54 protein-coding genes, 1 tRNA gene, 1 rRNA gene and 1 other annotated feature (2 of these 57 cut by a window edge) are annotated in these 57,671 nt (G+C 34.5%); of the genes, 22 read left to right on the top strand and 34 right to left on the bottom strand.

Annotated features, from left to right (window positions below):
* From BN38_RS10740 to BN38_RS04460, 6 genes are all read right to left on the bottom strand, one after another.
* Positions 1–313 carry the start of a Cna B-type domain-containing protein gene (locus BN38_RS10740; RefSeq protein WP_049944443.1) on the bottom strand. It extends 4,919 nt beyond the left edge of the window, so 313 of the gene's 5,232 nt are visible here — the first part of the coding sequence; its start codon is at positions 311–313; the stop codon falls past the left edge of the window.
* A gap of 222 nt (positions 314–535) precedes the next feature.
* Entirely contained in the window at positions 536–859 is a 324-nt protein-coding gene (locus tag BN38_RS04480; RefSeq protein WP_044565793.1) for a hypothetical protein, read from the bottom strand.
* A gap of 249 nt (positions 860–1,108) precedes the next feature.
* On the bottom strand, positions 1,109–2,449 hold the full coding sequence (locus tag BN38_RS04475) for an MATE family efflux transporter (protein WP_044565792.1): 1,341 nt from the start codon (positions 2,447–2,449) through the stop codon (positions 1,109–1,111).
* Positions 2,442–3,314, bottom strand: coding sequence for a metallophosphoesterase family protein (locus BN38_RS04470; RefSeq protein ID WP_044566370.1), 873 nt, complete (start codon positions 3,312–3,314; stop codon positions 2,442–2,444). The genes BN38_RS04475 and BN38_RS04470 overlap by 8 nt, the downstream gene beginning before the upstream one ends.
* Positions 3,315–3,333: 19 nt before the next feature.
* On the bottom strand, positions 3,334–4,674 hold the full coding sequence (locus BN38_RS04465) for an MATE family efflux transporter (protein WP_044565791.1): 1,341 nt from the start codon (positions 4,672–4,674) through the stop codon (positions 3,334–3,336).
* Positions 4,675–4,782: 108 nt separating this feature from the next.
* Positions 4,783–6,063, bottom strand: a complete 1,281-nt coding sequence (locus BN38_RS04460; RefSeq protein WP_094777099.1) for a YjiH family protein — start codon at positions 6,061–6,063, stop codon at positions 4,783–4,785.
* 397 nt (positions 6,064–6,460) lie between these two features.
* Here BN38_RS04460 and BN38_RS04455 point away from each other — a divergent pair, with 397 nt between their 5' ends.
* The 12 genes from BN38_RS04455 (at position 6,461) to BN38_RS04400 (ending at position 21,361) form a co-directional block, all read left to right on the top strand.
* The gene (locus BN38_RS04455) at positions 6,461–7,465 is read left to right on the top strand and encodes a LacI family DNA-binding transcriptional regulator (RefSeq protein WP_044565790.1); all 1,005 of its coding nucleotides are present in this window, start codon (positions 6,461–6,463) and stop codon (positions 7,463–7,465) included.
* A gap of 169 nt (positions 7,466–7,634) precedes the next feature.
* Positions 7,635–9,032: an MFS transporter gene (locus BN38_RS04450; protein ID WP_044565788.1), complete on the top strand. Its 1,398-nt coding sequence runs from the start codon at positions 7,635–7,637 to the stop codon at positions 9,030–9,032.
* Between the two features lie 24 nt (positions 9,033–9,056).
* Positions 9,057–10,904 (top strand): beta-glucuronidase, encoded by a 1,848-nt coding sequence (gene uidA / locus BN38_RS04445; RefSeq protein ID WP_044565787.1) that lies wholly within the window; start codon positions 9,057–9,059, stop codon positions 10,902–10,904.
* A gap of 67 nt (positions 10,905–10,971) precedes the next feature.
* Positions 10,972–12,573 (top strand): mannitol dehydrogenase family protein, encoded by a 1,602-nt coding sequence (locus BN38_RS04440; RefSeq protein ID WP_044565786.1) that lies wholly within the window; start codon positions 10,972–10,974, stop codon positions 12,571–12,573.
* Positions 12,570–13,667 carry a mannonate dehydratase gene (locus tag BN38_RS04435; protein ID WP_044565785.1) on the top strand — a complete coding sequence of 366 codons (1,098 nt, stop codon included), beginning with the start codon at positions 12,570–12,572 and terminating at the stop codon, positions 13,665–13,667. Before BN38_RS04440 ends, BN38_RS04435 begins: the two co-directional genes overlap by 4 nt.
* A gap of 54 nt (positions 13,668–13,721) precedes the next feature.
* Complete coding sequence (locus BN38_RS04430; protein WP_044565784.1) at positions 13,722–14,762, top strand: TRAP transporter substrate-binding protein; 1,041 nt, start codon at positions 13,722–13,724, stop codon at positions 14,760–14,762.
* Positions 14,759–15,403: a TRAP transporter small permease gene (locus BN38_RS04425; RefSeq protein ID WP_084593748.1), complete on the top strand. Its 645-nt coding sequence runs from the start codon at positions 14,759–14,761 to the stop codon at positions 15,401–15,403. Before BN38_RS04430 ends, BN38_RS04425 begins: the two co-directional genes overlap by 4 nt.
* A gap of 2 nt (positions 15,404–15,405) precedes the next feature.
* Positions 15,406–16,707 (top strand): TRAP transporter large permease, encoded by a 1,302-nt coding sequence (locus BN38_RS04420; protein ID WP_044565783.1) that lies wholly within the window; start codon positions 15,406–15,408, stop codon positions 16,705–16,707.
* Positions 16,708–16,719: 12 nt separating this feature from the next.
* Positions 16,720–18,126, top strand: coding sequence for a glucuronate isomerase (uxaC, locus tag BN38_RS04415; protein ID WP_044565782.1), 1,407 nt, complete (start codon positions 16,720–16,722; stop codon positions 18,124–18,126).
* Positions 18,127–18,135: 9 nt separating this feature from the next.
* Positions 18,136–18,762: a bifunctional 2-keto-4-hydroxyglutarate aldolase/2-keto-3-deoxy-6-phosphogluconate aldolase gene (locus tag BN38_RS04410; protein ID WP_044565781.1), complete on the top strand. Its 627-nt coding sequence runs from the start codon at positions 18,136–18,138 to the stop codon at positions 18,760–18,762.
* A complete protein-coding gene (locus BN38_RS04405; protein ID WP_044565780.1) occupies positions 18,763–19,752 on the top strand; it encodes a sugar kinase in 990 nt (329 codons plus the stop codon).
* A gap of 157 nt (positions 19,753–19,909) precedes the next feature.
* On the top strand, positions 19,910–21,361 hold the full coding sequence (locus BN38_RS04400) for an ATP-binding protein (protein WP_044565779.1): 1,452 nt from the start codon (positions 19,910–19,912) through the stop codon (positions 21,359–21,361).
* Between the two features lie 337 nt (positions 21,362–21,698).
* Here the strand turns inward: BN38_RS04400 and BN38_RS04395 are convergent, their stop codons facing one another.
* The 17 genes from BN38_RS04395 to BN38_RS04325 form a co-directional block, all read right to left on the bottom strand.
* Entirely contained in the window at positions 21,699–22,853 is a 1,155-nt protein-coding gene (locus BN38_RS04395; RefSeq protein WP_084593747.1) for an iron-containing alcohol dehydrogenase, read from the bottom strand.
* 128 nt (positions 22,854–22,981) lie between these two features.
* Entirely contained in the window at positions 22,982–23,860 is an 879-nt protein-coding gene (gene sdaAA / locus BN38_RS04390; protein ID WP_044565778.1) for an L-serine ammonia-lyase, iron-sulfur-dependent, subunit alpha, read from the bottom strand.
* A gap of 8 nt (positions 23,861–23,868) precedes the next feature.
* Positions 23,869–24,531 (bottom strand): L-serine ammonia-lyase, iron-sulfur-dependent subunit beta, encoded by a 663-nt coding sequence (gene sdaAB / locus BN38_RS04385; protein WP_044565777.1) that lies wholly within the window; start codon positions 24,529–24,531, stop codon positions 23,869–23,871.
* An 82-nt stretch (positions 24,532–24,613) separates the two neighbouring features.
* Positions 24,614–25,846: a dicarboxylate/amino acid:cation symporter gene (locus BN38_RS04380; RefSeq protein WP_044565776.1), complete on the bottom strand. Its 1,233-nt coding sequence runs from the start codon at positions 25,844–25,846 to the stop codon at positions 24,614–24,616.
* Between the two features lie 343 nt (positions 25,847–26,189).
* On the bottom strand, positions 26,190–26,804 hold the full coding sequence (locus BN38_RS04375; RefSeq protein WP_044565775.1) for a superoxide dismutase: 615 nt from the start codon (positions 26,802–26,804) through the stop codon (positions 26,190–26,192).
* Positions 26,805–26,881: 77 nt separating this feature from the next.
* Positions 26,882–27,325 carry a MaoC/PaaZ C-terminal domain-containing protein gene (locus BN38_RS04370; RefSeq protein ID WP_044565774.1) on the bottom strand — a complete coding sequence of 148 codons (444 nt, stop codon included), beginning with the start codon at positions 27,323–27,325 and terminating at the stop codon, positions 26,882–26,884.
* A gap of 91 nt (positions 27,326–27,416) precedes the next feature.
* Positions 27,417–27,710, bottom strand: coding sequence for a hypothetical protein (locus BN38_RS04365; RefSeq protein ID WP_044565773.1), 294 nt, complete (start codon positions 27,708–27,710; stop codon positions 27,417–27,419).
* Positions 27,711–27,764: 54 nt separating this feature from the next.
* The gene (locus BN38_RS04360; RefSeq protein WP_044565771.1) at positions 27,765–29,540 is read right to left on the bottom strand and encodes a C39 family peptidase; all 1,776 of its coding nucleotides are present in this window, start codon (positions 29,538–29,540) and stop codon (positions 27,765–27,767) included.
* A gap of 91 nt (positions 29,541–29,631) precedes the next feature.
* Positions 29,632–30,339, bottom strand: coding sequence for a TlpA family protein disulfide reductase (locus tag BN38_RS04355; protein WP_044565770.1), 708 nt, complete (start codon positions 30,337–30,339; stop codon positions 29,632–29,634).
* A complete protein-coding gene (locus tag BN38_RS04350; protein WP_044565769.1) occupies positions 30,329–31,183 on the bottom strand; it encodes a 4Fe-4S binding protein in 855 nt (284 codons plus the stop codon). Before BN38_RS04350 ends, BN38_RS04355 begins: the two co-directional genes overlap by 11 nt.
* Positions 31,176–31,322: a CD1871A family CXXC motif-containing protein gene (locus BN38_RS11165; protein WP_094777096.1), complete on the bottom strand. Its 147-nt coding sequence runs from the start codon at positions 31,320–31,322 to the stop codon at positions 31,176–31,178. The genes BN38_RS04350 and BN38_RS11165 overlap by 8 nt, the downstream gene beginning before the upstream one ends.
* A 47-nt stretch (positions 31,323–31,369) precedes the next feature.
* A complete protein-coding gene (locus BN38_RS04345) occupies positions 31,370–32,482 on the bottom strand; it encodes a sensor histidine kinase (RefSeq protein WP_044566366.1) in 1,113 nt (370 codons plus the stop codon).
* The gene (locus BN38_RS04340) at positions 32,472–33,143 is read right to left on the bottom strand and encodes a response regulator transcription factor (RefSeq protein ID WP_044565768.1); all 672 of its coding nucleotides are present in this window, start codon (positions 33,141–33,143) and stop codon (positions 32,472–32,474) included. The genes BN38_RS04345 and BN38_RS04340 overlap by 11 nt, the downstream gene beginning before the upstream one ends.
* Positions 33,144–33,230: 87 nt before the next feature.
* Positions 33,231–33,368, bottom strand: a complete 138-nt coding sequence (locus tag BN38_RS11615; protein ID WP_407636499.1) for a DUF4256 domain-containing protein — start codon at positions 33,366–33,368, stop codon at positions 33,231–33,233.
* A complete protein-coding gene (locus BN38_RS04335; protein ID WP_268257889.1) occupies positions 33,365–33,763 on the bottom strand; it encodes a DUF4256 domain-containing protein in 399 nt (132 codons plus the stop codon). The genes BN38_RS11615 and BN38_RS04335 overlap by 4 nt, the downstream gene beginning before the upstream one ends.
* Positions 33,764–33,816: 53 nt before the next feature.
* Entirely contained in the window at positions 33,817–34,548 is a 732-nt protein-coding gene (locus tag BN38_RS04330; RefSeq protein ID WP_044565767.1) for a TIGR03915 family putative DNA repair protein, read from the bottom strand.
* A complete protein-coding gene (locus tag BN38_RS04325) occupies positions 34,545–35,792 on the bottom strand; it encodes a putative DNA modification/repair radical SAM protein (protein ID WP_044565766.1) in 1,248 nt (415 codons plus the stop codon). Before BN38_RS04325 ends, BN38_RS04330 begins: the two co-directional genes overlap by 4 nt.
* A 178-nt stretch (positions 35,793–35,970) precedes the next feature.
* Here BN38_RS04325 and BN38_RS04320 point away from each other — a divergent pair, with 178 nt between their 5' ends.
* The 3 genes from BN38_RS04320 to BN38_RS04310 all read left to right on the top strand — a co-directional run bounded on the left by BN38_RS04320 (position 35,971) and on the right by BN38_RS04310 (position 37,977).
* Positions 35,971–36,543, top strand: coding sequence for a hypothetical protein (locus BN38_RS04320; RefSeq protein ID WP_044565765.1), 573 nt, complete (start codon positions 35,971–35,973; stop codon positions 36,541–36,543).
* Between the two features lie 26 nt (positions 36,544–36,569).
* Positions 36,570–37,187 (top strand): hypothetical protein, encoded by a 618-nt coding sequence (locus BN38_RS04315; protein WP_044565764.1) that lies wholly within the window; start codon positions 36,570–36,572, stop codon positions 37,185–37,187.
* Between the two features lie 67 nt (positions 37,188–37,254).
* Positions 37,255–37,977 (top strand): hypothetical protein, encoded by a 723-nt coding sequence (locus BN38_RS04310; protein WP_044565763.1) that lies wholly within the window; start codon positions 37,255–37,257, stop codon positions 37,975–37,977.
* Between the two features lie 27 nt (positions 37,978–38,004).
* Here BN38_RS04310 and BN38_RS04305 read toward each other — a convergent pair whose 3' ends face one another.
* The 10 genes from BN38_RS04305 to BN38_RS04260 form a co-directional block, all read right to left on the bottom strand.
* Entirely contained in the window at positions 38,005–39,204 is a 1,200-nt protein-coding gene (locus BN38_RS04305) for a sensor histidine kinase (protein WP_044565762.1), read from the bottom strand.
* Entirely contained in the window at positions 39,204–39,884 is a 681-nt protein-coding gene (locus BN38_RS04300; protein ID WP_049944442.1) for a response regulator transcription factor, read from the bottom strand. The genes BN38_RS04305 and BN38_RS04300 overlap by 1 nt, the downstream gene beginning before the upstream one ends.
* Positions 39,881–40,789, bottom strand: a complete 909-nt coding sequence (locus tag BN38_RS04295) for a hypothetical protein (protein ID WP_044565761.1) — start codon at positions 40,787–40,789, stop codon at positions 39,881–39,883. The genes BN38_RS04300 and BN38_RS04295 overlap by 4 nt, the downstream gene beginning before the upstream one ends.
* Positions 40,779–41,543: a hypothetical protein gene (locus BN38_RS04290; RefSeq protein ID WP_044565760.1), complete on the bottom strand. Its 765-nt coding sequence runs from the start codon at positions 41,541–41,543 to the stop codon at positions 40,779–40,781. Before BN38_RS04290 ends, BN38_RS04295 begins: the two co-directional genes overlap by 11 nt.
* Complete coding sequence (locus BN38_RS04285; protein ID WP_049944441.1) at positions 41,530–42,204, bottom strand: ABC transporter ATP-binding protein; 675 nt, start codon at positions 42,202–42,204, stop codon at positions 41,530–41,532. Before BN38_RS04285 ends, BN38_RS04290 begins: the two co-directional genes overlap by 14 nt.
* A gap of 256 nt (positions 42,205–42,460) precedes the next feature.
* Positions 42,461–43,885 carry a 6-phospho-beta-glucosidase gene (locus tag BN38_RS04280; protein ID WP_044565759.1) on the bottom strand — a complete coding sequence of 475 codons (1,425 nt, stop codon included), beginning with the start codon at positions 43,883–43,885 and terminating at the stop codon, positions 42,461–42,463.
* A gap of 8 nt (positions 43,886–43,893) precedes the next feature.
* Positions 43,894–45,792, bottom strand: a complete 1,899-nt coding sequence (locus BN38_RS04275; RefSeq protein ID WP_044565758.1) for a beta-glucoside-specific PTS transporter subunit IIABC — start codon at positions 45,790–45,792, stop codon at positions 43,894–43,896.
* A 16-nt stretch (positions 45,793–45,808) separates the two neighbouring features.
* Positions 45,809–46,651 (bottom strand): BglG family transcription antiterminator LicT, encoded by an 843-nt coding sequence (gene licT, locus BN38_RS04270; RefSeq protein WP_044565757.1) that lies wholly within the window; start codon positions 46,649–46,651, stop codon positions 45,809–45,811.
* A 147-nt stretch (positions 46,652–46,798) separates the two neighbouring features.
* Positions 46,799–47,524, bottom strand: a complete 726-nt coding sequence (locus BN38_RS04265; RefSeq protein ID WP_044565756.1) for a hypothetical protein — start codon at positions 47,522–47,524, stop codon at positions 46,799–46,801.
* A 23-nt stretch (positions 47,525–47,547) separates the two neighbouring features.
* A tRNA-Gln gene (locus BN38_RS04260) sits at positions 47,548–47,623 on the bottom strand.
* Between the two features lie 335 nt (positions 47,624–47,958).
* On the opposite strand from BN38_RS04260, the gene BN38_RS04255 reads away from it, so the two are divergent.
* The 7 genes from BN38_RS04255 (at position 47,959) to BN38_RS04225 (ending at position 56,065) form a co-directional block, all read left to right on the top strand.
* Positions 47,959–48,693 carry a ZinT/AdcA family metal-binding protein gene (locus BN38_RS04255; RefSeq protein WP_044565755.1) on the top strand — a complete coding sequence of 245 codons (735 nt, stop codon included), beginning with the start codon at positions 47,959–47,961 and terminating at the stop codon, positions 48,691–48,693.
* 362 nt (positions 48,694–49,055) lie between these two features.
* On the top strand, positions 49,056–50,654 hold the full coding sequence (locus tag BN38_RS04250; protein ID WP_044565754.1) for a Na/Pi cotransporter family protein: 1,599 nt from the start codon (positions 49,056–49,058) through the stop codon (positions 50,652–50,654).
* 225 nt (positions 50,655–50,879) lie between these two features.
* Entirely contained in the window at positions 50,880–51,749 is an 870-nt protein-coding gene (locus tag BN38_RS04245) for a DUF6612 family protein (RefSeq protein WP_044565753.1), read from the top strand.
* Between the two features lie 20 nt (positions 51,750–51,769).
* The gene (locus BN38_RS04240; protein WP_044565752.1) at positions 51,770–52,603 is read left to right on the top strand and encodes a DUF6612 family protein; all 834 of its coding nucleotides are present in this window, start codon (positions 51,770–51,772) and stop codon (positions 52,601–52,603) included.
* Between the two features lie 79 nt (positions 52,604–52,682).
* Positions 52,683–53,603: a hypothetical protein gene (locus BN38_RS04235; RefSeq protein ID WP_044565751.1), complete on the top strand. Its 921-nt coding sequence runs from the start codon at positions 52,683–52,685 to the stop codon at positions 53,601–53,603.
* 256 nt (positions 53,604–53,859) lie between these two features.
* Positions 53,860–54,816: a CAMP factor family pore-forming toxin gene (locus tag BN38_RS04230; protein WP_044565750.1), complete on the top strand. Its 957-nt coding sequence runs from the start codon at positions 53,860–53,862 to the stop codon at positions 54,814–54,816.
* Positions 54,817–55,408: 592 nt separating this feature from the next.
* A complete protein-coding gene (locus BN38_RS04225) occupies positions 55,409–56,065 on the top strand; it encodes an HAD family hydrolase (RefSeq protein ID WP_044565749.1) in 657 nt (218 codons plus the stop codon).
* A gap of 1,023 nt (positions 56,066–57,088) precedes the next feature.
* Here BN38_RS04225 and rrf read toward each other — a convergent pair.
* A 5S ribosomal RNA gene (gene rrf, locus BN38_RS04220) occupies positions 57,089–57,205 on the bottom strand.
* A 169-nt stretch (positions 57,206–57,374) separates the two neighbouring features.
* Positions 57,375–57,671: a sequence feature (23S ribosomal RNA rRNA prediction is too short), on the bottom strand (it continues 1,180 nt past the right edge of the window).

Genomic DNA, 57,671 nt, shown 5'->3' with positions numbered 1-57,671 from the left:
CAGTAGCCTTTGTTACATCCTTTTTATTAAGAGTAGCATCTTCACGCTTGCTATTATCTTTTTCAGTAGTTGGATTTTCTTTTTTCTTATCGGTAGGCTTGCTATCGACATTATCATTTTCCAAACTTACACTCGTGTCTGATGATATTTCCTTTGTTTCATTTGAAGAAGTAAGAGGCTCAGAATTTGTATATCCTGATCTTTCCATATTCAAATTATCAGCACTTGCAAAGCTTACAGGAACAAGTGCGTTTAGTATCATTAGCAGAGAGAGTAAGATGGAAGAAACTTTTCTTAAAATTTTATTAGACATTTAATTTCTCCTCGTCCTTTAATTTTTACTTAACTTGTTTTTTTTATATATTTATTTAAGCTAATACATGATAGTTACCTTACATTGTATTGAATATTCCCAACAATTGATTTACCTCCTTTCCCTTATCACTCATATATATTATAGATAATTTTTTAAAAAATGTAAAAATTATGTTACTTATGAAAAATATAATCTACTTAATGTTAAATATTAACAGTGTTAAAGTTTTTCAGCTAGCAAATTAGTAAATGTGTAGTAGTTTAGTTCTATAAAAATACCTGGAGTAAAATCATTAGTAATATATGATATCTTGTATAGATAAAAGCTTATAAGGGCAAGCATTACATTCAATAATATAATATTTATTGTATTTACAATTATAAGATATAGTGAAATTTGCGATACTTTTTTGAGAGTCAATTCTGAGTACATGTCATTATTAAAAAGTTTAATCCCATAGCATTTACTATTATAAAGCTTAGTATAATCATTAGATAAAAAAACTGTATATAATGGGCTTATCCTAGTTAAAAAGTAAAACAAATATATTCCAAACATTGGTATAATGCATATACAAGTACAACTTGCTCTTATATAATTGCATATACAAGCAAATAAATTTTCCTTAGTAACTTTTTATTTATATTTTTTATTTAGAATATATATTAATTTATATAGTAGAAAATAATTTTCTCCAAAATTCAAAAACACTAGCCCTAAATCCAAGGATTTTATATACTCAAGAAGAATCTAGATAAAAATATATTTTACCAAATCTTTAATAATCGATTTTTAAATATAATATTCATTTTCTCTCTCAATACAATCAATCCATTTACCTTTTTTAAATCTATTTGCGAACATAATTCTTCTTAAAGTTTCATCTATTATAAAGACTATCCGAACAGAATTTAAATCTAGGCCAAGTTTTGTTACAAAGAGGTATGCTAAGGGGATTACTAGTAAATATGTTGTTGCTATGCCAACTATTACTGGATACCTCACGTCTTTTACTACATTTAAGGAATTTACCAAAATTTCATTTGCTACTCGCATCGGATCGTGGAATATTTGTAAAAATAGCAAGACTGTTACTATACTTATTATTTGTGGATTATCTGTAAAAATCCTCACCAAATATTTGCCAAAAACAGCCACAAGCAAGTTGATTGCCCCTGCTATTAGGCTTATTTTATTGGCATTTAAAACTCCAAAATTTTTGATACCTTCATAATCTTTATTCCTATACAAGTCCCCGATGATAAGATTGCCAGTAACTCCTGCAGCTACCCCAATTGAAAATATAAAAGAAGTTATGGTCGTTGTATATATCATGGAAGATACTGCTATGGTTCCAAGGCTTGCAATAATAGCAGTTATGATTGTCTGGCTAAAGTTATAGGAGATTTGCTCCATGGCTGATGGTATGCCTAGGGAAAGAATTTCTTTTTTTAGTCTGATATTTTTAATCTTACCCCCAGCAAATAAGATTGGTATTTTCTTTTTTATAGTAATAAATGTTATTAGCATAGAAATAAGTCTAGTAAAAAGCGTTGCGATGGCTATATAGCTGATTCCTCCAAGTTTTGCTAAAACTATTATGCTATTGGCAATTATTACAAGTATTGTATTGGCTACTGATATCCTTACAGCAATTTTCACAAAGCCAAAAGCCCTAAGGGTCGCCAGCATCAGGCTTGTCATTGCAGTAAAGACTATGGATATAGAGACTATCTTTATATAGGCCGAAGCTTCCTCCACTAGTTCGCTTGGAGTTTGCATAAGGATTAGCAAATCTCTATTAAAGGCAAAAACTGCAATTATGATTAGCCCTGCTATAAATAAATTTAGAAAAATCGACTCTTTAAAAATCGATTTGACATATTCAATCCTCGACTCATCAGCATTTTGAATGATTAGTATGCTTGCACCTAGGACCACGACATTTGTTACCATGGCAAATATAGTCAATAATCGGTCAGAAATTCCTATTGTCGCAACCATTTGGTCATTAAAAAGTGAAAATAAAAACACATTGAAATTACCAATTAAGGTCAGGAAAATCTGCTCAATTATTAGTGGTATAAAGATATCATTGTATTTTTTTGTGAATAATTTGCCTTCTCTATTCATCAATTTGTATATTTCTTATCTTTATAGCAAAGGGATCTTTGGATACTTCTATGACTGTAGCTCCCTTATCCAAATCTCCATAGGCCTGGTAGCCAGAGGTATTTGCATAGGCGAGGTGGATGTCAAAAAGAGTGCTATCAAAGTTATTTTCGTGGTCATGACCTACAATCATCCCCCAAGTTTCACCGTTTAAGACCATATTGGCAAAAAATCCCGTGTTGATTTTTGGAGCTGATATAGCTTCGTTTGTTTCTCTTTGTTCTCCAGAAATGATGTTATTCATGCTCTCCCAATATTCTGGCAATGGCATATGTTGGAAGATTATATTGCGTTTGATCCCATCATTTTTCTTATATTTTGCCGAAGTCTTTCTAAACCAGTCTACTTGGTCTGGCAAAAGCCACTCGTAGGTTCCTATGCCAGATCTGTCATCTTCTCCCGAATCTATAAGATATAAATATGCAAGGTCTTCGTCCTTATCTATTATGGGGATGACGAAATTTTCCCTATCATTAACTATAAAGACATCTTCTTTATCTGCCTTGTTTCTTATGATCTTATCGTAGATTGCTCTAAGCTCTTTTCTACTAGTTCCCTCCTCGCTGTCGTGATTGCCAAAGGTTATAGCAAAAGGAATGTCATATTTATCAAAATATTTCATTACATTTTCAAATACCTTGTCAGGGTCTTTTACTCCATGTGAAAATATGATGTCCCCTGTGTGAACTATGAGGTCTGGCTTTTCACCTTTTATAATTTTATCGATTAGATTAAAAGTTTTGATATCCTCATGGCATGCTGGCAAATTGCCAAAGTGAGTGTCTGTAAATTGTACAATTTTAAATGTGTTGTTCTTAAATTCCATTTCTTTCCTTTCTCTAGCCTTAGCCAAGCTTATATTTTGCCTGTCTTCTGATTAGAATTCCTACAAATAGACCCTTTAGTATTGATGTGATAGTCATAGCCGTCCATACACCAGCAACCCCAAGAACTGGCATAAGCAAGATAGATAGAGGTATCCTCATTGTATCAAAAAACATGGCTATTCTTGCTGGGATTTTGGTTTCGCCTAGGCCGTTGAAGGCACCTGTTAGACCAATTTCCGTTGCCATAAATATTTGCGATAGGGATAGGATGGCTAAGTATCTGGTTCCAAGTTCTATTGTTTCCCTATCATTTGGTATAAATATCTTAAATAAAGGATATCTAAAGGCAAAAAGAACTATTGTCGATATCGACCCTATTATTACTAAAATATGAAAAGATTTCTTTATACTTTCTCTTACCCTATCAAAAAGTCCAGCCCCATAATTTTGCCCAACCATGGCTGCAATACCGACTTGGAGACCTTCTGTTGTATTCCAAGTGATTGCCTCTAGCTGGCTACCAACTGTGTAGGCTGCCACAGCTGCTTCACCAAATCTTGCCATAAATTTGTTCAATATAATACTTATAAAGGCCATATATGCGCTCATCAAAGCAGAGGGCAAACCCATCTTAAAGATACTTTTAATCCATCGTCTCTGGTAATCTATCCTAGTTAAGGCACTTCTTAAAATCTCATTTTTTCTAAAAATTACTCCTATAAAAATCAGGCTGACAAATACCTGAGCTAGAAGGGTTGCAATGGCAGCTCCTTTTGCTTCAAGACGTGGTATAGGTCCAAGGCCAAAAATAAAAATCGGATCCATTATAATATTTGCCACAAGACCCACAGTATTTATCTTAAAGGGGGTGAGACTGTTGCCTAAAGATTGGAAACTTTGGGAAAAAACTGGATTTATAAAGAAAAATACCATACCAAAACTTATAATGTGCAAATAATCTCTAGCATAAGAACTTGCCTTAGTAGTTAATCCATAGAAATTTACATAAGCATTGGAAAATAATAGCATCAATATAGAATAAACTAAAGCTACGATAAGGGTTAGAATATAACCATTATTTAAAACTCTAATAGTTTCTTTCTTAGCACCCCTACCAAAGGCTTGGGATACGTAAACCCCTGTACCAATCTTAGGGATAAGGGTAATAGCATTGGCAATCCAAAACAAAAATCCAGCAATACCAACGCCAGCTATTGCATCTTTTCCAAGTCTGCCAAGGAAAAATATATCCACAAAGTTATATGTAATCTGTATAAAAGCCGTCAAAGCCAAAGGAATTGACAGTTTGAAAAGGGATGAAGTGATATCACCCTTGGTTAAATCAACATTTTGATCCATAAATCCTCCTATGATGATAATACTTTACAACTTATATTTAAAATTATCATTTATAAAAGAAAAAAGTAGGCAAAATACCTACTTTTGTTAATATTATTTACCTATCTGCTAGAAGAAAATATGAGCAAAGACTACTATTATTGGCAGGCTTATGATTGTTCTTTCCAAAAATATGATAAACAAATCTAAAAGTGAAACTGGCAAGTTAGAACCTAGTATCACAGCTCCTGTTTCTGACATATATATTAGCTGTGATACTGATACCGCTGCTATGATAAATCTTGTCATAGGATTTGCTATTTCTGCTGCAAGTATAGATGGTACAACCATATCTGCAAAGCCAACTACCATTGTCGTACTTGCTACTTCAGCTTCTGGAATTTGGAGAAGTTTGAGTAATGGCAAGAATGGCTTGCCCATAATTTGGAAAAATGGTGTCGCCTCTGAAACTATAAGAGCAATAGTACCTGCCGCCATTATTATTGGCACAACACCTAGCCATAGGCCTAGTACTGTCTTTGTTGCACTTATAAAATAATTTTTTACACTAGTATTTGATTCAGCCTTTTTTACTGCAAGTTGTAAGGCCCATTCTTTTTTGCTAAAACCGTCAGGTATATTTTCTGCTTGAGCTTTGACTTCTTTGGTCTTGTACTTATCTTCTTTGCCAGCTAGAGGGTGTATCCTTGGCACTATCAAAGCTGCGACTATTCCTGCCACTGCAACTGTCAAATAAAACTTGCCAAAATAGTCTGTTAGACCAACATTTTCCAATACAACCAAGCAAAATGTGATTGATACTGCAGAAAAAGTTGTTGATATAACAGCTGCCTCTCTAGCTGTATAATATCCCTCTTCGTACTGCTTATTGGTTAGGGTAACTCCAATAGTGCCATCCCCAATCCAGCTAGCCAAGCAATCTATGGCAGATCTACCCGGTAGATTAAATACAGGTCTCATCACAGAGGTCAAAAACACCCCTATGTATTCCAACAGACCAAATTCTGTCAAGAAAGGTAGGATAAATCCAGCAACTAAAAATATTGTAAATAGACCACCTATCAAATCAAACAAGATAAGTCCACCAGTATCCGGACTATAAATTATCTCAGGGCCTACTTTAAAGGCTGTCATAAGACCAAGGGCTAGGCCAATAAATCTTACTAATAGCCAAAAATTAGATATATCTGCTGCATTTTTTAAAACTTCATTATTTTCTATAAAACTTGGTTTAGAAATCTTATACATAAGAGCAAGTATGCAAGAAATGAATATGCATATCAAAACTAAAATATATATAGGAACAATAGAATCGATACCACTATTAACAGCCTTAGAAAGCACTGAAGCCATAACAGTTGATGATCCATCTTTTTCAAAAGGAGTCATTAGAAGTAGCACTCCTATAATAGAAGGAATTATAAACTTCAAAATCCTCTTTAGTGTCAACTTTTCCTTTTTGATCCCTTTACCATTAGGGTTATCCACGTAAATTACCGCCTTTCAAATTTCGCTTTATATATTTATTCCCAATTTGCAAACAATTTAATAATTTGCAAACTTATCTTCAACAGGAAAAATATAAGGTCTTCAAATTCGTTAAATTTTGGACCTGCTATTGTAAGTTTACTCGAATTAGATAAAAATGCTTCTGTTTTTATAAATTTTTTATGTATATATTCTAAAATTTGGTGAAATATGATAATAAAAGTCTTGACATATTAAAATAGAGAAGATATACTATAAGTGTAATGTAAGCGCTTACAAATATATGGAAGGTGATTCTATGGATATTTATGATATTGCAAAAAAATCTGGATATTCTATTGCTACTGTTTCTAGAGTCTTAAATGATTCTAATAAGGTAAGTGATAAGGCTAAAGCAAAGATTTTAAAGGTCATAGAAGAAAATGACTACAGCCCAAATAGGGTTGCAAGATCTCTTGCCAAAAAACAAACGTCTCTTGTTGGAATTATGGTTCCAGATATAAGAAAATACTTTGAATCTCAATCAGCTTACCAGCTAGAGCAAAGACTCAATGCCAACGGCTATCTTACTCTTCTTGGAGATAGTACAGATGACTTGGATGAAAAAATAGCCTACCTTAACCTTCTAAAGGAAAATAAGGTGGATGCTATAGTATGTGTTGGCTCTACCTATGAGCAAGAAGATTTTTATGAGGAAATATTAAAGCTATCAAAAGATATTCCCTTTGCCATGTTAAATGCTAATCCGCTTAATAAAAGCAAAGACATAAGTTATGTATATATTGATGAAATTGACGCTATGAGACAAGCTATGGACCATCTTCATAAAAGAGGCTACAAGCAACCCATATTTGTTTCCTACCATGGAAATAAATATATTACCAGATCTTATATAGCAAAAAAAGCAGGATTTATAGAAGCTCTTGACGAGTTTTACCAAAGTACTGACTTTATAGAAGTTAAAATCAATGATATAGATAAGGATATGAGAAAATTGTATGATTTCCTAAAATCCAACCCAAGGGTAGATGCCATATGCTTTGAGCTTGATCTTTTGGCCATACCAGCATTTAAGTACCTAGTAAATTGTGGAGTTAATATACCAGAAGATATAGCAATCATAGGATTTGATAACATTGATGCAACCAACTATCCAAGCAAAAAAATAACTTCAATAGATCAAAATATAGCTTTGCAAGCTGACATAGCAACTAAGAGCCTTTTTAGATTGATAAATAATGAAAAATTAGAGAATAATGACAACATGATAAAAGCCAAATTAATAGTAAAAGAAACTAGTTAATATAATTTATCGACTCGAATATCAAATTCTATATAACAAACAGAAAAAATACTTTATCTAGCCACGATTTTTATAAATTTGTGGCTGGATAGACTAAAGATGGCTACATATTTTTTTAAAGCAAAATGTAAGCCCTTACATAATATAAGAAAAACTTCTAGGAGGGTATATGAAAAGTAGAGACGTTTCAAATGTGCGTGCTTTTAGCATGAGAGATAAGATTGGATACATGTTTGGTGATTTTGGTAACGATTTTACCTTTATCCTTTCAGTAATGTTTTTGACAAAGTTTTATACTGATGTTATGGGTGTAAACCCAGCCTTAGTAGGAACTATGATGATGTTGGCAAGGTTCTTAGATGCTTTTACCGATATTGGTATGGGGCAAATACTAGATAGGTCGCTTGCAGGTCCAAAGGGAAAATACAAACCTTGGATCAAAAGAATAGCAATCCCCGTTGCCTTTGTTTCTCTCTTAATGTATGCCAACTGGTTTTCTGATAAATCAATGGGTTTTAAGATTTTCTGGATGTATATGACTTACATACTTTGGGGTTCAATCTTTTATACCATGATTAACATCCCTTATGGATCTATGGCTTCAGTAATATCTGACGACCCTGTCCATAGATCAGAACTATCCACCTTTAGAACTATAGGCGCTACTTTAGCTGGCCTTGTTATTGGCGTAGTTGGTCCAATGATTGTAATGGTGAAAAACGACCTAGGACAAACAGTAATGGACGGTTCAAAGATGAGCCTATTTGCCTTGGTTTGTTCAGTTCTTGCTGTTATTTGCTACATGGTTTGCTACGTAAACGTTGAAGAACGAGTTGTAACAGAGCCTAAAGGTGAAAGTGTTAGCCTAGGACAAACCTTAAAAGGTATGTTTACATCAAAGTCCCTTATAGGAATAATCCTTGCAGCCCTAATGCTATTACTAGGTCAACTATCTATGAGCCAAATGGCCGGCTATATCTTCCCAAATTATTTTGGAGATGCTAAGGGACAATCAATAGCTGCTGCTTTGCAGGTAGTTGTGATTTTAGCTATGGCTCCTTTTGTGAAAAAAGGCGTTTTAAAATACGGTAAGAAAGAAATGTCAATAGTTGGTGGTTTAGTCGGTGGCATCGCTCTGATCATAGGCTATTTATTAAAAACAACTAATCTTACATTGTTTTTAATAATAATAGCTTTGGCAAATGTTGGTGTTGGTATATTTAACCTTTCTATCTGGGCTATGATAACGGATGTTATTGATGATATAGAGGTTAGAACAAATAAAAGAGATGAAGGAACAATCTACGGCTCATACTCTTTTGCAAGAAAATTAGGCCAAGCTTTATCAGCTGGCATCATTGGATTTGTGATGAATGCTATAGGATATTCACAAGCTACAGCCTTTGATCCAGATGTATTAAGCGGAATATATAGCATATCTACATTGCTTCCAGGCCTAGCAATGATTGGTCTAGTGCTTGTATTAAAATTTATCTATCCATTAGATAGAAAGACCGTTGAAGCAAACGCTCTTGAGCTAAAACGTAGACGTGAAATCAGTAACTAAGTATTAATTTATAAAGGAGAAAAAATGTTATATCCAATTCAAACAAAATCTAGAATAGTATCAAGCCTTGACGGCATGTGGGAGTTTGTACTCGGTGATAGTAAGCTTAATGAAAGTTTAGCAGAAAAAAGATTAAATGAATCTCGCCCTATGCCAGTTCCATCTTCATATAATGATATTTATGAAGACAAAGAACTCCGCGATCATTTTGGATGGGTCTACTACCAAAGACACTTTGATATTCCAGCAAAGCTTACAGAAGATAGACTTGTATTAAGATTTGATGCTGTAACCCACTTTGCAAAGGTATATATCAACGGAAAAGAAGTATGTAAACACAAGGGTGGTTTCCTTCCTTTTGAAGTTGATATCACAGATAAGGTAAAAGATTGTAATAACCTACTTACAGTTGCTGTTAGTAACGTAGTAAATTATGAAACCCTGCCTATAGGCGGTCTTGGTGGTGGTGGCATGCTCGATGCTCTTTCTATGGGATCCGAGAAAGCAGACTTGGCCGAAGATTTTGTCCAAACGAAAAACTCACCAAACTTTGATTTCTTTAACTATGCAGGCATCACCAGACACGTTAGACTATATACAACTCCAAAAGCATACATCTCTGATATAACAATGACAAATGATGAAGTTAGCGAAAATGAAGCAGTATTAGGATATAAGCTTGATGTTTGTGGCAAGGCCGATGCAAAAATTTATGTTTACGACGAAGACGGAAACTGTGTAGCCCAAAGTGAAGGCTTAGAAGGAAAGCTAAGTATCAAAGATGTTAAACTTTGGTGGCCACTAAATGCTTATCTTTACGATATCGTAGCAGTATATGGTGAAGATGAATACCATCTACCATATGGAATCAGAACTGTTAGAGTTGATGGCAATAAGTTCTTGATTAATGAAAAGCCATTCTATTTCAAGGGCTACGGCAAACATGAAGACACCTTCCCTAATGGACGTGGCATAAATGAAGTAATGAATTACAAGGACCTATCACTAATGTCTTGGCAAGGTGCCAACTCATATAGAACAAGCCACTACCCATATTCAGAAGAAATGATGAGACTTTCAGATAGACTTGGCTTTGTAGTTATAGATGAAACTCCTGCTGTAGGAATAAATGGAATGTTCGGTGGTGGTGCAAACTTTGGCGGACAGCCGCTTCCAACATTTGGTCACGAAAAGTCAATTGGAACATTAGTATTTGACCACCACAAAGAAGTGATACACGAATGGATAGCTCGTGACAAGAACTACGCATCAGTTGTGATGTGGTCAGTAGCTAACGAACCTGATTCTTATAGCGAGGGTGCTTATGAATATTTCAAACCTCTGTTTGACCTAACACGTGAACTCGACCCACAAAACAGACCAGTAACTCTTGTGTCCGTACAAATGGGAGGTGGCCCAAGAGCAGATGTATCTTCAAAACTTTCTGATGTAATTTGTATCAACAGATACTATGGATGGTATTTTGGAGGTCCTGACCTTGTTGGCCCTATGCAAGCTTTCAGAGAAGAGCTTGATATTTGGGAAGAAATAGGAAAACCAGTCATAATCACAGAGTACGGTGCAGATACGGTAGCTGGCATGCATGATACAGCAGATAACCCAGTAATGTATACAGAGGAATACCAAGTAGCCTATTACAAAGCAAACAACCAAGTAATAGACGAATATGACTGTGTAGTTGGTGAACACCCATGGAACTTTGCTGATTTTGCAACCGATCAGAACCTGCTTAGGGTCCAAGGAAACAAAAAAGGCATATTTACAAGAGATAGAAAACCAAAGCTTGCAGCACACTACTTTAAGGAAAGATGGAACTCAATACCTCACTTCAATTGGGAGAAAAGAAAATAAGTAGTTCTAAGCCTAGCCTAGCCAGGTTGGGCTTTTAAATATATTTTTAAATAAGAAAGGAATAAAAATGGACTTAACACTTCAAAATTTTGATCAATACAAGGAAAAAATCGACCACACACCAAGCTATGATATCAAAAAGCTACGTGATGATTCAATCAAAGACCCAAAATGGTTGGCCTTTGGTTCAGGAAATATCTTCCGTGGATTCATTGCAAGGGTTGGTCAAGATATGATTGAATCCGGCAAATTTGACAGAGGAATTTCTGTTGTTGAAACATTTGATACAGAAATCATCGACAGAATCTATAAACCATATGATAACCTAGCCCTCTCAGTAACCCTCCACAAAGATGGAAACTTTGATACAAACTTAATAGCAAACCTTGCTGAAGCCCTAACTCTTGCTGACAAAGATAGGATCAAGGAAATAGCCCTAAATAAAAATTTGGAACTTATGAGCTTTACAATCACTGAAAAAGGTTACAATCTTTATGCATCAAATGGCGAGCTTATGGATGTAGTAAAGGCTGATATGGAAGGCGATCCAAAGGATGCAAAGCACCTAATGAGTATAGTTACAAATCTTCTTTACGAAAGATACAAGGATAGCAAGGCTCCACTAACCCTCCTTAGCCTTGATAATGCAAGCCACAATGGGGACTTGGTCAAAAAATCTGTCATGATGATAGGACAAGCTTGGAAGGATAATGGCAAAGTAGATGAAGGATTTATTGATTATCTTAATAATGATATTTCATTCCCTCTTTCAATGATTGACAAAATCACACCAAGGCCAGCTGATGTAGTTAAAGATTATGTTGAAGAGCTTGGATTTACTAATATGGACACAGTCATAACAGGCAAAAACACTTACATCGCCCCATTTGTAAACTCTGAAGAAGCAGAATATTTGGTAATTGAAGACAATTTCAAAAATGGTCGCCCTCCATTTGAAGAAGGTGGAGTTTACATGGCTGACCGTGACACAGTCAACAATGTTGAGACTATGAAAGTTACAACTTGCCTAAACCCACTCCATACAACCCTTGCAACCTATGGCTGCATATTAGATTACCAATCAATAGCTGAAGAAATGAAAGATGAAGAGTTGGTAAAGCTCATCAAGAAAATAGGTTATGAAGAAGGACTTCCCGTTGTAATTAACCCAGGCATCATCAACCCACAAGACTTCATAGATGAGGTAATAAATATAAGACTTCCAAACCCATATATGCCAGATACCCCACAAAGAATAGCTACAGATACAAGCCAAAAAATGTCTGTAAGATTTGGACAAACCATCAAAGGCTACATGAATGATGAGGGTAAAGATGCTGCAAGCTTAACATATATACCACTTGCCATAGCTGGTTGGCTCAGATACCTCATGGCAATTGATGATAAGGGCAATGAATTTGAACTATCTCCAGATCCATTAATGGACGAACTAGAAGAGATATTTTCATCAATGAAACTTGGAGAAATAGAAGATATATCAGCTATCAAGGAACTTTTATCAAATGAAAAAATATTTGGTGTAAACCTCATAGAAGCTGACCTTGATGACAAAATCATCAAGTTCTTTAGAGAACTATCTGCTGGTCCAGGTGCTGTAAGAGCAACCCTAGAAAAATACCTAAATTATAGAAAGGAAATATGCTTATGAAAATGACTTTTAGACACTATGGTAACGACGATCCAATTAGCCTAGAATACATCGGCCAAATCCCTGGGGTTGATGGCGTAATGGCTATGATGAACGAATTTGAAGCTGGTGAAGTTTGGGATAAGGAAATCTTCCAAAAGTATGTCGATGATTGCCATGCAGCAGGACTAAAGTGCGAAGTAATCGAATCAATCAACGTTCATGAAGATATTAAAATGGGTCTAGATAGCCGTGACAAATACATCGAAAACTACAAACAATCTCTAAGAAATGTAGCAGAATGTGGAGTTAAAGTTGTCATTTATAACTTCATGCCAGTATTTGACTGGGTCAAAACAGAATTGAAACACCAACTTCCTGACGGATCAAATACCCTTGCCTTCGACCAAAAAATGGTAGAAGGCCTTACACCACGTGATATGGTAGATGGGATTCTTGAAGGAGCTGGAGACTTTGAACTTCCTGGATGGGAGCCAGAAAGATTAGAGCTATTAGAAGAAGTTTTAAAACAATACGAGTCAATCGATGAAGATAAACTACGCGAAAACTACAAGTATTTCCTAGAAGCAATATTGCCAACTTGTGAAGAAGTAGGTATCAAAATGGCTGTTCACCCAGATGATCCAGCTTGGCCAATCTTTGATATTCCAAGAATCACATCAACTGTAGAAGATCTAGAAAAAATAGTAAACTTGGTAGATAGTCCAGCAAACACCCTTTGTGTATGTACAGGTTCTCTAGGTAGTCGCAAGGAAAATGATGTAGCATCTATCCTATACGATTTTGCAAAAAGAGGCAAAATCGGAGCGGTTCACGCTAGAAACATCAAATTTACAGGAGATAAAAAATTCTACGAAGCAGCTCATAAGAGCGACTGCGGATCATTAGATATGTATGAAATAATGAAATCCCTATCCGATGCAGGCTTTGATGGATACATCAGGCCAGACCATGGACGTATGATCTGGGGCGAAGAAGGAAGAGCTGGATATGGCTTATACGACAGAGCCCTAGGGGTAACTTACCTAAACGGCCTATGGGAAGCTATAGAAAAAGATAAAGAAAGATACGGCGCAAAAGAAAAAAATGAATAATGTAAAGATAGCCTGGCTTATCCCAGGCTTCTTGCCAAATATAGAGGATAAAATATGAAATTTAAAAAACATTTTTTAGCTGTATGCATGCTTTTAATCCTTGTCCTAACAGGATGTGGATCAAACAATAGTCAAGCAGATAGCAATAAAACAATAATAAGAGTGGGTCACAACCAATCCCAAAAGCACCCTACTCATATTGGTCTATTAGCATTTGAAAAATACATAGAAGAAAACTTGGGCGACAAATACGATGTGCAAGTTTTCCCATCAGAACTTTTGGGCTCACAAACCGATATGGTTCAACTTACACAAACTGGCGCAATCAATATTTGTGTAGCAAGTAATGCCATACTTGAAACATTTGATGACGTTTACGAGATATTTAATCTACCATACTTATTTGCATCAGCTGAGTCATACCACCATGTAATGGACGATCCCGAAATTACTAATCCAATTTTTACATCCACTAAGGATGCAGGTTTCCAAGCTGTTACTTGGTTAGATGCCGGAAGTAGGTCTTTTTATACAAAAGATCGTCCAATAAAATCAGCTGATGACCTCAAAGGGCTAAAAATCAGAGTCCAACAATCTCCTACAAATGTAAAAATGATGAGTTTGTTAGGAGGTTCAGCTTCTCCTATGGGATTTGGAGAGGTTTATACAGCCCTTCAAGCAGGAATTATAGATGGAGCTGAGAATAACGAAATGTCTCTAACTGACAATGGCCACGGCGATATTTGTAAATACTACTCATACGATATGCACCAAATGGTTCCAGATATAGTAATTGCAAACTACGAATGGCTAAATGATTTGCCAGAAGATGAAAAAGCTATATTTGAAGAAGGATTTAAAATATTAAGTGAGGAGCAAAGAAAAGAATGGGTCACTGCAGTTGAAAATGCCAAAGAAAAGGCAGCCAATGACCAAGGAGTAGAATTCATCTACCCAGATCAAAGTGAATTTGTAGAAAAAGTTGCCCCACTAACAAAAGAGGTTTTACAAAGAAATACTAAACTTCAACCTTACTATGATAAAATTCAAGAATATAACAAAGAATTCCCAGCACAAAAGGAGGCCAAACAATGAGAAAAGTTTTAGATAAAACAATGAAATTTTTATCAGCTGTAACTCTATTTGTCATGCTTATCTTAGTTGTTTGGCAAGTCTTTACAAGATATATTTTGAAAAATCCATCAACTTGGTCTGAAGAACTAGTTGGTTATCTATTTGCTTGGTCCACCCTATTTGGTGCAAGTCTTATAGTTAGCGAGCGTGGTCATATGAATATTCCAGTATTTGTTGACACAAAGAGTCCAAACGTCCAAAAGAAAGCCGCGATATTTTCTGAAGTAATAATCTTCTTATTCTCTCTTGCAGTATTAACTTATGGAGGAATCAGAATAACCCGCCTTGCCCTAAATCAAATGACTTCGTCACTAGGACTTCCAATAGGTCTGTTCTATATTCCACTTCCTCTTACTGGAATTATAAATATGATATATTCAGTATACAATATCCGTATGATAATAAACGGAGAAGTTGAATTTATCAAAGCTGAATCTGCAAGCGAATCCTCAACTCGCGAGGTAAACAAGGCAGGTGAAGTTGCAAAATATGAAAACCTTACAGAAAATGTAGCTGGTCCAAAAAAAACCACTAATTATTCTATTTCAAATAGCGAAACGGATGATAATAAAGTGGTTATTGAAAGCGATAAAGGAGAGTAAAAATGGGTGGACAAGCATTAGCAGTAATATTAATAGTTTTGGCGGCTCTTTTGATCCTGGGCGTTCCAATCGCCTTTTCAATAGGACTAGCAAGTATAGTAACAATCCTAGCTACTGTGCCACTCAAGGTTGCAGTGCTAACAGCAGCTCAAAGAACCTTTGTAGGAATGAGTTCCTTTACCCTTACAGCTATTCCGTTTTTTATCCTAGCTGGTAACCTCATGAATGAGGGTGGTATAGCAAAAAGGTTAGTAGATTTCGTAATGGCAATACTTGGAAAACTTCCAGGTGCCTTACTAGTTACAAATATTGGCGCCAATGCCCTATTTGGAGCAATTTCTGGATCAGCATCTGCTGCTGCAGCAGCTGTTGGTTCTATGGTAAAACAAGGTGAAGAAGAAATGGGCTATGACAAAGCCCTATCAGCTGCAGCAAATGGTGCAAGTGCTCCAGCTGGTTTACTAATCCCACCAAGCAATGCTCTAATCACATATTCCCTAGTTTCAGGTGGTACTTCAATAGCAGCCTTATTCCTAGCTGGATATTTACCAGGATTTTTATGGGCCTTGGGTTGTACAATAGTTGCAGTTATTGTTTCCCACAAAAAAGGCTATACAGGAGTTGAGGGTAAGTTCTCTTGGTCAAATCTTGGGCTAGCTACCCTACGTGCTCTTCCAGCCCTTGGACTTATCTTTGTAGTAATAGGTGGTATCGTAGCTGGTGTATTCACTGCTACAGAAGGTTCAGCTATATCTGTAATTTACGCTCTAATCTTAGGTTTAATTTATAAAAACCTTAATTTTAATAAGATTATAGATATCTTGATAGAATCTGCAAAAATGAGCGCTATTGTAGTGTTTTTGATTGGTGTCAGTAATATTCTTTCCTGGGTAATGGCCTTTACAGGTATCCCACAAATGATAGGTAATGCTCTATTATCCGTAACTAGTTCACCAATAGTCCTACTATTAATAATGAATATAATCTTATTAATTTCCGGAACTTTTATGGATGTTACACCAGCTATCTTAATATTTACACCATTATTTTTGCCAATCGTGGAATCATTTGGTATGAACCCTGTACAATTTGGTATCATCATTGTTTACAACCTATGTATTGGTAACATCACACCACCAGTTGGTAACACACTTTTCGTTGCAATTAAAGTTGGAGATACAAAGTTACAAAAAGTTATGCCATATATGCTAAGATTCTATGCTTTCATATTAATTGGTTTGATTCTTGTAACCTATGTCCCTGCCATTTCCTTACACCTACCACAAAGCGCAGGACTATTATAAAGGAGCTATAACATGAAACAATTTTTGACAGATGATTTTTTATTAAACACTGAATACGCCAAGACTTTATATCATAATTACGCAAAAGATATGCCCATTTTTGACTGGCACTGCCACCTTGAAGCTGAAGAAATTTATAAAAACGAAAAAATCGAATCAATTACAAAGGCTTGGCTTGGCGGAGACCACTACAAGTGGAGAGTTATGAGGGCCGTTGGTGTAGACGAAGAACTTATAACAGGAGATGCGGATGACTTTGATAAATTCAAAGCTTACGCTGCTACTATGCCATACCTAATAGGCAACCCTATCTACCACTGGACTCATTTGGAACTTAAAAACTACTTTGGCATAGATTATTGCCTAGAAAAAGATACTGCCGAAGAGATTTATAAGATTGCCAATGAAAAATTATCCACAGATGATTTTAGACCACGTGGCCTTATAAAAATGAGCAATGTTGCTGCAGTATGCACAACAAATGATCCAATTGATGACCTCCACTACCACGATTTACTTGAAGAAGATGAGTCTTTTGAAACTATAGTAAAACCAGCCTTTAGACCAGATAAGGCCATTGCCATAGAAAAGGAAGACTATGGTGCCTACATCAAAAAGCTTTCAGAAGCATCTGGAGTGGATATCAAGTGCTTCAAAACTTTGAAAGATGCCCTCTACAAGAGAATGGAATTCTTCAAAGAAAAAGGATGTGGAGCAAGCGATCAAGCCTTTAAATACGTCCCATTTGAAAAAGCAAGCGATGAGGAAATTGACAATATTATCAAGAAAAAACTTTCAGGCCAAATACTTTCTATCAAAGAAGAAGACGCCTACAAAACTAGTCTTATGATTTGGCTAGGCAAAAATTATAAGGACTTTGACTGGGCTATGGAACTTCACCTAGGAGTTATCCGCGATAATTCTACCAAGCTAGAAGAAGAACTAGGCCACGATGTTGGCGGAGATGCTACAAACGACCAATACTATGCAGAAAATCTAGCCAATCTCCTAAATGAGATTGAAAAGATAAATGGCTTGCCAAGAACTATTATTTTCCCACTAAATGAAGCTGAATTTTACCCTGTATCAACAATAGCAGGTTCATTTAATAGAGGAAATGATGAAGGTGTTCTAACTGCTCAACTTGGACCAAGTTGGTGGCATCTTGACCACAAAGAAGGAATGCTTGGACAAATGAAAATAATGTCAGCAACTAGCGCCTTTGCAAAATCAATCGGTATGATTACAGATTCAAGATCCTTCCTATCATATCCTAGACACGAATATTACAGAAGATTATTATGTAGGTTCGTAGGTCAAATCGTTGCTGACGGCGAATATCCATGGGATGAACAATTCCTTGGACAAATGATAGAAGATATCTGCTTTAATAACGCCAAAAATATTATTAAATTATAGGAGGCTATTTTGTTAAAATATCAAGTACTAAACAGAGTTCACGAGTTAGGAATTGTTCCTGTAATTAGGGGCAATTCCAAAGATGAAGCCTTAGGATATTGCAAGGCCCTCATCGATGGTGGCATTGATATCCTAGAAGTAACCTTTACAATACCAAACGCCCTAGATGTATTCAAGGAACTTAAGGACCAACTCCCAGACACAGCAACTCTTGGAGCCGGAACTGTGATGGATGCCACAACAGCAAGACTAGCTATATTAAATGGCGCAAAATTTATAGTATCTCCAGGTTTTAGTGAAGAAGTTGCTAAAATGTGCAATCTTTACCAAGTACCTTATATGCCTGGATGCATGACATTTACAGAAATGACAAAAGCCCTAGAATACGGAGTTGATCTAATCAAACTATTCCCAGGTTCTCTTCCAGGCCCTAGTTATGTAAAAGCTATTCACGGCCCACTTCCACAAGCTAATATTATGCCCACAGGTGGAGTAAGCCTAGATAATATTGCAGATTGGTTTGCTGCTGGAGTATTTGCCGTAGGCGCTGGATCAAATCTTGTTAAAGGTAGCCACGATGAAATAGTAGAGCAGGCCAAAAAATATCTAGCAAAAATAGCAGAATGTAGGGAATAGATGAAAAAAATTGTAGCATTTGGGGAAGCTCTAATGAGGCTATCCCCTCCAAATTACCAAAGATTTTTACAAGCAAGAAATTTTGACATAAACTACGGAGGTGCAGAAGCAAATGTTGCTTTGGCTCTAGCAAATCTCGGATATGATCCATATTATGTCACAAAAGTTCCAGATAATGCCCTAGGTCATGCAGCAATAAATTCTATACGTCAATTTGGAGTAAACACCAAGTACGTAGTATATGGTGGAGACAAACTAGGCTTATATTTCCTAGAAACAGGTTCATCAGTCAGAGCAAGTAATGTTATATATGACAGGAAAAATTCTGCTATTTCATCAGCCAAATCCGAAGAATTTGATTGGGATGAGATTTTTACAGGTAAGGATATCTTCCTAGTGACAGGAATCACACCTGCTATAAGTGATAATCTTCCCCAAATAACAGAAGAAGCTCTAAAAAAAGCCAAAGAAAAAAATCTTGAAATTGTTATAGATGTAAACTATAGGGCAAAAATGTGGGATTTGAAAAAAGCAAATCAAGTAATGGCAAAACTATTGCCTTATGCCGATATTGTTATAGGATTTACCCCAGATATTCTACTAGAAATCGACCAAAACTTAGCCCCAGATGAACATGTAAATCTGCTAAAGAGAATGGTAGAAACATATGATTTAAAAATTGCAGCATCTACCTTTAGAACAAGCCACTCAGCAAACCATAACAGTCTAAAAGCCAAACTTTACGATGGCAAAAATCTCTACACTAGCAAAGAATATGAATTTGACATAGTAGATAGGGTTGGTGGCGGAGACTCCTTTACCACAGGACTTATAAGCGGAATATTGGACGAAAAACCTATCCAAGAAGCTCTAGAATTTGCCACAGCTACAAGCGTATGGAAACACACTATTCCTGGAGATGCAAATATAGTAAGTAAAGAAGAAATAGAAAATCTAGCAAAGGGTGGGTCTACTTTGGTGCAAAGATAATATTTATAAAAATCCAGAGATAAGTATTAATACTGTCTCTGTTTTTTTATATTCAAAATATTATGCACTTTTCCTAATAAACGTTATAATATAGGTAAATTAATAACAATCTAAAATCAATCTTATGATAAAGCATAAAAGGGGATAATATAAGAAAATGAATAAAGAAATTTTAAATAATATTTCTTTTTATTCTAAACAAAGAGAAAATCAATTTTTTGATAGAAAAAGTGCTAGAATAAAACCATTATATATTCTAAAACATTTAGTTGCATTTGCAAACGCTGAAGGTGGTCAGTTAGTAATTGGTATAGAAGATGATGGTGATATTACAGGTTTTAATTATAATAAAGCTCATAAAATAGATGAGTTCAGAAATATTGCCATTACAGAATTAAGAGAAACGCCTATTAAAGTTAAGTTTAATTTACTTGATGTAAAAAATAATAAAGGTAAAGAGGATAAAATTCTTATAATTTCTATTGATCCTTCAACAGATAGAGTCATAAAATCTTATGATGGTAAAGTATATTTAAGACAAAATGACAAATCAAAAGAACTAAATTTCGAACAAATTTTACAGCTACAATATGATAGAGGGCAAAGATTCTTCGAAGATGAGATTGTTTCTGGAGCAACTATAGAAGATATTGATAAAGACCTTATTAACGAATATAAGAAAATAATGAATTCTACCGATTTAACAAACGAAGAAGTACTAAAGGCTAGGAATTTTATTATCAATGGTAATATCACTAATGCAGGAATCTTGCTCTTTGGTAAAAATCCAAGCAAATTTTTACCACAAGCTAGGCTTAGAGTTATAAAGTATAATGGCATGCATCAAAATGTAGGTACTGAAATAAATATTATTAAAGAAAAAACTTTTGATAGTGCAATTCCAAATATTATAAGAGATTCAAGAGAATTTATAAATACTCAGCTCCGTGATTTTCAATATCTTGATAAAGATGGGAAATTCAAATCAATGCCAGAATACCCGGAATTTGCATGGTTTGAAGGTATAGTAAATGCTCTAACTCACAGAAATTATTCAATAAGAGGAGAACATATAAAAGTATTAATATTTGATGATAGATTAGAAATTATTAGTCCAGGATTATTGCCTAATATAGTTACAATAGAAAATATACTACACCAAAGATATTCAAGAAATCCGAGGATAGCTAGAGTGCTAAGTGAATTCGGTTGGGTCAAAGAGATGAATGAAGGAGTAAAAAGAATATATTCTGAAATGGAACGATTCTTTTTAAAAGATCCATCGTATTCTGAACCAAATGATAATGTATTATTAATTTTAGAAAATAATATTTTAAATAGAAATTTAAGAGTAGAAGATAATATTAAAAGATCTATTTCGGATGAACTTTTTGATAATTTACGTGATGAAGAAAAATTGGTATTACACTTCATGTACAATAGTGGGAGTACAATTAATACTAGCAAAGCCTCCGAATTAGTTAATAGGAGCAAGTCCTTTTGTAGACAAATGCTAAAAGATTTAGAAAGTAAAGGTTTGCTAATTTGGCATGGAACTTCTGTCACAGATAGTAATCAATATTACTCACTTAATATTAGTTTTGAATAATATTTTGATTTGGTGAGCAATGTTGAGCTGTGGTGAGCAATGTTGAGCTGTGGTGAGCAATGTTGAGCTGTGGTGAGCAATGTTGAGCTGTGGTGAGTAAAATGTAAAAATAAGAGGAAAAAAATATCTCCGGTGATTTATTTATATCTACCTAGAAATAAAATAGGGGCTGTTGCAAAATAGATAAATCGTTCCTATATCATTCGAGCACCCTACCAGAAAGGTCTCTGTCAGCCGACTGGCTAAAGTTCAAACTTTCTGATAGTGCACTCCAGTGATGGAACTATATATACATATCAATTTGCAACATCCCCATTTCTATTTAATGAGTGATTTACTAGAAATCTATCTTTTCTCCGTAATAAGCTGCTTTATATATTTTCTTTATATCTTCAGCTGATGTTTCTCTTGGGTTTGTTAGTGTACAAGCATCGGCAAAGGCATTTTTGCTCATTTCATCTAATACTTCTTCGAAGTCTTTTTCTTCAATTACGGTATTTTTTCCATCTTTGATATTTGCTGAAATTCCTACTGATGCATTTAATTTTCTGATTTCTTCTGCTATATCATCAATACCAAGTAGTTTTTCTAATTCATCGTATTTATCAGTTGATTTTCTATTGTAATCAATGATATAAGGTAGCATAATAGCATTGGCCTCTCCGTGGGTTAGGTGGAAAATACCGCCAATTTTATGAGCCATGGAGTGAACTATACCAAGAGATGCATTTGAAAATGCCATACCTGCAAGGGTTGAAGCGTCGTGCATCTTTTCTCTCGCTTCTAGGTCTTCTCCATTATCATAGGCTTTCTTTAGGTTTTCAAATACAAGTTCTATTGCCTTTAGGGCATGAGGTGATGTGTAGTCATCGGCACTTGTTGAAACATATGCTTCAACTGCATGGGTCATAACATCCATACCTGTTTGAGCTGTGATAAGTGGAGGCATCTTAGCTGGGATTTCTGGATCAACTATAGCTACATCAGGAACAAAGTCTGCGTGAACTAGTGGGTATTTGATCTTGTTTTCTGTATCTGTGATTACAGAAAATGCTGTTATTTCTGATGCTGTACCAGATGTTGATGCAATACAAGCCATCTTTGCCTTATTTCTTAGTGGTGGATTTTCGAAATTAGCAAGTTTAGCAAAGTCATAGTCAGGATGTTCGTAATAAACCCACATTACCTTAGCAGCGTCCATAGCAGATCCACCGCCTAGGGCAATTATCCAATCTGGATTAAATTCTAACATCTTTGCTCCGCCGTCCTTGCAAGTTTGTATAGAAGGATCTGGCTCAACTCCATCTATTATTTGAACTTCCATACCACCTTCTTCAAGGATTTCTTTGGCCTTGTCCAAAAAACCAAACCTTTTCATAGAAGAGCCACCAGTAACTATAGTAGCTTTTTTGCCATCAAGTTCTTTTAGATAATCTAGGGAATTTTCACCGTGAACAATAACTCTTGGTACACTGTAAGCTTTCATTGTCATAATTTTTCTCCTTTTGTTAATTTATTATTTATCATTATTTTATGCTAAGATACTTTGTTTGTCAATCAATAGACCAATTTAAAATTGGGCAAAAAAAGAGCAAGCCATACTTGGCTCACTCACAAATTTTACATTGTACCGTCAATATATTTTGCTCTTAGTTTTAGGGCAGATGGGCATACTGCTATACCACCTTCTCCTGTTTCTCTAAGTCCGTGTGGTAGGCTATCTCCTACTCTCTTCATAGCTTCTACTGCTTCATCAAATGTTACATACATAGTTACTCCGGCCATAGCCATGTCAGCACTTGCTAGGGCATTCATTACGCCGTTTGCATTTCTAAGGTTACATGGGAATTCTACCATGCCACCGATTGGGTCACATACTAGGCCCATGATGTTTAGTAGGGCACAAGTTGCAGCTTTTCCTTGAGTTTCTATATCATATCCACGAAGATACACTGCTGCAGCTGCTGCCATTGCTGCTGCTGATCCTGTTTCTGCTTGGCATCCACCTTCTGCTCCTGCAAAGGTTGCATTGTCAAATATTACTTGGCCAATTTGGGTTGCTACTAGCATGGCTTCCATTAGTTTTCTATCGTCATAACCGTATTTGTGATACATGGTCATAAGTGTTGCAGGAAGGATTCCTGATGCTCCTGCTGTTGGAGCTGCTACTATCCTACCCATAGCTGCGTTTACTTCACTTGTTGATAGGGCCATAGCCATAGCTTTTGCTGCAGTTTCCCCAAGTATTGATTCTCCTCCCAAGAAATAATCATTCATGGTCTTTGCATTGCCACCTGTCATACCTGTTACTGATGTTACAGCTACATCAAGGGCTTGATGTGAAGATTCTTTCATTATATCAAGTGTTCTTTGAAGTCTATCAAATATTTCTTCTTCAGTTTTTTTTGTATTTTCTATTTCATCTTTTATGGATAGTTCCCACAAAGTTAAGTTTTCTTCTTGGCATCTTTCTTTTAATAATTCAAATTTTGTAAGCATAATTCTTCCTATTGTAAATATTTAATGAAGGTAAAGTCTTTACCTTTTCTAATTAATTCCAATACATCTTCTGTTAGTGGCTCGTCTAGTTCGCAAACAAGCATCACATTATCCCCTTCTTTGATGGTTTTCATTAGGTGAATATTGTAACCATGGTCAAAGAGTATGTTTGAAACAAAGGCAATTATGCCCTTTTGCTCTCCATATGACATAAATAAAGTTGGTTTGTTTGCATAATATTCTATCTTGTTGCCATAAATTTTTGTGATAACTATTGCTCCACCACCGATTGAGGATCCTTCTATATCAATTGGTTCTCTTCCATCAGGGTATTTGAAGATGATTCTTACAGTGTTTGGATGAACATCGCCAAGGTCTGTTTCTATGAAGTCATAAGCTATGCCTTGTTCTTTTGCATATTCAAAAGCATTGATGATTCTATCATCTTCTGGTCCAAAGCCCAAAACTCCACCAACCAAGGCTCTATTTGTACCATGACCCTTGTAGGTTGCTGCGAAAGATCCGTGCAAGTAGAAATCAACTTCATTGAAACCTGGCTCAACAATCTTTCTTGCTACATTTGCTATTTTACAAGCTCCTGCAGTATGCGAAGAGCTTGGCCCAACCATTACTGGGCCTATGATATCGAAAATTGACGCATTAACTGTCATATAATCTCCTTTATGTTTTGATAAAGAAAGGTAGCAAACATAGTTGTGCTACCTTCTTTTAATTTGCAAAGGCTAATTTATTCTATCTTGGATTTTCAACAACTGGTGCTGGTGTCCAATCCTTATTGCCTAAGATTTTTCTATTATAAAATTTATCTACTGCTGCTGCTATTGCAACGTCCCCTGAAATGTTAGCTGCTGTACCAAATGAGTCTTGGGTTAGATATAGAGAAATCAACAAACTTGCCATTGCTGATTCTGGTGAAATACCTACTATTGGTAAGAATGGCAATGCACTCATTACAGCCCCGCCTGGTGCTCCTGGTGCTGCTACCATAGCTACACCCAATGTTGCGATTAATGAAAGCATTAATCCAAATGAGTGTGGAAGGTTGTACATGTATAAAATTGTAAATACACAACCTGTGATTGTAATCATAGATCCTGGCATGTGTACTGTTGCTCCAAGAGGTACAACGAAGTCTGCAATCTCACGGCTAACACCGTTGTTTGCTGCACATTGTAAGTTTACTGGAATTGTTGCAGCAGATGATTGTGTACCAACGGCTGTCATATATCCCTTTACTTCATTTTTAATCATAGCAAATGGGTTTTTACCTGTGTAAGAACCTGAAATTATGAACATTAGTGTTACATAAAGTAGGTGTAGGATTACTATGCATAGGAATATTCTCCAGAATATGCTTAGTACTGCAAACACTGTTCCAGAATGTGCCATATCTGCGAAGTTACCTAAGATGAAAAATGGTAGTATTGGTACAATTGCAACTTCAAGAACTCTTACAATAATTAAGTTAAATTCAGAAACCGCATTATAAAGTACTTCACCCTTGTTATTCTTACGTAACCAAGAAATAGCAATACCCATCATAAATGCAAAAATTAATGCACTAGTTACATCAAAAAATGGTGTTATTGGAACTGTGAAATATGCTTCAAGTCCACTTCCCTCTGAAGCTGTAATAGCATCTACTTGAGCTGAAGTAATGAATTTTGGAAATATATTGCTAGCCATGACATATGATAAGCTTCCAGCTACTAATGTAGAACAATATGCTATTAATACTGTTATACCCAATAATTTTCCTGCCCCTTCACCAAGATCTGCGATACCCTTGGTAACGAAAGCTAAAATCATTAATGGAATAATGAATGATAAGAATGATCCAAAGATCTTAGAAAATGTTACAAATATTCTTGTAAACCAAGCTGGCATATATGTGCCTATTAGGATACCAAGAATGATTGCAACGATTAGTTTTGGAACAAGTCCAATGTTTTTTAAACGTCCCATAAAATTCTCCTATATATATTATTATGTAAACCTTTGCAACTAAATTATAACCTATTTTTGGCAAAATTAAAACAGTAAAACATAAATTTTTTCAAATTTATATTTTATTGTTCATTTCCCCAACAAATCTTAGAATCTATCTAGTCTTCAGTTATAATCTAGAACTACATTATATAGTATAAAAACGTTTTTTGCAAGACTTGATATTAAAATTTTACAAAATTTTAACTATTTATTCCTAATCGCATAATAATAAAACAATAAAAGCTTATCCTTAATGGCATCTCAATATTTGAGAACTAGGATAAGCTTTTTACATTTATTTGATTTTTAAGTCAAAATATTATTTGCAATTTTTTTGGTATCTTTCTTCAACCACATCCCAATTTACAACCTTCCACCATTCTTCTAAGTATTTAGGCCTTGCATTTTGGTAGTCTAGGTAGTATGCATGTTCCCAAACATCGTTGCCTAGAAGTGGTGTTTTGCCGCAAAGAATTGGGTTATCTTGATTTTTTGTAGAGATAACTTCAAGACCTTCTTCACTTACAACAAGCCATGCCCAACCTGAACCAAATTGACCCTTGCCTGCTTCTTCAAATTCTTTTTTGAATGCATCAAATGATCCAAATTTTTCATCAATTGCTTTTTTCAATTCACCAACAGGTTCACTTGATCCACCTGGAGTCATTGTATCCCAAAATAGGTTGTGGTTTAATACCCCGCCAAGATTGTTGATAAGTTTTTGTTTTTTGTCAGCATCATCTGTTATATTTTCTATATCCTTTAATAGGCACTTTGGACAAGATTTTTCTTCATAGCCTGTGCCTTCCAAAAGTTTATTTGCTGTATCAACATAAGCTTGATGGTGCTTATCGTGGTGGAATGTCATTGTTTCTTTTGAGATAACTGGCTCTAGTGCATCATATTCGTAAGGTAATTTCTTAAGTTCTAGCATTATATAAAACCTCCTAATGGTTTAATTTTTATTTTAATTTACACTTAATATATACCCACAATTGATAATGAAAATCATTATTTATTATTATAATTTACTAGACCTGTAGCTTCGTAGTACACAACTGGTTCTTGATCTGGATCGTAGGCCGTCATTTTATAGGTCACAAATCCATCAACACCTTCACGTCTTACTTTCTTTTCAGTGATTTCTACCTTTATATCATAAAGAGTATCTGCATATACTGGCTTTATCCACTGGCCACCATCTAGCCATGCGCCAGCAACAAGTCCATCCATATCTATGCCTGTTTTGACCCATTGCCCCCAAAAGGCCATATTTGCAAAAGAACCGGGAGCAATGATTTTCCCAAATCTGGATTTCGCCGCAGCCTCTTTGTCTATATGAATAGGTCTTGGATCGTATTTTTTGCCATATTCTATAATTTCTTCTTCTGTAAATGATATAGGCTCGATTTCGTCATCAAAAACCATACCTACTTTATAATCTTCAAAATACATATCTTCACCTCTTAGGAAATTTTATACCCAATTTGCAAATAAATATCTATATGTTTTTGCAAACTAAAAGCACCCATAAAGGGTGCTAAAGTTAAATATATTGACTTAATACTATAGTCATTATTATAGGGCCGAGAATGACAGTTGCTACAAGGCAAAATACAAATGAATTTTGAGAGAGCCAAAAGGACCTATAAGCAATTGCTTCTAAAAATAATAAAATGGCTAATATTATGTAAGCTTTACCCACATTTTTTCCTAATTTTACAGGGTCATCTATTTTTTCAATATTGATACCATTTAATAAGTGAAGCATTTTTGTATTATAGAATTTTATTCCAAGTATCAAATAGGTAAGACCCAATATCACTGTCATAGCTACCATATCAAACCTCCTTATGATTAACCATATTTACCTAATTAAAGATTTAATAAATTATTATTTTATCTCCCAGGCCACAGTAACTTCTTGTTTTAATCTCCAAAAGTCGTGAGCTTCCATAGTATTTTTCTTTGAATAAAATGGATCGTTAATGTAGAACTTGCCATCTTTGTAGGAGTCAATAACCATATAGTGCCCAGCATTTATAAAGTAACCATTGCCAACTCTTACTATGATTGGGTTCTTCTTTAGGGCTTGGATGAAGGCTTTTTCATTTACTGGTACTGGGTAAGATTTTAATCCATAATTTTCCGGGCCTTCGATTAGATATTGCCAATCTGTTCCATTCCATGCTGTATAAGGTCTGGCATCTATTGCTGTAGTTGTTGGATAAATGTCGTTTCTGTTTAATTTTCTATTTAAAACCATAGCCATGACTGTTGGTCCACAAGCGTATCCACCAAAATTGCCTGAAGCATATGGCTTGTACCTCCATCTAGGGTCGTTTTGGGTAAAGTATGGGGTCTTGCGATTTAAATACTTACTAAATCCTGGTCTAAATTGTCCTCTAGTTCCAGCTTGAGCTGGATACTGGTTGACTTCCCCAATATATCTTGCCACTCCGTTACCATCTGTTCTATATCTTTTGTGGTTGAATACTTTTTCTACGTTTCTTTGTTTTCTTAGGGTTAATTCATCAAAAATATATGTTTTGCCATTAATGGTTTGAATTCCTTCAGCTGGTTTTCCATCAGAAAAATAATACCTATCTCCTACCCATCCTCTTGGGAAGTTGCCGTTTGATTTGGAAGCTTCGCCATATTTGTTAAAATACCACCATTGGTTGTCGATTTTTTTGTATTGGCGATTATAGATTTTACCAGCGTTATCAAAACCATAAGTCATACCATCAATTTTTTTAAGACCCTTAGAATATGTACCGTTGGAATTAAAATATCCTAATTTTCCATTGTAATAATCCCAACCCACATAGTGGGCTACTCCATTATCTCCTGTATGGATTTTGTCAAAACCTTCATTTATTATCTGATTTCTAAGCATGAGTCCATCGATTTTATCAAAGTAGAACCTATTGGTGCCTAAATCTTGTAGACCTCTTAGCAATTTCCCTTTTTCATCAAAATAATATGATTTTTCTCCTAGGCCAGCCCAGCCTTTTTTGGCATTTTCCCTAAGTTTGACTGTAGCATCTTGCCCTGCATAGTATTTGCCGCCATCAGCTATAAAGGCTTGATCGACAGTTAATTTGTACTCTTTATCAAAGTAGTATTGATTGCCTGAAATTTTTTGTAGGCCCTGGTAGGCTTTGCCATCTTTGCCAGCAAAGTACACATGACCCCCAATATTGGCCCAAGTATTCTTTGCTTTTTCTTCCTTGCTGTCTGTTAAATGGTATATGGTGTCATTTTTTAGCTTGTAGGTACTTTGACTTTCCTTTTTTTCTTCGGCTATTTCATTATTTTCTTCTTTGTCTGGTTTTGTATCTGGGCTTTGGTAATCCTCTTTAAATAAAGGCAAAAGCTCATCTAGATTTATGTCTTTATAATATACAAGCGGAGCATTTTCAGATGAATCTTTCGAGAATGTACTTATTTGATCTTTGCTATTTAATTCTTCTAATTTAGGATCAGAAACTTTATTAGTAATCTCCTCATTTGCAGATTTTTCTGTATCATTATCTGTGATTTCTATATTTTCATTTATATAATTATTATCTTTGGGAGATGTGTCAGCTGCATTTGCTACATTTGTATTCAAAAATGTAGATAAGGATATCACCGCACATAAAGTAAGAATTTTTTTATTAGCCATTATTAGCTCCTTTACAATAATCTCCTTCAATTATATAATGCTTTATTCCATTAATCAACATATAAAAAATGCACATATAAATGTGCACCTCTTAGCTATTTTTTGAAGATTCAACAGCTTTTTTAATATTTTCTTTTAGTTTGGCTACTTGTTCTTCTGGAATAAGTGCGCCTTCTATTGGATCTCCTATGATATTGCCATTTTTGTCTACAACTATAGTTGTTGGATAGGCAAATATGTTTTCTAGGTAGTCTTTCATGTCGCCCTCATAGTCAACTGCAAGTGTCTTGTATGTCGGCTTTTTGTCAGCTACGATTCTATCAAAAGCTTCCTTGGTAGATTCGTCGTAATTTACATCTGTACACATTGATAGGAATTCTACTCCATCTTCCTTGTTTAGCTCATCTGCAAGGTCGTTTAGCTCGTCCATTTCGTCTATACAAGCTGAACATCCTGTAAACCACAAGTTTATTACTGTAGCATCATTTTTTGCAATATCTTCGTTAGTAAAATCCTTGCCATCTTGGTCTTTTGATGTGAAGTTTGGTAATTTTGTGATTTTTTCGCCATTTGTTTCTGGTTCATCTATAGGCAAGTTTTCTTTTACTACATTTGCTCCTTCAGGCATAGATTCCATGGCCTCAGCTGGTGCAGTTTCTTCTTTTGTTTCAGTTTTATCTTCAGTTTCTGCTTTAGCTTCAGTTTTAGTTTCATTTTCAGTTTTTTCAGCTTTTTGGTTGCCACAAGCTGTAAGCATTAGAGCTGCTAATAAAATAGCATTAAATTTTTTAATTTTCATCAATTTCTCTCCTTTTTATCATTGAGGTTGATATGGCCTTAGTAGGGCAAGCTTTGACACAGTCATTGCATCTTATACATTCGCTATGGCAGGAATTTTTCCTAATGTCAACGTCCATCTTGCAAACTCTAGCGCACTTGCCACAGTCTATGCATTTTGATTTTTTTACTTCCATTTGGTAAAAACTATACTTATTAAAGAAAGCATAAAATGCACCTAGTGGACAAATCCACTTACAAAAAGGTCTATAAAATATGGTCGATAAGATTATGGTTACTATCAAAATTCCTAGTTTCCAATTAAATAAGGCTCCCATACCAAGTCTTAGTGAAGGATTTTTAAGCGCTAAGGGAAATGCACCTTCTAGAATCCCTTGTGGACAGATGTACTTACAAAAATAGGGAGGAATTACTTCGTACACATCTCTTAAGACTAGGCCTAGGGCTATGATTAAGGAAAACAGAATCCCATATTTGATATAGCGGAGGGGCCAAAGTTTCTTAGTGGACAATTTTGGGCTTGGGATTTTGTGGATCAAATCTTGGAAGAAACCAAAAGGGCAAAGAAAGCCACATATGAGTCTTCCAAACATTACTCCAAAAAATGCCATTACGCCAAAAACATAGTAGGAAAATCTATATTTCTTGCTGCCCATAACAGCCTGCAGGGAACCAATAGGACAGGCTCCAGCAGCACCTGGGCATGAATAACAATTTAATCCAGGCAGGCAAATTTTCTTCGTTGGCCCAGTATAGATTTTCCCTTTGAAAAAGTTTGGTATATGTATGTTATAAACTAGTGTCGCTAGAGCTTGTATAATATGTCTGGGATTTTTCTTATCCAATTCCTATACACTCCAAACATAGTTTTACTGCCTTGTGAAAAACAGTGTCTACTTCGCCACGACTTGCCCCATATACCATAAAGACTAGAGAAGTGACAAATATTAAATTTCTTATTACTTTTTTGTCAATTTTTTTCATATCATTACCTCTACAACAATATTAGCAAATGAATTGTTAAATCCTTGTTAAGATTGTTTGAAGTTGATCAAAAACTTACTTCCCATGGGCTCATTGTCCAAAACCTCAATCTTTGCTCCCAAAGAATCTGCTATTTGTTTTGATAAGGATAGGCCAATTCCAAAGCCTTCACCATTTCTTGATTTGTCAGCCTGGTAGAAGAGATCAAATATTTTCCTTTTTTGTTCATCGGTCATACCAATGCCAGAATCTGCTATCTCTATTGTTAATTTATCATTATCAACTTTTGTTTCTATATTTATAAATCCATCTTGGATGTTGTATTTTATAGAATTTTCTATTATATTAAATAACAATCTTTGCAAGAGCGCATCATCTGACTTGATGCATAGATCCGCATCATTATCAAAATTCACCTTGATACCCTTATCTGCAATTTTATCTTCTAGGTCAAACAATATCTCTTCTATTAATGAATTTATGCAAACCTTACTTATATGAGGCTCCTGATTTTTGGAAAACATAAGGACTAAATTTATAAGGTTTGTTAGTTTTTCTAGAGACTTATCCATTTTCTCAACAAAAACTGAAGTTTCATCATCCATCTCTTTTCTCTTAAAAACATCGACTTGGGCCTTCATAACAGCAACTGGTGTGCGCAGTTCATGGGCCACATTTGCTGAAAAGTCCTTTTGTTTTTTGTAGTCTTTGTAGACCCTATCCATGAGATTGTTAAAACTTTCTGACAAATCGACTATCTCACTTGACCCATCTTCTATCAATAGTTTTTCAGAAAAAGTTTCTGGCCTATCGATATCAACCTTTGCGATGTTTTTTTGAAGTTCCTTTAGGGGATCCAAAATTTTTGTAATGATAAAGGCAAAAATCAAAGACCCGGTCAATATCACAATTCCTGTTACTATAAAGGTGTATATTTTAAAATCTGCTGACGATTGTAAGTGGGCGTTGTTTACTGTTACAACTATGGAATTCTTATAATTAGGCATCCATTCTTCAATTTGCTTAAGCATTAGCTCTGTCATCTCTATTTGCTTTTGATTAATCAAGTAATTTGTAATGGTAATCATGGCTATAAAAATGATTACAACTGCAAAAATCAACTTAAAGACAATAGATTGATAAAATTTCTCAGTTTTCATAAATTCTATAGCCCTTGCCAATTATGTTTTCTATTTTGTTCTCTCCGCTAGCTTCTTTGATTTTCTTCCTAAGGGAGGACATATGGACTCTTACAGAGTTTGAGAAGCTATCAGCATTTGAATCCCAAACGTGATCTATGAGCTCCTCGCTGGATACATATTTTTCCTTGTTCAAAAATAGATATTCTAAAATACCAGTCTCTTTTTGGGTTAGATTTAGTTTCCTGTCTCCTACAAAGGCTTCACGGGTGGTCGTATCAAAAGTCATGCCTCCAGCTTCCAAAATAGGATTTTCTGTAACAGATTTTCTTCTCAAAAGCGCCCTCATTCTGGCATCAAGCTCCTTTAGATCAAAAGGCTTTACCATATAATCATTTGCTCCAAAATCAAGACCCTTGACCCTATCATCTATGTCAGAACGTGCTGTAAGCATTATGATATTTACTTCTTTGTTAAAGTCACGGATTTCCTCAAGAACCTCAAAGCCGTCCTTTTTTGGCAAATTGATATCCAAAACAATCACATCATAAGTCTCAACATAAGCCATATCAATGGCTTCTTCTCCATCTGTCGCCTTATCAACAGCATAACCATACATGGTCAAACCTTCAGCTAGTAATTCTATTAAATCTAAATCATCTTCTACAACTAATACACGCATACTTACCTCCATTTTACAGATATTATATAATATCTTTTGTTAAATTTACATAAAAAAAGACTAGCTTTCTAGTCAATTCTAATAATATTAATTTAATTCAATGTATCCACGAAACCCTCTTGAAGCATAGTAGGAATCAGCTCCGTTGTGGAAGGTGAAGATTCTGCCATATCTCTTCTCACAAAAGCAAGCTCCACCCCTAGTCCTTAAGTCATCTTCAGTCAAATCCAAGACGATGTTTTTAAATCAAATTCAAAAAGCTCTTGAAGGGAGTAGTATTGATTTTCATTTAGAACTTTGATTCCCATATTTTCTGCTTCTTCCATTACCGATGAATCTGGGGCATTTTTCTTTCTCTTTATTCTGGCTTCCTTGTCATAGCAGAGACTCCTGCGTCCCTTGGGAGATTCCTTGGCACAATCTAGGAAAACTGGCCCAGAAAATATTGGTAAGTCAACAAAATTTATCTCCCCACCAGTTTCTTCCATTATACACAAAGTTTCTAATAACTTCTTGTCATTTAATAATTTCTCCTCAATTTCATCCCAATTTGCCTTTGAGTGGAGGTCTAAAGTCTTATCGAATCTTTCTTTTAGTGTAGATATTAATTTTTCTTTCATAATTATCCTTTGTAATCTCTTTGAATTGAGAGTAAATCATATTTTTAATATAATTAATCTAAGCTACTTTGCTTCTCAGGTAGGTACTTCCAGTATTTTTTTGGCATATTGGATATCATCAGCTTGTGGTTTTTTCTTTCCTCTATTCCTATGGCCTTATAAAATCCCTGCCAGGCGTCTTTAAATATTTCTTCTTCTTTACTATCTACCCCATTCATTTCTAGTATCTCTACTATTTCCCAAGATCCCTTCTCGCAAAGACTTGACTTCTTACGATTCTTATCATAGATTATAAACTTTTCCTTTGGCATCCTTCTTAGAAAATGCGGAGTCAAGTGTTCTATGATGTCATTTTCCGGCTCTATTTCTCCTAGTAAATAATTATCTTGGATTTCCCTAAATCTTACTAGGCCCTTGTAAGTGTGAACTTCATGGTTGAAATTTCTTAGTATTTGTCTAAATCTTATAGCGGCTTTTTTGGATGATCCCAGGTAGATTCTGCCATATATAAGACATGATTTGACTGTGATAGCTATGGTTTCCTCTTTCGTGTCATCTTTTGACTTAAATACCTTGTAGGCATCGGTTAGGAATTCATCTCCTATATTATCTTTTATAGACCTGATGACTCTTTGAGCTTCTATTAGATTTGTTTCTACAAATTCACTTGCTAGAAAGTTTACTTGGTCACTTTCCTTTGATATCTCACACTTCCCTATATCTTTGTATTTTTCAAATATTACAGTCATTAAGCCGTCAAAGGTCCCATCGTAATTATAAATCATGGAAGCTGCCTATCAAACATTGATAATTGTTGGTAATTCGAATTGTCTGGTGCACTCATCATATCCCTAAGGGTCTTTTTATTTTTAAAACGTAGACCTCTATAAACTCCATTTACTAAGATGAAATGCTGGGCGCGTTTGGTTGATATTTTCATCTGCCTTAGATTATCATAGGATATTCTGTGGAATTTTCGAGCAGCGATAATCCTATTAGCATATGTCCTGCCGAAACCAGGAACTTTCATCAACTGGTCATAAGTTGCCGTATTTATCTCTATGGGGAATCTTTCGATATTGTTGATAGCCCAATTAGTTTTGGGATCTATTCTTAAATCAAAGTTAGAATTCACAGCTGATAATATATCATCAGCGGAAAATTTATATCCACGCATGAGAAAGTCAGCTTGGTAGAGCCTATGTTCACGCAAAAGCGGAGCTTTGTCAATTCCTTGGGTCCATTTTGATTTGACAACTGGTACAAAACCCGAATAATAAACTCTCTTTAAAGAGTAATTATTGTATAAATCCTCACTAGCTTTGATGATTTCGTAATCACTTTCCCTATTTGCTCCAATTATCATTTGAGTAGTCTGCCCTGCTGGTAGAAACTTAGGTGTGTGATGAAATTTCATCCTATCAGCTCCATAAACCATTAGTTCATTTTTTACATCAGCCATTGGGCGGGTAATGTCTGCTATTTTCTTTTCTGGTGCAAGTTCTGATAGGGCTTTTTGGGTTGGAAGTTCAATATTTATAGACATTCTATCTACAAGCAGGCCCATTTTTCTTACCAAGTCATAGCTTGCCCCAGGAATTGCCTTCATGTGTATGTATCCATTGAATTTGTAGGTGTTTCTCAGCAAATCAGCAACTCTTATCAATTGTTCCATGGTATGGTCTGGATTTCTAATTATGCCAGATGAAAGAAACAAGCCTTCTATATAATTTCTGCGGTAAAAATTCATAGTGAGAGTTGCCACTTCTTCTGGGCTAAATGTGGCTCTTCTAGTTTCATTGTCCCTACGATTTATGCAATATTCACAATTATATATACAAGAATTGGTCATTAAGATTTTGAGCAGAGAAATACATCTACCATCTTCAGACCACGAATGGCATATGCCACCCATTGACCCATTACCTAGTCCTTTATTATGATTTTTTCTATTAGATCCACTAGATGAGCAAGACACATCATACTTGGCTGCATCAGCTAGAATCTCAAGTTTATCTCTCAAATCCATTCTATATTTCCCCTAAACTTATATACTTTCAAAGACATTTTCTAGTGGATTCACTATACTATACCAGTCACTAATTGTCTAGTAATTATCGGTAATTATCATTTAATTTCACTTGTGCAAATAAGTTGTTAATAATTTTTGCAATCGGGTATAAAATGTAGAAACAAAAGGAGGTTTTATGAATAAAAAGAATTTACAAAAGACCTTGTTAGCCCTACTAGCAATCCTTACTTTTTCTGCTTGTTCAAAAGATTCAGAGGAATCTGCCGATACTTCTACAGAATTTGTAAGTGAAAATAATGATGAACGTTCAAAGGAAACAAATAAAGAAACCAATACAAACGATGAAGGAAAAGAAGATACAGCCGATGGAATCAATATTATTGATGATGGGACTTACACTTCTAGTCTCGAGCCGGGCAGAAATGGAGAAAGAGAAGCTGACGGGTCTTGGGCCAATGTTTATGATATAGCTATAGATGGCGATAAACTAATTGTTAAGGGAAGCTTAGACTTTTTCTCAGATGATGATACCAGCAGCGAGGCAAAGCCTTTAGAAAATCAGGTTAATGTCTTTAAAATAGACGATGCCACTCAATTTACAACACAAAGTAATTCAAGTTCCGAGACAAATACCCATTCCCAAGAAGAATTCTTAAATATGTACAATGAAACTAAGGACCAGCAACTTGCTTTATTTGTACAAGTTGCCAATGGAACTGTGATGGAAGTTCACATGGGATTGAAATAAAATCACTATAGAAAAAGGAGAAAATAATGAAAAAGAAAATATTAATGACAGCAGTTCTAGCACTTGCTCTAGCTAGTTGTGGCAATGCAACAGAAGCAGAACCTACAAGCGAAGACAATCAAACAAGTGTGGAAACAGAAGAAAAAGCCTCTGAAGTGGCAGAAAACGAAGCTATGGCAGATAGTGAAAAACCAGAAGAAAATATAGAAGAAGATACCAATGATGAAGCTAATGATGATGCAAAAGAAGAATCAGATCCAAGCGATGAGATGATTATAGAAGAACGTGATGGAAGATATTTCTCAACACTGATGGCTTCAAAAAATGGAGAACGTAGCGAAGACTTCAACGCTGGATTTGTATCAAATCTAACAATAGAAGATGATGTTCTCACCGTAGATGGGACTATAGATTATTTAGTAGATCTAGAAAATACAGAAGATGACGAAAAATATGATAAGGGGTCCTTCCACTTTAACTTAAGCCCTGATGTTAAACTCCAATCAGCAGGCGGAGACCAAGAACCTACCGTCTATACTAAAGAAGAATTCTTGAAATTCTATGAAGAAGTAAAAGACTCAGGCCTAGCCCTATTTATCGATGTAAAAGATGGACTAGTGACTCTAGTATCAATATCTTCATAAGATATATTCTCTTTAAATATTTTCTTATCTGTAAACAGAGGGTAAAATATATAACAAGGAGAATATTATGAAAATTAGTAATAAAATTTTATTAACTGCAATCTTAGCAGTAAGCCTAGCATCTTGCACAAACTCTGATTCAGGAGAAAACATTAGTGAAGATGTAGTTGCTAGTATGGAAGACGAATCAACAGATAAGCCAAAAGATGAGCTAATCGAAGATGTATCTGAGGATGCCAATACCGAAGTTAGTGAAAACGAAGATAAAGCAGAAACTGACAAAAAAGTCGAAGAATCAAAAGCAGAAGAAAAGACAGTAATAAATGTCAAAAATCAAAATAAGGAAGAAAACAAAGAAGATTCTAACAAAGAAAATGCTGATGATTCACAAAATACGAGCGAAAGTGAAAAAGATATGGACTACCAAGACCAAGACGGAGTTTATTTTTCAAGCCTAGTTGCATCAAAGGGTGGAGAACGCGATAGCGACATGGGTCTTGCTACAATTTCTAGTATCAAAATCGAAGAAGATACACTAATAGTTGAAGGCACCATGGACTACAGAGAAGATCCAAATTCTGAAGCTAGTCCAAAAGAGCTTGAAAAAAAGACATACAAATTCAAATTCAACTCTGACACTAAGTTCCAAGCAGTTGGTGGCCTAGCTGAACCAGAAATATTTACTCCAGCAGAATTCATAGAATACTACCAAGGTATAACAGATTCTGGTTTAGGATTAAATATCGAAGTAAAAGACGGAATAGCAAACACAGTTTCCTTTGCTTCATAAGTTAGTAATTTAAAAAAATCCAGGGATTTATTCCTTGGATTTTTTAAATTCTATTATAAAAGCATTATCATAATGTATTTTCCAACCGTGCAAATCACAAATTCTCTTGACATTAGAAAGGCCCATGCCACGAAGTTTGTCACCAGTTCTACTTTCCTCCCCTGTATATAGAGGATTGAAGATTTTGCTAGCCTTATCTTTACTAATGCCCTTGCCAGAATCTTTAAATATAAGTTTATCTTGCCTGTAATCTATAAATATTTTGACATCATTTTCATTGTGATCAATGGAATTTTGCAATATATTTTGTAAGAGTCTTTTTAATAGTTTTTCATCAACAGGGATAATTTCCTGGTCTGACTCAGCAAATAAAATTTCAATTTCCCCGCCATTATCCAAAAAATACATATAGTTATCGCCGACATACCTTCTTATAATCTCTAGTATATCTTTGGATTCTTTGTCAATATTCCTGCTGCCAAGACTTGCAAATTCCAATAATTCATCTACCCTATCATTTAAAATATTAGCATTTTTCTCTATTGATTCTAAGTATACTTCCTTCTTATCATTGTCTATAATTTCATCGTTAAGGGCCTTGGAATAAGAAATTATCACAGAAAGCGGAGTCTTTACATCATGGGCTATGCCCCTGAAAAGCATGTCTTTTTCCTCTTCTTCCTTACTATATATTTCGCTCATCTCTTTGTTGATGCGCCTTGAAAGCCATCTGACTATGGCATAAATAATGCTAAGGTAGATAAGGACAATAAGAATGGCTATTGCAATAATTTCAGTTTTTAGGGGAACTTTTTCATGGTTTATATCAACTTGCCAGATGTATTTGACAGCCTCATTATCATATTCTAAAAAAAGCTTGTTGCCATCTTTTGTATTGTAGACCATCCTGGTCTCTGATCCAGAATTTACTGCAAGCATATCAAGGAGTTCATTTTCTGAGTACTTGTCCTTGAAGTCCTTGTTATAGGACCTTATAACATGCCCATCCTTTAGGACAAAGCCCGAACCACCATAAGCGTCGATTGCCTGCCAATCTATAGCTGTGTCATCTACAGTTTCTGTAGTTGGAAAATACTTTGAAACGTAATTTTCAACATTGTTTTGGTTAAAAACTATGCCAAGGCTTAGCAGAAAAATAAGACTTACAATGATGAAAACTATTATAAAAATCACTGTATTTTTTAAGATATTTTTCCTAGTATTCATCAATCTTTCCTCATCATATAGCCAAGTCCTCGTATGGTTATGATTCTAGTTGGATTTTTGGGATTATCCTCAATCTTATCTCTTAAATTTGAAATATGAACCATGATTGTATTATCATCGTTTATAAAGTCTCCACCCCACAAGTATTCATAAATCTCACCCTTGGTAAAAACCTTGCCTGGAGTTGTCATAAACATGGTAAGAAGTTCATATTCCTTGGCCCTAAGCCTTAGGATTTTATCATTTTTATAAACTTGTCTGTTATCCTTATCCCAGCTAAGATTTCCCACCCTTTTAATCTCTTCAGTATTGGCTCTTTTTTGCCTACGCAAAAGAGCTATAGAGCGTGCAAGTAATTCTCCTGGATCAAAGGGCTTGGCTAGGTAGTCATCAGCTCCTAGGTATAGGCCCTCGATTCTTTCTTTGACAGTTGATTTGGCTGATAGAAATATTATTGGAAAATCCCTATCTTGACCGATTTTTTTTAGGACTTCAATCCCATCCATTTCTGGCATCATGATATCTAAAATTATGAGATCCACAGAATTTTTATCCAAAAGTTCAAGAGCCTCAACGCCATTTCCAGCTTCCATTACTTCAAAGCCAAAATTAGTCAGATATAGCCTTACAATATCTCTTATTTCCTTGTTATCATCTACTACCATTACTAGTTCGTTCACAAAATTCGTCCTCTTTCCATCATCAAGTCAAGGTTGTTCTTCTCATCAAAACTCAAATTTTCTCGCCATTGCTTGTAATATTTATCCAAAATCCTAGCCTTTAGTTCTCCCTCTGTATAGAAAGTCTTTTCCAATTTATAAAAGACTCTATCTTCGAATTTAATCTCATCAACACCAGTTTGATCTGCCATGTACTTGTCTTGAACTAATTGGGCCGTACCTTCTATAAATTGCTTGTAGTTTATATGAAAGATCAAATCTTCAAATAGTGAAGGGAAGTTCTTTTTGATATAGGCCTCTTTTTCAGCCTTTGCTTTTTTGTAGTTATCAGCATCTCCTGAATCATAAAGATCCAAAAGTCCCATATATTCTGCTTCCCACAGTTTTTTAAATTCTGGGTCCTTGTCCATTTTTTCAATAGCTTCCATGAATTCATCGTAGTCTTCCTCTTCTTCACTTTGGCCATCACTTACATCATGGACCATATCTAGCCCATGTTGCATCTGATAGCAATGGAAGCTCTCGTGAACAAAGACTGACTTGTAGTTTTCTTCTTGATTAGTAACGCCACCCATTCCCCCGTAAATATTTTTGAATTTATCAAAGGAAATAGCCTTAATAAGTGGCTTGCCATCAAGTTTCAATGCCTCAATCCCTACTACTGGATCATCTGGTTGCTTTTCTATAATCTTGCCATTTTGATACCTAAATTCCTTATTAAAATTATACCAAATATCCTTGGTATATGAAGACATCTCAAAGCCTTTCCAAAGTTTTGTGGTATCATAGGTCTCTACTTCATCAATAAGTGCAAGACTAACTGAATCAATTGTAGTTATTCTCATAGAAAAACTTGCAAGCAAAAGTCCAAGACCAGCTAAAAAATAAATGATTTTACTTTTCACGACCTAGCCTCCATCTTTTTACAAGATACAAAATACCAAGCAAAAGCCACAAATAGATTAGGCTATGAACAAGGGACCTATAGTTTGTGAAGTTGCCGAAAAATAAATCACTCTCTATCTCTCCAAAAACACTTATAGGCGGAAAGATATTTAAAATATGAGTCATAACTTGGCCAAAGACTCCACCTGTCATCTCTACTATTAGCCTAAAAATTTCTCTCATAGCACCAACAATTACAAAAAACACCCCAAAAAGTGCTGCAGGAGCCGGTGGCAAAATCAAGTTGAAAACTGACATTAATAGGCTACTTGTAAGAATTGCTATTAGATAGACTATGATAGCTAAGATAAAACCAAGAAAGGTAATGCTTGGACGATTTATAATAACATTTATAACCATACCAACTAGCAAGATCAAACCCATGGCAATACTAATTATCACATCGGCTCTTATAATCTCAGAAACTTGCTTATCCAAGGATTTGCCATGGACTTTCAAAATATCAACCAAACCACTGGCTAAGTGTTTCCTAAAAGAACCCATAGAAAGTGTAATAGCAGCAAGAGCAGCAAGCATATTGGTTAAGGTCCAAGCAGTGGAGTATTGGCCAAATTCTGAATTGCTGTTAACACCAGGTGCCGAAAGACTAATACTTGATGAAACAAAAGCTGTAATAAGTATTCCTATTATGGCAAAGATTACAAATGAAGACTTAGACAGATTTTCCCTTATATGTAGTTTAACGAGGGTCATAATTTACCTCCCTTCCAAAATCTATAAAAATATCAGCCAAGGACTTCTCCCTAAAATCATTTCTAGTAAAATACTTAAAACTATCAGGACCCATAATTATAACCCCCCTATCACATATACGTTCCACATCCCAAAGTAGGTGGGAATTTAGAACTATTGCCTTATCAGAAGATTTGAGCGATTTTATCAAATCTTGCATAGCCATTTGCCCAAAAAAATCTAAACCACTTGATGGTTCATCAAGGAGAATGATATCAGGATTGCCAATAAGGCTTTGAGCTACAGCAAGTCGTTGGATCATACCTTTGGAATACTTAGAAAGCTTAGTTTTATTAGCAGGATCAAGGCCTACTTTTCTCATCAAATCTTCTAAATCATCACTAGTTCCATGAGCATTTTTAATAAGTTCCAAAAGCTCCATAGCAGTCAAAATATCTGGAAAATTAGGAGTTTCTGGAGAATATCCAATGTTAAAACCATTGTAGTCAATATTGCCAGAATAATCCTTATCTAGACCCAAAATCATACGAATGAGACTAGTCTTGCCAATCCCATTAGGTCCAATCAGCGCAAAAATCTCTCCTTTATTAATATCTAAATTAAAACCATTATAAATAATATGATCATCAAAATTCTTATGTAAATTACTTACTTTTAGCATATTGCTTACCTCCTAATAATAGGATAAATCATTATGCTAAGAATAAACTTAAAGAACCTTAAATTAAGCTTAAATATAAAAGCCTCTTAAAAGTTGTACTAATAATACTTTTAAGAGGCTGTACTTATAAATTTATACTTATGTATCTCCCAGCAGAAGATTTAACATAAAGAATTCTTTCTTTCGATTGATTTAGTTCAAGTCATTTAAACTGGAAATTAAAAGTGATGGTAGATAAAAATCCACCACCACTTTTCTAATCTAAATCTTCTCCATTTGATGCAATTACTTTTTTGTACCAATCAAATGATTTCTTTTTGCTTCTTTTTAGGCTTCCATTGCCAAAATCATCTCTATCAACATATATAAAGCCATATCTTTTCTTCATTTGTCCAGTTCCTGCTGAAACCAAGTCTATTGGACCCCATGTTGTATAGCCCAACAAATCCACACCATCAATTTCCACAGCATTTTTCATCACTTTTATATGCTCTCTTAGATAATCAATCCTATAATCATCTTCAACATATCCATTTTCATCAGGTGTATCTATAGCGCCAAGACCATTTTCAACTATAAATAATGGTTTTTGATACCTATCGTAGATATCATTCATGGTAATGCGTAGGCCTAGTGGATCTATTGCCCAGCCCCATTCTGATTCTTTAAGGTATGGGTTCTTTTCAGATTCAAAGATATTTGATTCTTTTTTATCACCGTTTTTATCGCTAGATACCATCCTTGATGAATAGTATGAGAATGATATGAAATCTACCGTATTATTCTTTAATATCTCTTCATCACCATCTTCCATAATAGGCATAAGATCTTTTTTCTTTAATTCCTCTAGCTTATAGGATGGATAATAACCTCTTGATTGAACATCAGTGAAGAAATAATTCTCTCTATTTTTCTTCTGTGCTTCAAACACGTCTTCTGGTTTTGGACTTGCTGGGTAATACAATCCTGCCGCTAGCATACAGCCAATTTTTATTTCAGGATCTATTTCTCTGGCAATTTTTGTAGCTAAGGCACTGGCAACAAGCTCATGATGTACAGCTTGATATCTGATTTTTTCTATATCATCATCTTCTTCAAAAACTAAACCTGCTCCCAAGAAAGATGCATGCATTATCATATTTATTTCATTGAATGTAAGATAATATTTAACCTTACCCTTATATCTAGTAAAGATAGATCTAACTAGATTTTCATAGAAAGTTATGATTTCTCTATTTTTCCATCCTCCATATTCTTTTACCAAATGCATTGGTATGTCGAAGTGAGTTATGGTAATTAAAGGTTCTATATTGTATTTTAAACACTCATCTATTAAATCTTCATAGAATTTCAAACCAGCTTCATTTGGTGATTTTTCATCTCCATTTGGGAATATTCTTGACCATGCTATAGAAAATCTATAAGTTTTAAAACCCATCTCTGCAAAAAGAGCGATATCTTCTTTATAATGATGGTACATATCAATAGCTTCTTGAGCTGGATAAAAATGATCGTCATCAAAATCTAACATTTTAGTAAAGCCGGTAATGACCCCTCGTCTATCCTCTCCAACTGGACAAAGGTCTACATTAGCAAGACCTCTACCATCTTCGTTATAAGCACCTTCACATTGATTTGCTGCAGTTGCTCCACCCCATAAAAAATCTTCTCTAAATGGCATTTGACCTCCTATAATATTATTTTTATTATTTCATCTTCTGCTTTTACATCTAAATTTTCTAGTGGTAAAACATCTAAAAATTCATCAGTGTTTGTTATCACAATTGGTGTTGTTGTTGAGAATCCCTCACTCTTTAGTAAATCTAAGTCTACATTTAGTATAGGTTGACCTATTGCTACTTTCTCACCTTCTTTGATAAGAGGAGTAAATCCTCTTCCTTCTGCATTAACAGTATCCATACCAACATGGATAAGCACTTCAACTCCAGAGTCAGATGTTATTCCAATAGCGTGATTTGTATTAAATAATGTTGTTATTGTGCCTGTCACTGGTGATACAAATGTTCTATCCTCTGGTATAATAGCTACCCCATTTCCAAGAACTCCAGATTTGAAAGCATCATCTTCTATGTCAGATAATTTAACAAGTTTACCATTTACAGGAGCTGTAACAATTTCTACTTTGTTTACATCTTTTGCTGCTTTATTAATATTTGTATTATCTTCTGATTTTCTTTCCTCTTTTGGTTTCCAGAAAAAGTATGTTAGGAGAAAGCCAATAAGTGTAGCTAATAGCATTAGTATAAGTGTCTTGATTGTATCAGCCTTGAAGTCTCCATTTGGGTTTGATAAGTTTATAGCATAGAATATTCCAAGTCCACCTTGATTATATCTAGTTTGTCCAAGAAGCATTGATACTGCACCAATTATTCCTCCACCTATCATTGAATAATAGAACGGTTTTTTCTCTGGTAGTGTAAAACCATAAATTGAAGGTTCAGTTATACCAAAAATACCTGAAATTATAGCAGGAACAGCCAAAGCTTTTTTATTTTTATCTCTCATCTTTAGATACATAGCAATTAATGCACCTGTTTGTGCAAATGATGGATATGCATTAGCAACCATGATCCTATCAAAACCATTAGCCTGAAATGCTGCTATTCCAATAGGTATGATTGCCCAATGCAAGCCAAATATAACTAAGACTTGCCAGAAAAATCCCATTAAGGCCCCAAATACTACAGGTGAAAAAGCAATCATAGTTTCAAAGAATCCCATTAATAAATTGGTTAGCAGGCTCATAACTGGACCAATGACCAAATATCCGAATGTTAGTGATATCAATAGGGTGAAAAATGGAACAAAGAAGCCTTGAAACACATTAGGAATTATGTCTTTAGCTTTTTTCTCAACAATACTTGCAAATGCTACTAATGCTAACGCTGGCACAACTGATCCAGTATAGTTTGCTGGTACAAAAGGAATTCCTAAAAATTTAGAATAATAATCTCCTATTACTGGTATAGTTCCCATTGCTCCAGCTTCTTTTAAAGCACTTAGTTGTATAGTTGGATACATTAATCCAGCTCCAAGTGTTATTGCGACAATAGGATTTAGCTTAAACTTTTTAGATGTGGAATAAGCAACTACTATTGGTAGGAAATTGAAAAAAGTATCCCCTATTGCTACTAAGAAAAGGTAAGTTCCTCCATCCTTAAAACCTGGGATTAGTGCTGCAAATAATGCTGCCAAACCCTTTAATATACCTGATGCTGCCAAAACGCCCAAAATAGGTTGGAAAACAGCACTCATTAAGTCTATAAATCTATCAAAGATATTTTTATCCTCATTTGTGTCACTTACAGCATTCTCGTCAAAATCTAGTTGTTCCATAACATCTTCATAGACTCTTGGAACATGGTTACCTATAACTACTTGATATTGACCACCACTTTTCATAACTGTAACAATGCCATCGTTGTTTTTTAAAGCTTCATCATTAGCTTTAGATTCATCTTTTAGTTTAAATCTAAGTCTTGTAATACAGTGTGTTAGACTATTAATATTTTCTTTACCACCTACATTATCAATAATAAATGTAGCTAGGTCTGCATACTTGCCCATATATTCTCCTTTTAAATCATTTATTTGTTTTATTTATTATATTTTCTATATGAACTGTTAAATAAAGCAGTTCATCATTGCTAACTTCGTATCCATAAGTTTCTTCAATAAATTTCTTTACCTTAAGGGAAACTTCATATGCTAGCTTATATTTGGTTTTAACTAATTCAAATAAATCAAAATCTATTGCACCTTCATACTTTTCGTTAGAAATAACTCTCTTAGCAAAAAACTTTAAATGAGTTATAAATCTATCGTAGTGAATACTAGATTCTCTCAAATCTTGGTTAAATTCATATTTTATAATTTTTAAAACCGCGTTTATTATTGAAGTTATTTCCTCAACTTCACTGTTTCCTGTGTTATCAGAATAAGAATTAATAATGTGAAGTGCAATGAAGCTAGCTTCATCTTCATTCAAATCTAAATTGTATTTTTCATTTAAAGTATTTATTGCACCAATACCTATATTATAATGTTCCGGATAATACCTTCTGATATCAGATGTTAGAACGTTTTTTATTGTAATATTGTCTCTATTCCTCTTAACACTATTGTAGATATGATCTGCCAAACTTATATGTATGGAAGAATTCATCTTTTTGCCAAATTTTTCATCTGCTTCGCTTATAATCTCTTCGCTAAATATAAAATATTCTACAGGTATTTCTTTGAGTAACTGAAGATATTTATCGACATCTTCATTCTTTTCTATAATAAAGATTTTTTCAATTTTGGACTCGTCAAGCCTATCTCCAGGCTTCTTAGCAAATCCTAATCCCTTACCCATCACTATCTTTTCGATACCATCTTCATTAATACTAACAATGTTATTATTAATCAGTCTATTAATTTTCATATCATCGAATCACCCCACTTTCTTGCAATAAAAAAACCTATTTGCTCATCAAAAAAGATAAGCAAATAGGTTTAGCTTGACTTAACAATAACTATCCATCTAAGTATCTTATTAAATTATAACACTTTATAATAATATTACAAGTCTTTACTTAATATCTCCCGCAAGAAACGAAAAAGCAAAGTCGTATCCTGCTCTTGCTGCCACATTCATGGACTTTACATGGGAAAATTGGGTGGAGTATATTACTGTTATTTCTGGGTTTTCTTCTCTTGCTATGTCTGCTAGATTATTTACTAAATGTGAAGTCACATTTTTATATCTAGGAGGCTTGTCAAATTTTTCTACTCCTATTTCCCACAAGTATTTTGAGTTTTGATTGGCACCTACTATGGCTATAAGTTTTTCTTTATCATAGTAAGCTAGGGCGAGTCTATCCTTCCAAATACCATCATCAAAGCTAAAGGCGTGCTTAGTAACGCCCTTAAATTTCGAAAAGTCTTCTTCTTTTATTCTAGTAAATTCATAGAGACTATCTATTTTCTTAAAACTTCTACTAGGTCCCATAAGAGGACCCATATTTTTTAGGGTCATATTGTGGTTATTAAGGATATTTTGTAATTTTATAAGATTCGGCGTTTCCATAAACCATTCTGCAGGATAATCACTATACTCTTTTTCTAATTCTTCTAATAAATTTTTATCAGAGGAGCGAACCAATAAGGAAGTGCCCACGCAATTTATGGCAAGATGATGGCGATTATAGGATAGGAAACTATCATCGTAGTCATTTAATATAAAATGATTTTTACCATCTAGTAAATTTTTATTGCCAAAATCATTTTCCAATTGTTTTACTATATTTTTATCCATAGTTTAATCCCTCACATAAAAAATGGCTGGGATAGTAGGACTCGAACCTACGCTCTCCAGAGTCAGAATCTGGTGCCTTCCCAACTTGGCTATATCCCAACAAGTATTATAATTATATCACTTATTTCCCAAGTAATAAAGCCTTTTAAAGATTCAGTTACTCTAACTTTTTAAAAATATCCATCATGCTTTCATTCTAGCTTTGTAAAAGCTTTTGATCAGTAGTTTTTCATGGATCATCCTCGCTTTTTATAAATTATTATAAAATTTAAAGTTTTCTTATTTTTTACCTTATCATGGGTAATTTTAACTCTTAATTTAATAAAAATCTTCTAATATATGATAATGAAAATCATTATTGACTATATGTCAAATTAATGTTATTATTATTTAGTAAATAGATAAAAAATAACTGCTATAAGAGGAGAGTTTATATGAAAAATAAAAATAGATTAGTTATTGCCAGTGTTCTATCACTTGGATTAGTTTTTAGCGCTTGTGGAAATGATCAAGCTAAAGAAGATAAGGCTTCCGAGGATACTAGTCAACAAGTAGAAGAATCTAAAGATAATTCTGCTGAAAATGATGACGCAAACAAAACAGATGATGAGTCTACAAAAACTGATGATAATAAAGCAGAAGAAAAAGAAGAAAGTGAAGAATCAGATGATGATGTAAGTTTGTCTGATTGGGATGGCAAATGGAATAGTATGTACGAATATTTAGAGGATGATGATATCCAACCAGCTTACGCAACTCTAGCTGAAAAAGATGGTGTTGAAGAAAGCAAGGCAAAGGATGATTATCTAGAAAAAAGAAAGACTAATTTTGCAGGTCTAGTTGTTGACGGCGATAAGATAACATTCTTGGATAATTTTCCAGATAAAGATGGAAAAACTATAGGTGAAGGAACTTACGAATTCTCTAAAACAGAAAATCAAATGGTAGGCGAACACAAAATAACTTGGAATATATTCGAAGCTACAAATGATGATGCCCCATATAAATATATGATCTTGATGGCTATAAATCCTGACGAAGATCTTGTACATTTCCACTTTAGATATGGTGATGATTTAGATGAAATACTAAATAAAGAAGGATGGTTCCCAACAGTAGTATCTCCAGAAACTACTAATGAACAATTGATAGAAGAAATTACAGAATAATTTAATTTTCACTTTCAAAATTTATGTTTTATCTCTACTAAGTAAGGTGTATGCTTGGAGCAAGCCTATAGGATTTCTCCAAGCTCTTACTTTTACTTATAATTGTATTCTTTTTTGATCAAGCTTAAATCCAAACATCCTACTAAATTAACATCCACTTCTACTAACCCTCTAAGTCAAATCTAACTTATTATCTAAATTAAAATTATATAGAAGACCTTAAAAGTAAAAAAGGTAAAATTATTATAATGGACTATTTTTGTTAGGTCTTAATCTTCAACAGAGTAATTAAGTGAGCATTAATTAGTTACTAAAAAATTTAATAAATTAAGATAAAAATAATAAATGATAATGGAGGGTATATGTCAATTAATTATTTTATCGAATTATTGGGTGGTCTTGCCCTGTTTTTATATGGGATGGCTATGATGAGTAAGGGCCTAGAGCTTGCAGCTGGGGATAAGCTTCGTGTTATAATAGAAAAAATGACTTCTAATTTTTTCAAGGCTATCTTGGTCGGTATCATAGTTACTGGTATTATCCAATCTTCATCCGCAACCACAGTTATGGTTGTTGGCTTTGTAAACGCAGGACTGATGAATATCTACCAAGCTGTTGGGATAATAATGGGGGCAAATATTGGTACAACCATTACAGGACAGCTTGTTGCTTTAAATATTTCTGCCATAGCTCCTATAATTGCATTTATTGGCTTCGTATTGAATACTTTTGCTAAAAAAGAAAGGAAGACTTTTTTAGGACAAGCTATAATGGGACTTGGATTTTTATTTATGGGCATGGATTTTATGAGCACAGCTATGCAACCACTTAGGGATTATCCTGGTTTTGTCACACTTATGACCAAATTTCAAAATCCTTTGTTAGGAGTATTGGCTGGAACAATTATTACTGCCATTATTCAATCGTCATCAGCATCTCTGGGTATCTTACAAGCTATTGCTAACCAAGGTGTGATACCACTAAAATCATCTATGTACATAGTGTTTGGCTTTAATATAGGAACTTGTATTACATCAGTCCTATCTGCGCTTGGATCATCCAAAAATGCAAAGAGGACAGCCCTTGCCCACGTACTTTTTAACATCATAGGAACAATCATATTCATTATTTTGGCTATGTTTGTGCCAATAGATGAAATTGTATTAAGGCATTCTAGGGACTTGCCAGCTGCACAAATAGCAAATCTGCACACCTTGTTTAACCTTGTAACAACCATTATTCTAATTCCTTTTTCAAGAAAACTTGCAGACTTATCTGTAAGTCTTATTCCTGGCAAAGACAAAGAACAAGAAGAAATGAGCTTGCAATATATCAACAAGAATATAACAAAAGATGTAAATGCTACATTTACAGATGTTAGGGCGGAAATAAATAGACTATTGACCATAGTAGATCTTAATTACGAAGATTCAATGGACATCTTGGTAAACTTTGATGAGGATAAATACCACGATATTTTCCACAGAGAAAGAATTATCAACCACTTAAATAAAGAAATATCTGCTTTCATTATAGATGCTTTATCCATGTCTATGGATGAAGATACATCAGCAAATTTCGTTTCTTATTTGAGAATATCAAGAAATCTAGAAAGAGTTGGCGATCATGCCAAAAATGTTGCAGATGTTGCAAAACTTAAAGCTGAACAAAAATTAGACTTCACAAACATAGCTTATGACGATTTGTACGCACTAAATGAATACACGATAAAAATGCTAAAGGCATTGAGAGAAGACTTACCAAAAGATGAAAGAGTAAAAATAACAAGTGAAAACTACAAAATCGTACAAAGAGATGTAGAAAAATGTAGATATGAACATATGCTAAGAATGAGAGAAAGACAATGCGATCCAGAAAGCGGCTTAATATACGAGAAAACTCTAACAGCTTTGGAAAGAATATCTTCATACCTATCAAAAACAGCAAAAATATCCATATAAAATAATCGGCAGAGAAATCTGTCGATTTTTTTGTGCAAACTTTAGCTAAAGTCCAATTATTTATTCGTAATGTTCGCTATTTTTTGTTTATCTTTTTTATAATCGGGTAATAAAAACATATATTTATATAGTAAAGCAAATTACAATTATTTGTTAATTAAACAAATCTTATCACAAAACTTTTTGTGGTTTATAATTTTAGAAAAGATAGCGAGAGGAAAATATATGAAATATAAAACAAGCTTAGCCTTTGTTATTAGCTTGGCCCTACTTACATCATGTAATGATACGGCCGATCAAAATGATAATAAGGCAGAGCTATCCAAAAGTGAAACAGAGGACGATACTACAGAAAATACAGTCGAAACAATCGAAGATAATAAAGCAGAAGATAAGGAAGCTAAGGAAGAAGAGAAAAAATCAGAAAGCCAGGAAGAAGAAAAGTTAAGCAAAGAAGAACTATTTAGCAAATTAAATGAACTTCCTAGTTTAGAATCCTACAAGATTGAAACTACCGCAGAAAAAATTGCAAAAGCAAATTCTGATAATCCAGAAGTAATAAGTTCCACTGATGCAAAGCTTGAATATATCAAAGAGCCACACATCTACCATGCCCTATATCAGATTCACGACCCTGCTGTAGGTGAAATGGAAACTGAAACTTATCAAAATGGCAAAGTTGCAGTCACAAGACAAGATGCTAGCGGGTGGATGAGAACTGAAATACCAGAAAACGAAGCAAATGACGAGAACAATATAATAGTAAACGAACTTGATGATTACTACACAGTAAGCGAAACTGATGATTACTATCTTATAGAGATAGAAACAACACCAGACAACCTCGAAGAAATCAAAGATTTGATAATGGGTGATGAATTTGAGCAAATATTTGATGGTGAACTAACAACTATTAGGATTAACCACAAATTTGACAAAGAAACTCTTTATCCAATCAGCTATGCTTTGGAAGCCGAGTCAATAAATGAAAACGGTGACTTAACTCTGTATAAAAATAGCGATGTCTATAAAGAGGTAAATGCAGTAGAAGAAATCCCTATACCGGATGAAGTAAAAGCTTTATTAGAAGAATAAAATAGGAAGGGAAATATTAAATGAAAGATAAAAAAGGAAAAATTTTAATTTTAGCACTTGTTCTGTCGATTTTAACAGCTTGTAGCGGAAACAGTACCCCTACAAAAGAAACTAGCGAAGTCACTGCAAATGAAACAGAAAATATAGAGACTAACGAAGAAAACAAGGAAGATGATATAAGCGAGGAAGAATCAAAGGCTGATAATCCACAAGTAGACAATGAAGAAGAGCCAGAGGGTCTAAGTAAAGAAGAACTTTTTAATAAATTATCAGAGGAAGCTAGCCTGGATTCTTACAAGATTGACACAACCACCCAACAAATAGCTAAGGCTAATTCTGACAATCCAGAAGAAGTAAATGGTACCGAAGGTTATGTAGAATTCAATAAAGAAGCTAACATTTACCACTCCCTATATACTATATATGATGCAAGCGTTGGCCAGATGGAAATGGAGTCCTATCAAGTTGATAATCTAATGGTTTATAGAAAAGATGACAGTGGATGGGTTAAAACTCCGATGACAGAGGACGGAGAAGATGTTTATAATGTTTCAGACACCGATAAAAATAGTAATAGGGTTTTTAAAGAACTTGAAGAATATTATGAGTTAAGTGAAAATTCTGATGATTATACCCTAGAATTAGAATCCAATCCTGAAAACATTAATGAAATGAAAGATATTATCTTAGGAGATACATCAGGTCAAGTATTTGTTGGCGAACTAACATCTGTCAAGTCTTGGCACAAATTTCGCAAGGATAATTTATACCCTATTTCTTATGATTTTGAGATAGAATTCACCGATGAAAACGGAGACGTTAGATTATATAATTACACCTCAGAATACAAATAAATAAACGAAATAGATGAAATAAATGTACCTGATGAAGTAAAGGCTTTATTAGAAGAATAATTTAGAAAAGGAGATTAAAATGAAAGTTAAAAATGGCAAATATTTAATACTAACCCTTGCCCTGTCCATACTAACAGCTTGCAATGGAAATACCGAAGAAAGTATACCTCCAAAAGAAACAAGTGAAGTTACGGCAAATGATACAGAAAATACTAAAACAAGTGACACAAGCAATGAAGATGAGTCAAATGATGAAGTATCAAAGACTGACGATCAACCAGTAGATGAAAAAGACGAATCAGAAGCAGTAAAAGAAAATGATGTCGATAAAGAAGACAAGATGGAAGAAGATCAAGAGGATAGTGAAGACTCAACTGAAAAAGAAGCCTTGTTTGAGCAAATAAAAACAGAAAATGACAAAGTAAGAAAAGTCCTCATGAAGACTAAGATTCAAAAAATAGACCCAGAAAATACTACTACCCAAACTTTTGATGCCGATGCCCTATATGGTGGCGATTTGCAAGCTATAAAGGCTGATACAATTTCAGAATCAAGCGACGGATACTATCAAGAATTTACTTTTGATGAAAATGACAATACCAAAGCTACTATTTTAGAAAGACAAGCTGGCGAAGAAGAAACCACAGTAACAGAAGCAACAGTTGACAACTTTGACCTCCATCCGGACTACCATAGGCTGATCCAAGCTGTCATGGACTTAAAAGATGAACTAGAAGTAAGTGAAGATAATCAAAGCATAAAGCTTAGTCTCAAAGAAGACGCAAAAGATGTTCTAAAACATATAGAAAATGAATATAATATAGAACTTACGCTAGTAGAAGAAGATGAAATAGAAAAATCAATGGAAATAGAATTTGATAAAGAAAGCAAATTGCTAAAGAGCGTTAACCTAGAGCTAGATCCTCAAATAGACGAACTAAAAGACCACAAAATCACAATAGAATCCTTATTTACCGACCATGATTTTAATAGCAATTAAAATACCCAAAAGTCTATATACTCTCCAGTAAAGGTGGACCAAGAAAACTTGGTTCACTTTTCTTATTAATCTATCCTTTATAGCAAAACTAGCTAAATAAATATTATCTAGCTACTATAAAGATAATATACCTTTGTCATCCAATTATTATATGATTTAACTTTAATGTGTTTCATATACATACACTAAAATGTGTATTTAATTAATAATTAATATCTGATAATATAAAACCATAAATAAAGAGGAGGAATAAAATATGAAAAACACAAAAATTAAAATCCTAGGAATGGCACTATCAGCATCATTCGTACTATCATCTGTAGCACCAACGGTAGCATCTGCTAATGCATTAAATACACCAGCCACTACTAACTATATAGAAATAGACCCAAATGCAGTAAGTCCAGAAACTATTACATCAATAATCAAAAAAGCAGAAGCATTAAAAAATATTGTTAACCACATACCTGGTGGACAAGCTTATGCAAAGGCTATCGATATCATAATCAACGTTTTAAAGAAAGTTGATCCTGCAAAAGCAGCTAAAAAAGTAGAACTGGCTTCTGAAGCAATAGAAACTATCAAATTCTCTATTGAAGATATCCAAGGCAAAACAAAGAAAGCTCACGTTGAGATAGGTCTTGAAATAACAAAAGAAGTATTAGTTCTAGCTGATCCTTTTGCAAGCAACCAAAAATTAGATAAGGCTATCGAAAACCTTAAAAATGCCAAAGAGCTAGCAAAAAATTCAGCTGATATAACTGACGAAGATGTAGCAACTATTTATGTTAAAAAAGATTTAAACAAAGCTATAGAAGAAGCTAAAAAATTAAAAAGAAGCAAAGAGACTACAAAAGAGCAAAAAGAAGAAATAAACCAAGCCATTAAAAAAGCAGTTCATACAAAAAACAAAGCTAAAGTTACAGTAGCAGAAATAAAAGCTGCAACAGCTGAATTACAAGAATTCTTAGATAACTTTGTAATAGGAGAAGAAGACGTAAGTCCTGAAGAAAACGACATTGCTGAAGTAAATGAAAGTCCAAACGAAGAAGAAATAACAGAGGAAGATACAGAAACTGAAGAAGAAGTAACCGAAGATTCTGAAGCTTACGATGAAGAAGAAGTAACTGAAAATCCAGAAGATGAAGAATTAATAGACCCAGAATTTAGTAATGTTACTTTAGATGAGATTGAATCTGTAGAAAATAATTAAAGCTTTAATCATTTCCTACTATAAAATATTACCCTGTAATAGCCTCCATTAAAATTGAAAAATTACTGATAATATAAAAAGACAAAGTCCCTTTATAAGAGCTTTGTCTTTTTTTAAATAATAGTAAAAAAATTTCTCTATTCTTAATATCATATAATCTTCACAAATTTCATTCTTTATTCATAAAAGTTCACCTTTATTCGTAACCTGTTTAAAAAGGAGCTAAGCAAAGTACATGTAAGGCCATTTTTTTGCCTCCATAATGTGAAAATAAGTCCATCTTCCACTAAGATTACTTAGAGCTTTAATATGAGAATGGTATTATTAACACAATATTTTTGTACTAAAAAGGTGATGTTTCAGAAGAGGTAAATCTATTATGTGCATTAGCTTTATTCATAAAATGTTATTATCTTTCTAATTATTATATTAGTAATACAGGAAATTAAATCAAATTAAAGGCCAATAATCTTTTATAAATTAGGCATTATTCTATTATAAGCTTATCATCATTACAATAATGAAAACAATCGTATGGAATTATATTTTATGGTACAGTAATTTTAAACAACATTAAATTTGGAGGAAATGAATGATTAGAGGAATTATTTTTGATTTTGATGGTGTCATAATAGATACAGAAATTGTCTCCTATAGGATATATAAAAAAATATTGTCTGATTTTGGTCATGACTTTACTAAATACGATTATGCCTATAATTTTTCCGGAAAAACTGAAGAGAAAAATGTAAATAATTTAATTGATCAATATAAACTACCTCTTTCCTTTGACGAGTGTTTCGACTTAGTTATAAGTACTGAAAAATCAATGTTAGCAAAAGGAGTTGACCTAAAAGCTGGTGTAAACGAATTATTAACTTACCTAAATGATAATAATATAAAAATGGTCGTTGCTTCATCAAGTACTAGAGAAAGAGCAATAAATATACTAGAAAAACACGACATTAAACACTACTTTGAAGGCTTTGTCTTTGCAGAAGACATAAGTAAGAGCAAGCCAAACCCAGAAATTTTTACTAAAGCAAATGAATTATTAGGATTCGATAAGGAAGAATGTTTAGTCATAGAAGATAGCGAAAACGGTATCTTAGCAGGATACAGTGCTGGTATTCCTGTAATATGCGTGCCAGATATGAAAATACCTAAAGATGAGTATTTAGATAGGACTAAATATGTAGTGAAATCTTTAGAAGAGATAATAAGAATCATAGATGAAATAAATTCTTAAATTAAAACACGTCATAAGTAATTATATTCAACCAGTAATACTAAATCATTTAATAGAGTAAATATATTTACAATAATCTTAAATATCGACAAAGGCAAATTCCATAATATTGGACTTTGTCTTTTTTTATAAAATTATAAAAAATATTTAGCTGGAGAAGATATTAAGATTTTTCAGTAGGCGAATTATCTTGCCTAGCAAACAATTTTCCCTTACAGGTGTATTAAACTAAAAAAGGGGCTGTTGCAAATTGATAGATATCTATCGTTCCATCATTGGAGTGCACTCCCATAAAGTTTGAGGTTTAGCCCGCCGGCTTAGGGAGGCGTTTAGCCCGTCGGCTGGTTGAGACCTTTCTGGGAGGGTGCTCGAATGATATAGGAACGATTTATCTATTTTGCAACAGCCCCTCTCGCTTCGCTCGACCATTCCACGGACCCCTAATATGGCGGGGATAATTTCCTCCTCTAGCCGGACGGGCTTTCTTTAATTCAGCAGCTTCCACCAAAACTCATTAGCTTCGCTAATTCACCGCCACTCCCGTGGCTCATTTTGGGGTTAAATGTGCCAAATCAAGTCAAATTTAACACTCACCGGGAGGCCGGTCCTAAAGGAGGCGGACAGCCTTCACCTTTGGTGAACCACTCCGTGGTGGGTCCTCCCCTGGCCGGACGGGCCTGCTTTCGAGTACCATCGGCGTTATGAGGCTTTCGGCTTCACCGACCATTCCATGGAGGGTTCTTTATGAGCCGCACGGGCTAATTTTCTGTGTTCGGTATACATAAACACCCGTTGATTTCGGGTCCAGGAGTTCGAACACAATCGTTTATGCCGAAAACTGAATGCAGTTAAAAGCCCATTGATTTTGGGCTTTTAACCCGAAAAACTAGTGCGGAAGCACGGTTAGGTTCGATAGAACCGATTTTCGTAGAGCACGGAAGAGTTTGCGAAGCAAACAGGTTTTTGTGACAGGTGTATTATTATGTAAATAAAAAGAACTGGTAATATTACCAGCTCTTAGTAATTTAGCGACTTCCTACTCTACCGGGAGGTCACCCTCCGAGTACCATCGGCGTTAATGAGCTTAACTTCTGTGTTCGGTATGGGTACAGGTGTATCCTCATTGCTATCGTCACTATATATTTTTTGAACCTTCTAAATAGCAGTCTATCTTTTAGATAAACCCCACTCTATCCTGAGTCTACGCCGTAATTTGTATTCAAGCTGCTTTCGCACCTTGAACAAATCTGGCGGCTGACCTTCCATCAATTCATCTTTGATGAATTGGGATAGGGCAGGCACAATATTTCCAGTCAAGATTTAAAGTTTAGTATCCTTTAGCTTAATACATTACTGTACTTACACCTTGGACCTATCTAAGGTATTTTCTTTACCTTCTTTTAGAAATCTTATCTTGAGGGTTGCTTCGTACTTAGATGCTTTCAGTACTTATCAATGCCATACTTAGCTACCCAGCTATGCTTCTGGCGAAACAACTGGTACACCAGTGGTATGTCCATCCCGGTCCTCTCGTACTAGGGACAGCTCCTCGCAAATTTCTTACGCCCACGCTGGATAGGGACCGAACTGTCTCACGACGTTCTGA

This window comes from Anaerococcus provencensis, from assembly GCF_000312365.2.
In the GTDB taxonomy this organism is placed as follows: Bacteria; Bacillota; Clostridia; order Tissierellales; family Peptoniphilaceae; genus Anaerococcus; species Anaerococcus provencensis.
The sequence above is the reverse complement of the archived record's forward strand: the minus strand, read 5'-3'. Positions and strand labels throughout refer to the sequence as shown.

Bases quoted from the DNA above. Each gene is read 5' to 3' on its own strand.
- BN38_RS04475 (WP_044565792.1), bottom strand. From the start codon at position 2,449: ATGAATAGAGAAGGCAAATTATTCACAAAAAAATACAATGATATCTTT.
- BN38_RS04470 (WP_044566370.1), bottom strand. From the start codon at position 3,314: ATGGAATTTAAGAACAACACATTTAAAATTGTACAATTTACAGACACT.
- BN38_RS04465 (WP_044565791.1), bottom strand. From the start codon at position 4,674: ATGGATCAAAATGTTGATTTAACCAAGGGTGATATCACTTCATCCCTT.
- BN38_RS04460 (WP_094777099.1), bottom strand. From the start codon at position 6,063: ATGACTCCTTTTGAAAAAGATGGATCATCAACTGTTATGGCTTCAGTG.
- BN38_RS04455 (WP_044565790.1), top strand. From the start codon at position 6,461: ATGGATATTTATGATATTGCAAAAAAATCTGGATATTCTATTGCTACT.
- BN38_RS04450 (WP_044565788.1), top strand. From the start codon at position 7,635: ATGAAAAGTAGAGACGTTTCAAATGTGCGTGCTTTTAGCATGAGAGAT.
- uidA (WP_044565787.1), top strand. From the start codon at position 9,057: ATGTTATATCCAATTCAAACAAAATCTAGAATAGTATCAAGCCTTGAC.
- BN38_RS04440 (WP_044565786.1), top strand. From the start codon at position 10,972: ATGGACTTAACACTTCAAAATTTTGATCAATACAAGGAAAAAATCGAC.
- BN38_RS04435 (WP_044565785.1), top strand. From the start codon at position 12,570: ATGAAAATGACTTTTAGACACTATGGTAACGACGATCCAATTAGCCTA.
- BN38_RS04430 (WP_044565784.1), top strand. From the start codon at position 13,722: ATGAAATTTAAAAAACATTTTTTAGCTGTATGCATGCTTTTAATCCTT.
- BN38_RS04425 (WP_084593748.1), top strand. From the start codon at position 14,759: ATGAGAAAAGTTTTAGATAAAACAATGAAATTTTTATCAGCTGTAACT.
- BN38_RS04420 (WP_044565783.1), top strand. From the start codon at position 15,406: ATGGGTGGACAAGCATTAGCAGTAATATTAATAGTTTTGGCGGCTCTT.
- uxaC (WP_044565782.1), top strand. From the start codon at position 16,720: ATGAAACAATTTTTGACAGATGATTTTTTATTAAACACTGAATACGCC.
- BN38_RS04405 (WP_044565780.1), top strand. From the start codon at position 18,763: ATGAAAAAAATTGTAGCATTTGGGGAAGCTCTAATGAGGCTATCCCCT.
- BN38_RS04400 (WP_044565779.1), top strand. From the start codon at position 19,910: ATGAATAAAGAAATTTTAAATAATATTTCTTTTTATTCTAAACAAAGA.
- BN38_RS04395 (WP_084593747.1), bottom strand. From the start codon at position 22,853: ATGACAATGAAAGCTTACAGTGTACCAAGAGTTATTGTTCACGGTGAA.
- sdaAA (WP_044565778.1), bottom strand. From the start codon at position 23,860: ATGCTTACAAAATTTGAATTATTAAAAGAAAGATGCCAAGAAGAAAAC.
- sdaAB (WP_044565777.1), bottom strand. From the start codon at position 24,531: ATGACAGTTAATGCGTCAATTTTCGATATCATAGGCCCAGTAATGGTT.
- BN38_RS04380 (WP_044565776.1), bottom strand. From the start codon at position 25,846: ATGGGACGTTTAAAAAACATTGGACTTGTTCCAAAACTAATCGTTGCA.
- BN38_RS04375 (WP_044565775.1), bottom strand. From the start codon at position 26,804: ATGCTAGAACTTAAGAAATTACCTTACGAATATGATGCACTAGAGCCA.
- BN38_RS04370 (WP_044565774.1), bottom strand. From the start codon at position 27,325: ATGTATTTTGAAGATTATAAAGTAGGTATGGTTTTTGATGACGAAATC.
- BN38_RS04365 (WP_044565773.1), bottom strand. From the start codon at position 27,710: ATGGTAGCTATGACAGTGATATTGGGTCTTACCTATTTGATACTTGGA.
- BN38_RS04360 (WP_044565771.1), bottom strand. From the start codon at position 29,540: ATGGCTAATAAAAAAATTCTTACTTTATGTGCGGTGATATCCTTATCT.
- BN38_RS04355 (WP_044565770.1), bottom strand. From the start codon at position 30,339: ATGAAAATTAAAAAATTTAATGCTATTTTATTAGCAGCTCTAATGCTT.
- BN38_RS11165 (WP_094777096.1), bottom strand. From the start codon at position 31,322: ATGAAAAAAATTGACAAAAAAGTAATAAGAAATTTAATATTTGTCACT.
- BN38_RS04345 (WP_044566366.1), bottom strand. From the start codon at position 32,482: ATGAAAACTGAGAAATTTTATCAATCTATTGTCTTTAAGTTGATTTTT.
- BN38_RS04340 (WP_044565768.1), bottom strand. From the start codon at position 33,143: ATGCGTGTATTAGTTGTAGAAGATGATTTAGATTTAATAGAATTACTA.
- BN38_RS04335 (WP_268257889.1), bottom strand. From the start codon at position 33,763: ATGAAAGAAAAATTAATATCTACACTAAAAGAAAGATTCGATAAGACT.
- BN38_RS04330 (WP_044565767.1), bottom strand. From the start codon at position 34,548: ATGATTTATAATTACGATGGGACCTTTGACGGCTTAATGACTGTAATA.
- BN38_RS04325 (WP_044565766.1), bottom strand. From the start codon at position 35,792: ATGGATTTGAGAGATAAACTTGAGATTCTAGCTGATGCAGCCAAGTAT.
- BN38_RS04320 (WP_044565765.1), top strand. From the start codon at position 35,971: ATGAATAAAAAGAATTTACAAAAGACCTTGTTAGCCCTACTAGCAATC.
- BN38_RS04315 (WP_044565764.1), top strand. From the start codon at position 36,570: ATGAAAAAGAAAATATTAATGACAGCAGTTCTAGCACTTGCTCTAGCT.
- BN38_RS04310 (WP_044565763.1), top strand. From the start codon at position 37,255: ATGAAAATTAGTAATAAAATTTTATTAACTGCAATCTTAGCAGTAAGC.
- BN38_RS04305 (WP_044565762.1), bottom strand. From the start codon at position 39,204: ATGAATACTAGGAAAAATATCTTAAAAAATACAGTGATTTTTATAATA.
- BN38_RS04290 (WP_044565760.1), bottom strand. From the start codon at position 41,543: ATGACCCTCGTTAAACTACATATAAGGGAAAATCTGTCTAAGTCTTCA.
- BN38_RS04285 (WP_049944441.1), bottom strand. From the start codon at position 42,204: ATGCTAAAAGTAAGTAATTTACATAAGAATTTTGATGATCATATTATT.
- BN38_RS04280 (WP_044565759.1), bottom strand. From the start codon at position 43,885: ATGCCATTTAGAGAAGATTTTTTATGGGGTGGAGCAACTGCAGCAAAT.
- BN38_RS04275 (WP_044565758.1), bottom strand. From the start codon at position 45,792: ATGGGCAAGTATGCAGACCTAGCTACATTTATTATTGATAATGTAGGT.
- licT (WP_044565757.1), bottom strand. From the start codon at position 46,651: ATGAAAATTAATAGACTGATTAATAATAACATTGTTAGTATTAATGAA.
- BN38_RS04265 (WP_044565756.1), bottom strand. From the start codon at position 47,524: ATGGATAAAAATATAGTAAAACAATTGGAAAATGATTTTGGCAATAAA.
- BN38_RS04255 (WP_044565755.1), top strand. From the start codon at position 47,959: ATGAAAAATAAAAATAGATTAGTTATTGCCAGTGTTCTATCACTTGGA.
- BN38_RS04250 (WP_044565754.1), top strand. From the start codon at position 49,056: ATGTCAATTAATTATTTTATCGAATTATTGGGTGGTCTTGCCCTGTTT.
- BN38_RS04245 (WP_044565753.1), top strand. From the start codon at position 50,880: ATGAAATATAAAACAAGCTTAGCCTTTGTTATTAGCTTGGCCCTACTT.
- BN38_RS04240 (WP_044565752.1), top strand. From the start codon at position 51,770: ATGAAAGATAAAAAAGGAAAAATTTTAATTTTAGCACTTGTTCTGTCG.
- BN38_RS04235 (WP_044565751.1), top strand. From the start codon at position 52,683: ATGAAAGTTAAAAATGGCAAATATTTAATACTAACCCTTGCCCTGTCC.
- BN38_RS04230 (WP_044565750.1), top strand. From the start codon at position 53,860: ATGAAAAACACAAAAATTAAAATCCTAGGAATGGCACTATCAGCATCA.
- BN38_RS04225 (WP_044565749.1), top strand. From the start codon at position 55,409: ATGATTAGAGGAATTATTTTTGATTTTGATGGTGTCATAATAGATACA.